Below are 49,755 nucleotides of genomic sequence, written 5' to 3' on the forward strand. Positions count from 1 at the left end.
TTAAGAATGATGCCGAGGGAGGAGAGAACCCTCGCATCGAGAATAAAGGGTTCGATGTTTTTCTCGACTCTTACCGACTTGAGACCAGGAAAATTCCGGGCTATCTCATCGATCAGAGAATTCAGATATTGATCGGCAGATATATTCCTGAAGTCAGCGGAACGGTAAAGCTTATCGTAAAGGACCATCATACTCTGGACGCGGCTTCTTGCGTCCGCCAGTGCCGCCACTACCGTGGGGTCTTTAAGGCGGCTCGCCTGGAGCGCGAGGAGGCTCATGATGACGTTCATGTTGTTCTTGATCCTGTGATGGACTTCCCTGAGAAGAAGCTCTTTCTCCGAAAGAAGGGCTTCTATCTCTCCCTGGGCGTCACGTCGCTCCAGCTCGCCGGCCGCGCGGATTGCCGCCAGCTTCAACACGGTCTCGACGAGCCTCGTGTCCTCCATCGGGCGTCGTGCAATCACCGCAATGAGACCGATCGGACGGCCGTCCGAGCCCCAAAGAGTGGTCCCCACATAACTTTCCGCCCCCATCTCCCGGAGTATCTCATCCCGGGGAAAGAGGTCCCGGACTTTTTGAGGGAAAGAGCAGATTGTCTTTCCCACCACCTCCTCGCAAGGGGTATCGGCAAGGGTATATTCCACGTTGTCTTCAAAGGTCCCGTCAAAATAAATGGCCAGGGTTTTTGCTTTATGATCTTGCCCCGAGAGGCGGTCGATGCATACATAGTCGACCTCCAGGGTCCATGCGAGGTATCGCGCGAGAGATTTGAAAAACTCACCACCCGAGCGTGCATACCCGGACTGGAGGAGAAAAAGCTGTACTTCATCGATTTTTTTGCGGACGCTCGTATCCCGTACCACGCAAATCGATCCGCCGTGGTCGAGGGCCGTCAGCGATACCTCCTGAGGGAAGAAACTTTCATCTTTTCTCTTCCCCGTCGCCTCCCCCTGCCATTGTCCATGCCGCCGGAACTGGGGCAGAATATACCGGTCGAATCTCCTTATCTCGTTATCTTCATAAAGGAGACGCCATGATTGACCCACGAGCTCGTCTGCCATGGAATAGCCATAGACGGCGGCAAAAGACTTGTTTACGTAGACCAGCAGCTCGTTCCCCCCGATCACGGCCATACCTTCCATTGAGGCTTCCATTGCATCGGTCAGCCTCTTGAGCTTCTCCTGCGCCTTCTTCTGCTCGGTAATATCCGTCATTACCCCTGCGATCCCCGCGACCGAGCCCGCCGCATCCCTGAAAAGCGCCTTTCGAAAGATCACGTCCCGCGCGGCGCCGCTCGCGGTCCTGGCGCGCCACTCGAAAGTCTGCACTCCTTGATTTGCGTATAATAGACGGTCCATCTCCTCATACTTGTCCGCTTCCTTCGTGGGATCCAACTCGCGGACCGTTCTTCCGATGATGCGTTTTCGGGCCATCCCCCTGAATTCTTCAAAGGCCCGGTTACACCCCAGGAACCTGCCCGACCTGTTCTTGTAATAAATGGGGCTGGGGACCGTGTCGAGAAGGGTGGTCACCAGTCTCACCTGGTTCTCGAGAAGCTCCTCCTTCTCCTTTAGAAGGATGAGCGATCTGTCTCTCTCGGTTAACGCGCGGCTCAGGTTGAGCCTGTTCAGGGAAAGCTGTGATATGATGCGCGCAAATTTGGAGAAAAAGGACATGGATGCGTTCACCGCCTCTTTGCTCCTGCGGGGTACCTGCTCCAGGGCCGTCATATATGCCTTTTCGTCGAAACCGTATCGTTTCGCCTGGGCACGAAAGAGGTCATAATCAGGCATTTCGTCATCGAAGAGGAATTGTCCCAGAAAGAGGTTGCCCACATGGGCAGGACCCGCCATGATGGGCGTTGCGAGATCCATCATATTATTTTTGCACTTATACACATTAAAGGTTCCCTCCACCGCCCCGCGCGTGAGGGTGATATCGCTCTCCACGCAATTCCTGCGCGATTCCGGGTGAAGGCGGTGGAATTTTGTGCATATCTCCTGCCACCCGGATGAAACGAGTATCTTCCCTTCGAGATCAACGACCGCCGCGCCGATTCCGGTGAGCCTGCAGAAGTCGTCCACGAGCGGTTGAAGGGCTTCGCTGTCGATCAAATCGGAAAGCCCGAGGCTGTCGTTGCCTTCGTGAAGGACCGGGACCTCATCCTTTCCCTCATGGAACGGAAGAGGGGAATGGCGTAATCCCGACCGGCGGGACTCGAAGAGCTCGAAAGCGGCTTCGATGGAGAAACGGAGGATATAATCTCCGGAGCCTTTTACGACATACCCGCAAAGGGGAATATCCTTTATGCCTTCCCCGGACTCTTCAAAGGAATGGGAAGTGAGGAAGACAACGGGCAGGCTTCGAAGGGAAAGGATTCGCCTTGCCGCCTCGGCGCCGCTCATCTCGGAACCCAGGTCCAAGTCCATGAGCACAAGATCGATCTTCTCCTTTCGGGATGCCAATTCCACCGCTTTTTTCCCCGACGGGGCGACGATCACATGGAAACCGAAACTCCGGACTTTTTCAGCGCCGGCTATGGCGATCATTGCCTCGTCCTCAACGAGGAGAATGGTTCTATTCATGGACATCCTTTCCTCCACTTTCTCGGGAGGGCGCCTTGTAAGGAACAGACCTCAGACTTCTCCCCCTTCGTCCTTGAATTCTGCAAAAGAAATGCCGCAATGCCGAAAGACGGATAATCAATCATTTAAAGGAATTATTCCGAAAGGGCAAAGGCAACTCACGTCTCAATTCCGAAACTTAAGTCTCATGGGTGCGACAAAGTATGCGAAAAATGCCTTGTTATGCGCTCCCGAAGGTGATCCTGACTTCCGTCCCCCCCTCGCTGCGTAGCTCGATGGAGCCCTCGAGCTGGTCTACGAGGGTCATGACGAGCTGCATTCCCAGAGATTGGGTACGGGTAAAATCGATCCCCGGAGGAAATCCGATGCCGTTGTCGGAGACGACGAGAGTATTCTCCCTCTCCCCGGCGGAAAGGTTCAGGCATATGGCCCCTGAATTCCCGTTCGGAAACGCATGCTTGAGAGAATTGGAGAGGAGCTCGTTTATAATAAGCCCCAAGGGCATGGCGGTGTCGATATCGAGTGAAAGTGGCGCTACGTCAATATTCATTTCCATATCCCTGCCCAACGCGTACGCGAGAAGGAGGTCCCGGGAAAGGTCGTTCACGTAATCGGGAAAATAAATATGCGCCAGGTTCCTCGACCTGTAGAGCTTGTCATGGATGAGGGCCATGGACCTGATGCGGTCCATGCTCGCGCTGAAGCAGGCGGAATCTTCGGAATCCCGTATATAACGGGATTGCATGTTGAGAAGGCTGGAGACAACCTGAAGGTTATTCTTTACCCTGTGGTGGATCTCCCTCAAGAGCACTTCCTTTTCCCTGAGAGACCCCTTTATGGTCTCTTCCGCTTCTTTTCGCGATGTAATGTCCATCGCCGCGCCGCGATAGCCCAGGATATCCCGGTTGCCGTCGAAGATGGGGACCGCGGTGGCGCTCATCCATACTGCCCTGCCTGTTTTGGTAAGGACAGGAAATTCCACGCCACTGAAGCCCACGCGGTCGCGCTTCAGTGATTCGAAAAGATCCCTCGCCTTCGGGACCATTGGTTCCGGGAGAAGCTCGAAAACAATCTTTCCCCGCACTTCATGGGGACTATATTCCAGGACATCGCGAATTCGATCGCTCACAAAGGTGAAGCGCCAGTAAGGGTCGAATTCGAAGAGGTATTCGCCGGCAGCCTCGCTGATATCCCGGAACCTCTGCTCGCTCTTCCGGAGCGCAACCTGGGCCTGCCTCTGGGCAAGGGCGATTGCGATCTGCTCCCCCGTGCTCTCGAGGAAAGAGATCAGCTCCGGGGTAAACCTGCCTTTCCGGCGGTCGTTGAATTGAAGAAGTCCCAATATCAGGTTGCCGTGCCTCAGGGGGATCAATGCCACCGATTCATACCCTTCCCCGTTGCACCGGTTGCGGGTGCGGGTCTGCCGGTCCTCATCGGTAGTCGTTGCGAGAAGGTCCGTGGTGCAGTTGGACCAGAAACTCCCCCGGGCCGTAAAAAAAGGAAGGGCCGGATCGAACCTGCAGGAAAGGATATTGCCGCACATGCACTCGAGCACCGGGCTGCCCGCATCGTCCCTGATGATCTGCCCATTCAGGTCCTTTACGCACAGGCTGTTTTCGGCCGCCAGAAACTCCTTGTGAAATCCGCGTGTTTCATAATAGGGAAAATCATCCCCGTCCCTCAAGCGAACGCCCGTCGCCTCACATCCCGTCCATTCGAGGAGAAAAGCGGTAATTTTTCGGATAAGCTCACGGATCTCACTGTGATCGTTAAGGAGGTTGAGGACCATGAGGGTTGTCTCCTTTTCACGGTGGATCCGCTGCTCGCGGGTGATGTCCCTGAAGAAGCATTGCATGTGCCTCACCCCGCCCATGACGATGGTATTCGCCTTTATCTCCACCTCCTTCACATTCCCCTCTTTGGTCAGAATACGGTCGATGAGTACCTGCCCCTCTTTCTCCACCCTTTGAAGGGAGAAAATTCGTGAGAGTTGCCCGGGCTCCGGTGGATGGAGCATCGTCTCGAACCTGCCTACGAGCTCCGATCGCGCATATCCGGTGAGGCGAAGGAAAGAGCGGTTACAGTCCTGGATTATGCCGTGCTCCTGGTCGGCGAGGACAATTCCTTCTATGGCTTCGTCAAAAAGCGTGCGATAGCGCTTTTCGCTCGCCTGAAGTTCTTCCATGGCAATTCTCTTCTCCCCTTCTCTCCCCACCAGAGCGCCAGCCATCTCATCAAAGGCAGCAGCAAGCTGCCCCATTTCGCTCCTGTCATGGTTAAGGCCCGCCCGGGCCGTCAGATCGCCGCTCCCCAGCCGCTGAAAGGCCTTCAGGAGCCCCTGAAGCCTTCGCGTAACCAGCATGTTTCCTACAAGCCATGCAGAGAGAAGGGCGACAAGCAGGGCCGCGCATAAGAACGCGAGGGTAATCCAAAATGTCCGCGTGGAGCCTGCAAGAGCTTTCTTCTCGGGAATACCTACTGTCATGTAAAGATAGGGGGTCGAACTCCTGTCGAGAGAAAGTTTTCTGTAGACGTAAAACCATTTTATGCCGCTGCGGTCGGTGCTCGTGAAAGCGCCCGCTTCCGGTGGGCCCGCCATGAAGAGGGTCATATCGGACGGCTCCTTCATGCCTGCATATCTCTTCGGATCGGGAAAGCGGTAGAGGTAGATATGCCTGTGGTCGGTAATGCCGAGGACAAAATCCCGGGGCAAAGAGGTCTGTTGAAAAATCCTGTCGTAATGGGCGAGATCGATGGTAACCGCCACAATGCCGGTCACTTCCCTTTTTGGATTGAGAACGGGGTAGGCGAAATGAATTATGGGCTTTTGAAGGGTAGGTCCCCATACATATTCTCCTACGGAAAAGTCTTTTGTTCTGACGGCGTCCCTGAAATATTTTCTGTGCCCTATCCCGTAACGGATGAAAGGCAGCGCGCTCGCGTATATAGTCCCGTTGGCCGAGGCAGCGAATATATTCGCATATATGGGGTTCTGGGTACGAAGCTCACGAAAGAGTCTGACGCTGTCAGAAACGTTCTTATTCCTCACTTCCTGCAACTTTGACAGAGTGACGAGAAAGATCCTGGCCCCTTCCATCGTGCGGGTATGGTCATGGGCCAGATCGGTGAGAACCCTCACCGATTGGTTCCTGCTATCTTCCATGTCCCGGCGCTGACGGTCCAATCCCCCGTAGATGATAATCCCCAGGGCGGGAAGAAGGGAAATCAGCACCAGAAGGATGAGATGGGTCCGGATGGATCTGAAAAATGCATGTCTCATTAGTCTTCCCGGGGTCCCCGCATGAAGAAGACGTGAAAGGCGCGAATATATTTGGAAGGTGCGGGGTGAGACCATTATACCGTCACCGGCAAAAAAATAGCAACTACCGCCAAATAAACGCACCTTTTCCCGGGACCTTGTCTTCCCCGGCTCCACCTTTTTATTCACCTTTGAGCGACGGAAATGATAGAATGGAGTAGAATTCCACGGATGAATACCGTACATATCACGTATGAGGAGGCCCTGCCATGTCCCGATTATTCGAACCCTCATCTTTAAAAAATATGACCCTCCCGAACCGCTTTGTCCGGTCCGCCACGTGGGAAGGGCTTGCGACAGAAGACGGCTCGGTCACGCCGGAGCTTATCGAGGTGCAGAGGCAACTTGCCCGCGGCGCCGTGGGGCTCATCATAAGCGGTCATGCCTATGTGAGCCGGGAAGGTCAGGCGGGTATGCGGCAGCTCGGCGCCTATTCGGATGCCCTGATTCCCGGATTAACCGCCATGACGGAGGCCATTCACGAATCCGGGGGCAAGGCGGCCCTCCAGCTCGCCCACGCGGGGTCTCGCGCCGCATTCAAGCTCACCGGCCTTTCGCCCATGGGTCCTTCGGAGACGGAGGAAGGGAGGGAGATGACGGGAAAAGATATGAGGGATATTGCCGGAGCCTTTGCCCGAGCGGCAGAAAGGGCACGGATTGCGGGGTTCGATGCGGTCCAGGTCCATGCAGCCCATGGGTATCTCCTGAGCCAGTACCTCTCTCCCTGCTTCAACAAGAGGACCGACGGCTATGGGGGCGCAATAGAGAACAGGACCCAGCTTCTCATTGAGGTAATAAACGCGGTGAGGGAGGCAGTGGGCCCCGAGTTCCCCATACTCGTGAAGCTCAACTCCGAGGACTTTCTCCCCAACGGCCTTACCACGGACGACATGTTTCGCGTGGCCGCCTTCCTTGAACAGGCGGGCATTGACGCGATTGAAATGAGCGGGGGCACCGTTCTTTCCGGAAAGTACCTGCCCTCCCGCCCCGGAAAACCGGCCGAGGGAGAGCCTGAAGCCTATTACGAGCCCGTAGCGGAGACTTTCAAGAGAAAACTGCCGACCCCTCTGATGCTGGTGGGCGGCATCCGCACCCTCGAGACCGCCGAGAGGCTGGTCGATACGGGGATCACGGACTATATCGCCCTTTGCCGACCCCTGATCCGTGAGCCGGACCTCGTGGCCCGCTGGAGATCTGGAGACCACAGGCCCGCGAGATGTGTCTCCGACAACGGCTGCTTCGCACCCGGGTTCGAAGGAAAAGGTGTCTATTGTGTGGTGGAGGAGCAGGAGAAGAGAGGGTCCGACAAGGGTCATCCCGGGCCCTGACCTTCTGGCCTTCGTCTACTGAAAAGGCGTAGGAAAGAGACCGTCCTTCAGGGCGGTTGCTTCGTTTTTCACCGCTCTTGGTCAGGCCTTTCTCATTTTTATCCCTCTATGGAGCCATCAGCATTCATTATGGTCTATAAGTTTAAATATATTGACAGAAGCCGCTACGGGGGATATTTACGATTAAACTCTATTTTTCGGGCTTCTTATAATGCCGCTCCGGGCGGGCGGATATCGCTCTCCGCGCGCGTCAGCAATTCATGTGCGTCGCGGGAAGGAATGGGCCATGGGCAAGAAAAATTGTCTCCTCATTGTCGCTACCATGGATACAAAAGGAAGGGAGGCCGCTTGGGTCCGGGACTGCGCCCGGGAACAAGGAGCCTCGACTTTTCTGATGGACATAGGCATCCTGGGCCTCCCCCAGGTCGAACCGGACATTACGAATAAACAACTTGCCGAGGTCGCCGGGTGCGACCTTAAGGAAGTGATAGAGACCAGGGACCGGCCGCAGGGACTCGATGCCATGCAGAGGGGTGGTACGGCCTACGCGGGCCGCCTGCTCCGCGAGGGGTTGCTCGATGGGATCATCGGCTTGGGAGGGGGAACGGGCACAGCCGTAATCACTTCCATCATGCGGGCCCTGCCCTTCGGGCTCCCAAAGGTCATGGTCTCCACCGTGGCGTCACGGGACGTCAGGGAATTCATAGGCACCAAAGATATCGTCATGTTCCATTCCGTGGCGGATCTCCTCGGTTTCAATGAATTCACACGCCTTATCCTGGGGCAGGCCGCCTACGCCGTATGCGGCATGATGCAGAAGGGCGCCTCCTCTCTGGGGGGAAGGCCGATGGTGGCGGTAACCGCGTACGGCGTCAATTCCGAGTGCGCCATCCTTGCGGAAGGCTTCCTCCGTGAAAAAGGCTACGAGATGATGGGGTTTCACGCAAACGGCTGCGGGGGGATGGCAATGGAGGAGCTGATCGGCGAGGGCAGGATCGCGGGCGTCCTCGATCTCACACCCCACGAGATCGCCGATGATCTCTACGGGGGCTACTGCAAAGGAATCGGTCCCGCCCGTTTCGAGACAGCGGGGAAAATGGGGGTGCCCCTGGTCTTTGCCCCGGGAGGCCTTGACAATGCGGTATTCAGTCCGGTCTATCCCATGCCGGACCAATTTACCGGAAGGAGGGTATACCGCCACGACGCCCGGTTCTGCGTGCGTATGGAATCACCGGAGATGGAGCGATTTGCCGCAATCATCACGGCTAAGCTCAATAAGTCGGAAGGTCCTTCTCACGTGCTTATCCCCACCAGGGGATGGTCCGAGGCGGACAAGGAAGGCAGGGAGCTCTTCGACCCCGCTGCCGACCGGGTTTTCACCGAGACCTTAAAGAAGTTTCTCGACCCCCGTATACCGGTGGAGGAGATAAACGTCCACATATGCGACCCCGCTTTCGCCGAACGGGCAGTCGAGGTACTGCACACCATGATGAAGGCCCGAGGATGACTTTTATGCATTGAGATCTCTGAATCGGGCCAAAATTGGAAAGGCCCTCGCGTTTTCACGGCCCGGGAAGATAATATTCAGGCTCCTTTCTCGATTGACAGCTTTCATATATGCGTGTAACGGCCGGACCGGAAGAAAGCTCATTCATCGCCCGGGCTTGTACCGGGCAGACCTTGACACAGGCGAAGCACAGGGTGCACCGCCCTTTATCCGTAGTCGCGGGGTCATCCCTATCTATTGCTTCGACGGGGCAGGCATCAGCGCACAGGGTGCATCCGGTGCAAAGGGCCATGTCGGTTTCAGGCGTGAAAGAGGCGGTCTGCCTGAGACTTCTTACGCGGTAAAGCGCTTCAGGCTCCTTGTAGGGGACGTTCCCGGGCACTGTCAGCGGTTTTATCGCCCCCAGTAAATCAAGGGCTTCCATTTTCTTTCGGACAAGACCGCCGAATTCCCGGGCTTTTTGCAGGTCTTTCTCGTCGGGCCTTCCCCGGGCGATGGGCCGTTTTTCGGTAGAATAGGAGTGCTCTCCTATAAAAGCGCCTCCTGCCACAGGAATAAACCCCCGTTTTGATGCAATATCATAGAGTTCCCTGAGTGCATCATCATAGGCCCTGTTACCGTATATCACCACGAGCACGGCAGGGGTATTTTCACCCGATAAAGTGTAGAAATAGTCCGCCGCGGTCTCGGGGACCCTTCCGTAATAGACGGGCACTGCGAGTATGACGATCTCATCGCCCCTGAAGGCCCGGGTGTTTTTCGCCCGCTGCGCGGGTCTCGTGCAGTCGAGGACCTTCACCTGCGCCCCTGCCATACCGCGGGCTATCTCTTTTGCAGTGGTCCCGGTCGTTCCCGTAGGGGAAAAATAGAGACATGTGACCGTTTCGATATCCATAAATGTGCTCCTTTTGCCGCACAACGCCGGAAGGATAAGTCGACCTTGCCGGGCCGTAATTTCTTATTGAACGGGCGCCCCCTCGAGGGGAGCGGCCTGATCGCAGCACCATTCTTCCATCGCGCCGTCGTAGATCTTCACATTCCCGTAACCGAGAATTTCGCTCAGTGCAAACCACCAGGCTGAAGCAAACTGTCCGTTGGAACAGACCACGATGATCGTCCTGTCCCTGTCGTCCCCTATTTTCTGAGAAGCAAGGGCCTGCAGGGTTCCTCTGGATTCAAAGATTCCTTCTTTTCCGTGGACGAGTGAATAAGGCAGGTTAACGGCCCCGGGGATGCGGCCTTTCCTTTTGACCGAGGGGCAGACGATCCTTCCCGTAAACTGCGCCTCCGGTCTCGTATCGAGAATAGCGCCTCTGCCCGCGCAGCCGCACGAGGCCACCACATCCTTTTTTAGAGCCAGGACACTCTCGTTCCAGCCGCAACGAAAATCGCTCTTCGTCCTTTTGGAGACCTTCTTCGAGAGGGGTCTTCCTTCCTTCACCCATTTGTTGAACCCCCCGTCAAGGATCGAAAGGTTGCGTATGCCCGCGTACCTGAGCGTCCACGCAACCCGCGTCGCATTCACGCGGTCCTCATCCCTGTCCGTTTTGCCCACGATCACCACGTGGGAATCCGCATCGGCGCCCATTGAGCAGACCTTGTCCTCAAGCTCGTCTTTCATGGGAAGCTGGCACCCCATATCGGCGTCGGCGGTTCTCCAGGCAGTAAAGGTGAGGGAGATGGACCCGGGAATGTGGCCTTCCCTGTACTCCTCCACTTTTCGTATATCGAGGATGATCAAGGAACGGTTATTGATGTTCTCCTGAAGCCGGCCCGTTGACAGGACAGGCTCGTACGCGGCAGACTGAACCGCTACGGAAAGGATATATCCGATTACCGACGCAAAGAACCAAAAATATTTCTTCATGGCACTCTCCCATTAGGGGGCCTCCAGGGGGAAAAGACCTTCGCCGCACCCGGCAGTCTTCCTTCGCCATGCGAAAACCCCGTTATTATAGATCGACCTTCTCCATTCCGAGGTCGCAATATTTCTGCGCCAGGTCCCTGTAAACCCTGCGTCCCCAATCCCAGAAATCCTTTTCCCTTTGGGTCACGTCCTTAATCTTTCGCGCCGGATTCCCCGCCGCGACGATCGATTCCTGTATCTTCTGCTCCCGCTTAACCACGGTCCCTTCTGCAATGATGGCGCCGTCACCCACTTCGGAGCGGATGCTCAGGATCGCACCCATTCCGATGCCCGCGAAATCGCCAATTCTTTTCGCATGGACAATAGCCCCGTGGCCGATGGTCACCCCTTGCCCGATGGAGCAGCTATCTTCGGGAGGGGCATGGACGATAACCCCTTCCTCGATCGCAGTGCCGTCCCCGATGATGATGGTCCCGTAATCACCCCGCAGTATGGCCCCGTGGCCTATATAGCAGTGGTCGCCTATCCTCACGTCCCCGATGACCTGGGCAGTCTCACTCACGTAGGTTCCTGCCTTTCCTATCTGCGGCAGCCTTCCATCGAATTTGAAAAACATCATTCCCCCTTTGTCCGGGAATTTTGATCCCTATCTCAAAACCCGGGCACATGGCCCGCTCTACCTGGCGTTTCCCTGGACCACATATCTCTCAAAATAGTCGGTAAGGGCCTTTTTAAGCCCCCCGGCGCCCAGGTTGGAACAAGGATCTTATGTTCCGGCAGTCCGCCCAGGGCTTCCGCAATGTCCTCATCCACTATCATCATCGCGTCATCGAGATTCTTGCCTTTGGCAAGCTCACTCATGGCGCTTGCACAGGCGATGGAGGCGGGGCAACCCCTGACCTGGTACTTTACGTCGATAACCGTGTCGCCTTCCACCTTCAGAAAGACCTTCACGAAATCGCCGCATTCCGCGTCTCCGAATTCGCCGATGCCGTGGGCGTTCTCCATGGCCCCCACGTTTCTCGGCCTCTGAAAGTGGTCGAGCACTTTGTCACTGTAACCGTTCATCTCCTGATTCCTCCTGCTTACGCTCTTTATCGTCTCGCGCCGGCCTCTGCCTCTTTTCCGAAACCCATGATCTGCTCCACGATCTCGTCGAATATTCTCGCCGTAGGGGTCCCGGAATAGGAGTGGATATAGGGCTCCTCGCTATCACCGCTCTTTACGATATCCGGGTCTATCGGTATTTTTCCGAGAAATGGCACGTGGAACCGGTCGGCAAGCTTTCTGCCCCCTCCCGAAGAGAAGATGTCTACTTCCTTTCCGCAATCAGGGCAGACGAAGCCGCTCATGTTCTCCACGATACCCGCGACAGGAAGACCCAGTTGACCGCAGAAGGTGATGCACTTCTCCACGTCGATCGTTGCGATCTCCTGTGGGGTGGTCACGATGACGCCGCTTCCTTTGGACGCGAACATCTGCGCCGCGGAAAGGGGCTCGTCTCCGGTGCCGGGGGGGCAATCGACGACAAGGCAATCGAGGTCGCCCCAGGCAACGCTCTCCACGAACTCCCTGATCATCTTCGCCTTCATGGGTCCCCTCCAGATGACGGCGCTCTCGTTCCCGTCGATGAAGAAGCCGATGGACATGACCTTCAAGTTCTCAAAAACTTCGAGGGGTACAACCTCCTCGTCGCGAAGTCCCACCTTCTTTCCCGAAAGGCCGAGGAGCTTGGGAACGCTCGGACCGTGGATGTCTACGTCCATTATACCGGTTTTCAGACCCCGTAGTGCGAGACTGACGGCAAGGTTCACCGCCACCGTGCTCTTGCCGACCCCTCCTTTGCCTGAAAGGACGATGAAGACGTTCTTGATCCTGTCGAGTTTTTCCTTGAGCGCCTGTTCATTCTTTGCGCTATCCGCTGCTTCGCTACAGTTCATAGTTCCTCCAGATAAGTTATTCATATAGTTCCCTGCCCTACTGTCCCGCACTCAGCGGCATACCCGTAAAGCTTACCAGTGTCCTTCCACATCGGCGCTGTCGAGCCTGGTCAGTTGGCCCCTATCGAGCATCTCCAACGCTTCCCTCACGGTCACGTGTGACGCGGTGTATGCCTCAATACCGGCCTCGCGTAAAACACTGAACGCATTGGGACCGAGATGGCCGCTTATCACGGCCTGAGCCGGTGTCCCGGCCACGACACGGGCAGTACTGATTCCTGCGCCCTGAGGTACATTCATGCTTCCCGTATTATCGATGGCTTCGAAAGAGCCTTTCTCTTTATTGTAGAGGATAATCTTCCTGCTTCGCCCGAAACGCTCATCCACCATTCCATCAATGGTACCGTCCGTGCCGGTTACGGCCACTATGACAAGCCCGCCTTCCCGTACCCTCGTGATGCCGCCCCAGGAGCCATCGGGACAGACGACTTTGGCTTTGCATCCCCACCTCTTTCTCCAACGGCACGGTTGCGAGAAATCGGCTTCCACATCGATATTCCCACCCTCGATCCGCACCGCCTTTCCGTTGATAAAGGCATCGGCGATCTTCTGCCTGGCCATGAGGATAAGACGGTGAAAAGTGGATTGGGAGATCTGCATCTGCCTTGCCGCCTCCCCCTGAGACATGCCGAGCAGGTCTTTCAGCCGGATCGCCTCTACCTCATCATTGCCGAGCAGTATCTCTTCGATTTCGCCCGACGTCACCCCCTGGGGTGTGAAATATAAGGCGCGGGGCAGAAACCCCACCCTCCTCGTGCTACTGCGTCGACTCATCGGTTTAGGTACCCTTCATATGTTCTTGTTCTCTTCTTCACAACCTAATGAATATATATTCATTACTAATTTCCTGTCAAGAAGAATTGACACGGGTGAGGACAGGCGCGGCCTAGCGGCTGAAGCCTCGGCTCTCACGTCTGAAAAAGCATTATTGAGGGGGAATCGCGATAAGGGGCCCCCTGTCTGATAAGACCCCGAAAGGGTATCTATTCTATTCCCATATCCTTGATGTACTGATTGTAGACAGGGGGTGACTGGGGTTCGTAAAAGGTGGGAAGGGGTACGGGCACCGTCATTCCCGCTTCATGGGATTCCTTGAGCCCCAGCATAATTTCGTCGAATCGTGAAGCAGGGACGGAAAAGAGGATCTCATTTTCATTTGTTCCCTCATGGATGCGATCGCCCCAGCAGGGAAACCCGATGCTGCACCGGTCATCTCTCACCGGAGGGACCAGGGCATCGGCGCAAACCGCCCCGGGGATCACCGATACGGTGAAGCGTCCCCCTTTGGCGTACAGGGCCGCCTGGATGAGCCTCGTCATATGAAGACCGTTCCCGTAAATGATGGCAAGGTCCGGATTGAATTCGCAACTATCCAGCGGGCCCACCACCAGCCCCGCATAGGCGCCTATCTCGAAACAGTTCATCTCCCGCTCGGTCAGCGCCGCACCCTCAAGGGTTCGACAATAGCGCCGGATCGTATTCGAACCGTTCAGCACATACTCAGGCCTCTTGCCGAGCCCCATGACCGCGACTCCGACGGGACAATTCATATCTTCTTTAAAGACCGCCGTGGTGATCCTGTTGCGCCTGGCCCAGCCGAAGGTCTGGCAAAGGGCGACCTTGTGCCTGAACGACCGGGATACGGAAAGAACGCCCGCCGGCGCGTCGGCGGCATTTCTAAGCAGCTTGATTCCTACGGCAAAAGTCTGGGGCCTCAGGTATGTTTCCAGGGCCTTTGCAAATTCACGTGGCGTGGCCAATTCTCTTCCTCCTTTATGGGCTCCCCTCTTATCGCTCTATGCCTTTTCTTGCCTCTATGCCCTTTTGATAGTAATGTTTCACCTCTTTCATTTCCGTGACCAGGTCTGCTATTTCTATGAGGGCGCGGGGTGCGTACCTGCCGGTAAAGATCACCTCGACCCCTTCCGGCCTAAGCCCGATCGCCTCTGTCATCTCTTCGAGGGTGAGGAGATGGAAGTGGTGCGCCGTAAGGATCTCATCGAAGACGACGATGTCGTAGGACCCGGAGATCATGGCCTTTTCCGCTTTCCCGAGACCTTCGCGGGCCATCCTGATATCGTCGTCGCCGGGCTCGTTCCCCACGTGCATGAAAGTGTCCTTTCCATACTGCTCGATGGTCACGTGGCCGGGAATGATCGCCCGGCAGGCCGTAATCTCGCCGTAGATCTGGCCTTTCATGAACTGGCCGATATAGGTCCTGAAATCATGGCCCATGGCGCGCAGGGCTATACCGAGGGCCGCTGTGGTCTTGCCTTTTCCGTTACCCGTGTAAATCTGAAAATAGCCTTTCTCCACCCGTCCTCCCGCCGCCCCGCCGTCCTTACGAAGCTTCCGGCGTGGGGCCTTCAGGGTTTTTCATGGCGCAACTCGATCGTAAAGTATGGCATGGTATGGCTCCAGAGGTCAATACAAAGGAATCCGCAATAAGACCGGCCAGTCGGACCGTCAATTATAGCAGCTCAAAGGTGATTTCGTGAGTATTCTGTTCAATGGCCGGGTAAGGTAAAACTGAACGAGAGATTCGTCGAAGGACTCGGTGAGGTTCCTGGTGATGCACTCCCCTCTTATGAAGGGTATGAAAGGGCAGACACAGCCCGTAAAGTCCGTTTTTTCCTCTTTTGTCCTCTCGGCCATGCCATTGTAAAGACTTGTGGTCCATTGGTTGTAGCTTCCGCATCGGCCTTCGGTAAGCTCTTCCCAGAAACCGGGCCCATAGGCGCCCAGAGTCACCTCGGTGCCCGCAAAGCGCTGGCATGGATAGATGGCGCCGTCCGCGCCGAAGACGAGCTGCTTTGTCCCCGCAGGGCAAAAGAGCCTGGCGCCGGTGACCATCTGGACCACGGGAAATTTCCACTCGCCGTTAAACTCGATGCCGTATTTCTCCGCTGCGAGGTCCATTCTCTCCACGGCTTCGATCTTTTCCGCGTCCGTCAACTCCATAAGCCGCTCTTCCTCCGACTGGCCGCAAAACATGTTTGCCGTAATGATCCTCACACCCGCTGCATCCATCTCTTCCACGAATCTTTCGATATTCGCCAGATTCCACTTGCCGAGGACGGTGATAACGCCACATTCCACACCGCTGACTATGATCCGCTTCAGATTCCGGACGACGGCGTCGTAGGTCCCCAGGCCTGCGGAATCGGTCCTCCTCTTGTCGTTATCTTCCCTGATCCCGTCGAGGCTCACCATAACGCCGAACCGGGACCTGTTCCGTTCTATCCATTCAAAGATCTCTTCATTTATACTGTACCCGTTGGTGTAGAGCTTAAAGGTCGTATTTATCCCGTACTCATCGCCCATGGCGGAAGCCCGGTCGCAGATCATGCGGAGGGTGTCGAAATTCAATAAAGGCTCATAGCCCAAAAATGAGATAAGAAGGGCGGGAATGCCCCTCCTCTTCAGATAGGGGAAGAGGCCCTGAAGGATCTCCTCCGCGAATTCACTGCTCATGGCAGCGCTCCTGAAATCGTAAAAACCGTGGTAGCACCCCACACATGCCATGTTGCATTTCTCGGAGACCAGGAAAGTGACTTTCGAGATCCTGGGGATTTTGTTTTTGACCCGGGCTGCTTCGATATATTCCGAGAACATCTCCTCCCGGGTCATATCCGCATCAACGAGAAATCTCTTTTCGTAGAGTTCCTGAATCAGCACCGGCCCATCGCATTGATGGATCTCCGACACTTTGCGGGCCGCGTCCTCCACTGCAAGAGGGGAATCGAACAGATCGATGAGGTGGGTGATGTCAAAATCAAATGAGGTAAGATTGCCGTGCAGTTTACTGTAGACCCGCACTTCATTGGAGCTCAATTTTTTTACCACGAGAAACGGGGACTTTCTGAGAACAATACCGCTGTGCAGCCCTTTCAGATACATTGAGAAACTCCTGCCTTCAATTATCGTCAAGGTTCATGGGATATGAACCTTTTTCAGTCTCCCCAAAGGCTTTTCGCCTCCATCCCATATCTCCCCAAAGCAGTTTCCTTCTTCGTGCGCATCAGGGACGTCACGTGTTCCGGGCATGGGGGGCAATCTTTCGAAGTTGATAATATTGATATAGTATTGTAATTCCAGGAGCTTGTCAAGCATTGTTATCACCCGTGGGCCGCTAATCGGCAACATCAGCACCCACCGGATAGTGCCTGTTCCAGGTCGGCAATAAGATCATCCACATGCTCAAGGCCGACGGAAATACGGATCAGGTTGTCCGTTATTCCCGCCCGGGAACGGGCGTCCTCCGGCATGGACTGATGGGTCATGGTCCACGGGTGCTCGATCAGAGACTCCACGCCCCCCAGAGACTCCGCCAGGATAAAGAGTTTCACACGCTCGAGAAACCGGAATGCCCCGTCTTCTCCTCCTTTTATCCTGAATGAGAAGGTCCCCCCGGAGCCCCGGGCCTGTTTCGCCGAAATCGTCCGCTGTGAATGGCTTTCGAGGCCTGTATGGAAAACCCGCTCGATCCCTGGATGGGCTTCAAGCCATTTCGCGACAGCCAGCGCATTGCGATTGTGCGCTTCCATTCTGAGAGCCAGGGTTTTAAGTCCTCTCAGCACGAGGAAGCAGTCATGGGGCGCCTGGCAGGTGCCCATGGCATTCTGGTTGAAATAGATCTTTTCCGCAAGACCGGCCTCGTTGACCACTACCGCTCCCCCTACTACATCGGAATGTCCGTTAATGTACTTGGTAGTCGAATGAAGCACGATGTCGATGCCCAGGGCAAGGGGGTTTTGGAAATAAGGAGAGAGGAAGGTATTGTCACAGAGGGTCAGGACACCCCTCGACCGTGCGATCTCGGCTATTGCTGATAAATCGAGAACATTCATAAGGGGGTTCGTCGGAGTCTCCAGCCATATGAGACGTGTATTCGCCTTTATCCGCGATCTCAGGCCCTCAAGGTCGGTTAGTTTCACGAATTCCACCTCGACGCCGTGCTTCGCCGTGATCTCAGTGAGGAGCCGGTAGGTGCCGCCGTAAAGGTCATCATTGACGACGACGTGGTCTCCCGCCGAAAGAAGGGCCAGGACCGTCGCCTCTGCTGCCATACCGGTACCGAAAGCGAACCCGTGCGACCCGCCCTCCAGGGCGGCGAGGCAGTCCTCCAGCGCCTTTCTCGTGGGGTTCCCGGAGCGGGAATAGTCGAAGGGGCCCGCCTGCTTCACCCCTTTGAATGCAAAGGTGGATACCTGGTAAATAGGCGGCATGACCGCCCCGAAGGCGGGGTCGGGTCCGTGTCCCGCGTGAATTGCAAGGGTCTCGAATTTCATATGCCTGCTCCTTCGCTGAATAATTCCACGATACGGTGGACCGCTTCCTTCTCGTCCGGCCCGTGAGCACTCACTTCCAGGTCCACCTGCGGTCCCGCTCCGAGGAGGAGGATCTGCATGATGGAATCCGCATCGGCATGAGCACTTTTATGGCGAAGGGTCACCTTGGACCTGAACCTCTTTGCGCAAAGGACCACCTGGGCCGCCTTTCTCAAATGAAGCCCTTCCTTATCCAATACCCTTGCTTTTCCTGTTTCCATAGATCACCTCCCATATAAAGGCGCCATATCTACCGCCCTCGTTCTCAAAAGACTCCTGCCGCTTCCTCCATGCTCTATCCGATCTAAGGCCTCCTTCACATACTGCGCTCTCTCGTCATAGAACTAATCTATAGTGTTATTATAGACTAAGTATACTTTCATATTCCGGCTGCCTTGTCAAGTCTTTTCTATCCTCTAGAGGACGCCTGCCAACATGCCCGGATTAATGCAAAGGGCCGGTAAATTTTTGCTTGACAAATTGTCTATACCATAGTACACATATAGATTATGTGGGCTATTAACTCTTCAATCGCAAAGCGCCGCAGGGCACCTTTTGTATTGACCGCCCTCATACTCGTCGCTTTGGTGGTCCAGCCCCTTCTCGCAGGGAGCTTTGGCACCGCGTGCGCAAAGATACCCGCCCCTCTCCATACGCAGTCTCACTCGTGCTGCGACAGTTCGACGAAATGCGATTGCGAGCTGCAGAACGCTGCTTCATCCGATACGTCGTCCGCGACCGCGCTCGTCCAGACGCCTGTCTCTTTATACTCCCTTGAAGAGCTCCCATGGCTGTCGATAAGCAGCGTTGCGGTCTCCTCACCCGGGGCAGAGCGGCCCTATGACGCCCGGGCCCTGGCCCGGTACCCCGCGGCAACAATTTACCTCCAAACCCTTAGTCTCCTCTGCTGATTCAAACCGCTGCAGGTGCTTCCCCGGAATGGAAGCCGTGTATTGCGGATATTACCGCCTTGCCGATTCTCATGCCGACGGAAGAGCCCGATACCTGTCCTCGTACCCACGTCTCGACGGCGCGGCCAGGGCATCGGGGACCTGCGGATATCATAACATCATAATTTCTTAGGCATTGGCGGCACAGACACGTAAATTGAATGGAGAATAAATATGACAAAATTGATTACGACCCTTATTGTGGCATGGACCCTTCTGGCGGCCTCACCCTTCTCTTTTGCTCAGACTGCGCATTCGGAGGAGGAGAACCAGGGGATGATGAAAATGCCGAGCATAGACGTCTTTTCCGACGACATCCAGGCAACCTTTATGGTAATGGCGAACAGCTCTCACGAGAAGATGCTCAAAACCATGAAAATGAAGGAGAAACTGGAGCCAGGCTCGACTCATAATATCATGATTCTCGTGAAGGAGGAGGCTACCGGAAGGGAGATTCGCAATTTACCTGTCACCATCAAGGTGACAGACCCTGATGATAACGAACAGGTCAAGACCGGTAGTTTCAAAGAAATGATGAGAACCTATGACGCATATTTCAACATGAGTAAAAAAGGGAAATACCAGATCAGGATAATTTTTGAGGCAAAAGGGCAGAAGCGGTCTGTCGGCATTTCCCATGAGGTAGGCTAATCGAACGAAAGCAAAAGGAGCTCATATGGACAATAAAAATGGTTCATTCTTAGTAAGATATAAGTCAACATTCAACCAAAAGGGCCCGGGGCTTCGCACGCACCTCTTTGGGGCCATATGGATCGTGGCATTCATTGTCGTCCTGCTGGGTGTGAACGCCGCTCATGCCGATACCAGGACCAGTCAAAATCCGGCAGCCCCGGGGAACAAGGAAGTGGTCTACCCGGCGAGCCTCTTCGATGACGGAAAAGCGCATCATTTCCAATATAAAACAAACGACGGCGTACCCATCAAATATTTTGTCATGAAAAGCTCGGACGGGGTAATCAGGGCTGCCTTCGATACCTGCGTAGTCTGCTGGCGGGAAGGGAAAGGGTACGTTCAGAAAGACGATTCCATGATATGCAAGAACTGCGGACGCCGCTTCAAATCGACGAAGATAAACGAGGTGACGGGAGGCTGCAATCCGGCCCCTCTTGTCAGAAAAGTGGAGAATGGCAAGGTGGTAATCAAGACGGAGAATCTCGTTGAAGGAAGACAACTGTTTGCATCGGGTGGAGGCAAGTAATGACCCTCGGGGATATTGCGGTAAGTAACCTCAGGCGGAGGAAGGGAAAGGCGCTGTTCGTCCTCGCAGGCCTCTTTATCGGGGTATGCACCGTGGTTCTGCTCCTGAGCCTCGTCCAGGCGATGAAGCAGAATATCAACCATAAGCTCGAGATGTACGGGGCAAATATCCTGATCGTCCCGAAAACGGAGAGTCTTTCCCTCACCTACGGGGGCCTCTCTCTCGGCGGCGTCTCTTTTGAAATGCAGGAGATAAAGGAAGAGGAGCTCGGGCAGATCAGGAATATCAAAAATAGCGCCAACATCGCGGCGGTGGGGCCCATGATCCTCGGCCCCGTCACGGTGGGAACTAAGCGAATTCTCATGGCGGGGGTGGATTTCCAGGCCTTCGGGATGCTCCGGCCCTGGTGGAGCGTACAAGGCAAAATGCCTGATGATGACGGAGCAATACTCGGCGCCGAGGCCGCCCGGGCCCTGGGACTCACCACGGGCAATAAGGTGAGAATCAATAACAAGGAGGTTCAGGTCACAGGTGTGCTGGAGACTACGGGGTCTCAGGATGACGGCCTCATCTTCACGCCCCTCGCCACAGCCCAGGGGATATTGGGTAAGAAGGGCCGCATCTCCATGGCGGAGGTAGCTGCCCTGTGCACGGGGTGCCCTATTCCGGAGATGGTGAAACAGATTTCCGACCAGCTTCCGGGGGCGAACGTCATGGCCATTCAGCAGGTGGTGAAGGGCCGCATGGAGACCCTCGATCAGTTTGAGAAATTCTCCTACGGGGTCTCCGGACTGGTGCTTCTCGTGGGAAGCCTCATGGTACTCGTTACCATGATGGGAAGCGTACGGGAACGGACCGTGGAGATCGGGATATTTCGGGCCATGGGCTTCAGAAGGAGCCATGTAATGAGGATCATTCTCCTCGAAGCGGCCATTATCTCGGGAATTGCCGGGGTCCTGGGTTATCTGGGCGGTTTTTCGGCGGCGAAAGTTTTGATCCCCTTCTTTGCCGAAGGCCACGGGGCTGTGGTGCCATTCAATCCCGTTCTCGCAGGAGGGTCGATTCTGCTGGCTCTTTTCGTGGGACTCCTATCCGGCATCTACCCGGCTTTCATGGCGGCCCGCCTCGATCCCAATGAAGCCCTGCGTGCCTTGTAGAGAAAAAGAAGGATAAATGAAAGATATTAAGGGAGACCAGCTCATAAAACAGTATGGAGAAGGGGACGCCATGGTGACCGCGGTCAGACATGCCAGCTTTGAAATCGCTGCGGGAGAGTTCGTGGCGATAGTGGGGGAATCGGGTTCCGGCAAGTCGACCCTCCTTTCCATGGTAGGGGCCCTCAACACCCCTACTTCAGGGCGCCTCACCGTGGACAATATAGACGTATACGGCCTCGGACAGGATGAGAGAGCGGACTTCAGGAGAGAGACCCTGGGGTTTGTGTTCCAGAGTTTTCACCTCATCCCTTATCTCACCCTTGCCGAAAACGTGATGCTCCCCCTCGCTACCCGAAAAGAGGCGAAAAAGGAGAAAAGGAGCGCCGCCCTTCATGCCCTCGACCGCGTGGGACTTTCCGGAAAGGGCGAAAGACTCCCGAATCAAATTTCAGGCGGCGAGCAGGAACGGGTAGCGATCGCCCGCGCCATCGTCAACAGGCCGGCCATACTCCTGGCCGACGAGCCTACAGGAAACCTGGATTCCAGGACGGGAAAGGAGATCATGGAACTTATCGAGGAATTCAACAGCAGCGGTGGCACGGTGGTCATGGTCACCCATAACTCGGAATACACCGCATACGCGGGCAGGGTACTCAAGGTGGTTGACGGGGTAATTGCATGAAGCCCCTGCAGAAAAGGGAAGAAGATATTATGTTCAAATATCTCCATATTCATAAAATAAAATGGGAAAAGGAGAATATTTTATGAAAACCGTATCGATCGTAGTGATGGCTTTGGTGCTCCTCGCCGGCATTGCCTATGCAAAAGATTATGAAGTGGCCAAGAAAGTGGGAGATTACAGCGTGGTGGTAAAGATGGACAAGAATCCTCCTGTGGCAGGGCCCAATAACGTGGAGATCTCCGTCACCGACGCCTCGGGAAAGGCGGTGAGCGACGCAAAGGTAGTGCTCGGCTACTCTATGCCCGCCATGGCCGGTATGCCCGCCATGAACTATAAGGCCGAAGCCCAGCCCAAGGGGGCCGTATACAGGACAAAAGTCGATTATTCCATGGCGGGATCATGGAATAATCAGATAAGGATCACGAAAGACGGCAAGACGGCATCGGCAAAATTTACGGTCGATGCAAAGTGATAGAAGGCCGGCAGGAAAACCTGCAGTGCGGAGATGGCCGCGACGGGGATGTTGTTCTTGAGAATAGTCAGTGGAATGGAATAACGGCAAAGGAGGCGGACCTTGAAAACACGACATATAACGGATGGCCGGAAAGGAAAGGGAATTGTCTTCCTTCTTCTCATGCTGTCCCTCATTATCTTCTGGCAAAATGCATGGGCCGAGGAGGCGCTCGATCTTCAGGGGCTGATCGACGAGGCGGTGAAAAACAGCCCGGATATCCGGGCCTTTGGATCGCGGTCGGAGGCAGCCAGATACAGGATCCCCCAGGCAGGCAACCTCCCCGACCCCATGTTCATGTTCGGGTACCAAAATGAAGGCTTCCAGAGAATCACCATAGGGGAAGAGACCCAGGCGATGGGGATGTTCAGCCTCTCCCAGATGTTCTATTTCCCCGGCAAACGCTCGATCAGGGAAGAGATGGCCAGATGGGACGCCGAGGGGATCGCCGCACTGCATGACGCGGCGAAGCTAAGGCTCGCGGCGAGAGTCAAGGAAGTCTACTACGAGCTCTTCCTCGCCTATAAGATAATCGACATCCTCAAAGAGAGGGCCGATATTTTCACAAGGGTGGAAGACGCCGCAAATGCCCGTTACTCTTCCGGCACGGGGATGCAGCAGGAAGTCCTCATGGCCCAGACGGAGAAGTATATGCTTCTCGAACGGGAGGAGATGCAAAAGCAGAAGATCGAAACATTGAAAGGCATGCTCAATTCCCTGGTGGGGAGGCCGGTGACAAGCCCTCTCGGGAGACCCTCGAGCATGCCTCTGACCCGGTTCACCCTGCCCCTCGGTGAGCTTCTCTCGATGGCAAGGGAACATTCCCCGGAGGTGAGGTCGAAGGAGAAGATGGTCAAGGCCGCGGAGGCGAAGGTAAAGATGGCGAAAAAGGACTATTATCCCGACGTCACCATAGGGACCGCTTATTTCCCCAGGACTCAGGGCCTCATGGATATGTGGAACCTGACGGCGACTATAAATCTTCCCATCTATTATAAGACGAAACAGGCTCAGGCAGTCCTCGAAGCGTCCGCCTCCGTAAATGAGGCAAAAAACGAGCTTCAGGCAACGGAGCTCATGCTCGCCTCTTCGGTCCGGGAGAGCTACTCCATGGGAACTTCCGCCGAAAGGTTGATGACCCTCTATAAGGATGCCTTGATACCCAAGGCGCAACAGGACGTGCAACTGAGCCTTTCGGGTTATGTGACGGGCAAGACCGACGCCATCACGATAGTAACCCGGCTCAAGACGTTTCTCGATGTAGAGCTTCTCTACTGGAACCAGCATACGGAGCGGGAAAAGGCCATCGCGCGGCTCCACGCACTTACGGCGACTCAGGATATGGCGAGGGGGGCAGAGAAATGAACCGGAAAAATCTGATTCTTATCGGTGCGGTGATATTTGCGGCAGGAATAGCATTACTTTATACCAAGCCATGGCAGCGGCCCAAGGCTCCCGGGGAAGGAATACCGGCAGGAACGACCGTCACTCAATCATCGCCGGGAATGGCCAACATGCCGGGGATGGCTGCGGAGAAACCCGGGACCGGGCAGCCCACTTCCCAGGAAAAGCCTGTGGAAGAACCTGCCACCATTGAGATACCGCCCGAGAAGCAGCAGCTCATAGGGGTCAGGGTGGCCCGCGCATCGGTCCAGCCCCTCCGGAAGAGCATCCGGACCGTGGGGAAGGTCGAGTACGACGAGCGGAGGCTCACTACCGTCAACACGAAAGTCGAGGGCTGGGTCGAGAAGCTCTACGTGAATTTTACCGGTGTCTACGTGAAAAAGGGAGACCACCTCGCCGATCTTTACAGCCCCGAGCTTTGGGCGACCCAGCAGGAATTCATCAATCTCGTGAGATGGGCGAAGAGCACGGAGAGAAAGGCCCTCAAGACCGCCGGCGCCGGCAGCGAGCCTGACCTGTCGTCGATGCTCAGGAAAGATGCGGAATCGACCCTCGATGCGGCACGTCAGAGGCTCAGGCTCTGGGATATCAGCGACGAGCAGATAAAGCGGATCGAGGAGAGTGAAAAGCCGATACGGACCCTTGCCGTATATAGCCCCGCCAGCGGATACGTGCTTCAGAAATATGTGGTTCAGGGCATGAAGGTGATGGGCGGCGAGAAGCTCTTCGACGTCTCCGACCTCTCGAGCGTCTGGATATTGGCCGATATATATGAATATGAGCTTCCGTCCGTAAAGGTGGGCGAGACCGCGATGATAAGGCTCAGCTATTTTCCCGGCAGGGAGCTTACCTCGCGGATTGAATTCGTCTCTCCGTCTCTCTCGTCGGAGACGAGGACAGTGAAGGTAAGATTCAGCATACCCAATCCCGAAGGCCGTTTAAAGCCCCAAATGTTCACCGACGTAGAAATCGGGATCAACCTGGGGAATAAGCTCGCGGTACCCGACGAGGCGGTGATCGACACGGGCCTGCGTCAGATTGTATACGTGGACAAAGGGGAAGGCGTCTTCGAGCCCCGCCAGGTCACCACAGGGGCCCGGGCCGAAAAGCTGATCGAGATCATCTCAGGACTTAAGGCAGGCGAAAAAATTGCCTCATCGGCCAACTTCCTCATAGATTCAGAGGCAAAGCTCAAAGGCGTCGAAGCCCGGGGCACCGCTCCCACCCCAAAACAGGGAGGCCAGGCTCCTGCCGCTGCGGGCGGACACCGGCATTAGAGGGGCAGTCGTTAAAGAGCAGTCGTTAGTCTCTAGTCTTTAGTCGTTAGCTAAAGCAAGGGCATGAGAGAGCCGGAGGCTATGGACAGAGAATACGGTTCGTTGCGCTGCCGCCTTTAGACTAACGACTATATACTAAAGACTAACGACTAGATACTAGAGACTATCGACTATCGACTGAGGGTTAATCATGATTGCTAAATTAATAGAACTGAGCGCACGGAACAAGTTTATCGTCTTTCTTCTTATCTTTTTTTCCATGGCGTGGGGATTCTGGTCCCTCCAGCGTACCCCTCTCGATGCGATTCCCGACCTCTCCGACACCCAGGTGATCATCTATACCGATTGGACCGGGAGGAGTCCCGATCTCGTTGAAGACCAGATCACCTACCCCATCACCTCGACGCTCCTTGCCGCCCCCCATGTGCAGGCAGTGAGGGGCTTCTCCTTTCTCGGAAGCTCCTTCATCTACGTCATATTCAAAGAGGGGACCGATATTTACTGGGCACGAAGCAGGGTGCTCGAATACCTCCAGGCAGTGAGGAACAAGCTTCCCCAGGGCATCAACCCGGTCCTCGGTCCTGACGCCACGAGCCTCGGCTGGGGGTTTTCCTATGCCCTGGTAGATGAGACGGGGAAACATGACCTCTCCCAACTCCGCTCCCTGCAGGACTGGAACCTTAAGCTCGCAATAGAGAGCGTTCCCGGCGTAGCCCAGGTGGCGAGCGTGGGCGGTTTCGTAAAGCAATACCAGATTACCCTCGATCCCAACCGTCTTTCTGCGTACAACGTCCCTATTACGAAGGTTATGGAGGCAGTGAGAAGGAGCAACCTCGATGTGGAGGGGCGGGTCATCGAATTTTCCGGCGTCGAATATATGGTGAGGGGAAGGGGCTATATAAAGACCATCTCCGATATCGAGGACATCCCCGTGGCCGCGAATGGCGCGGGCACCCCCGTCTATCTTAAAGATATTGCCCAGATAAAGCTGGGGCCCGAAATCAGGAGGGGACTGGCCGAACTGGACGGCAGGGGGGAGGTTGCTGCCGGCATCGTGGTGGTAAGGTTCGGGGAGAATGTGCTCAATGTGATCGACCGGGTCAAGGCAAAGATCGCGCACGACATCGAGCCGTCTCTCCCGAAGGGAGTGAAGGTGGTCGTTACCTATGACCGGTCCGACCTCATACGCCATGCCATCGGCACGCTAAAGGATGAGATTATCAAGCTCTCTATTGCCGTGAGTGCGGTCTGCATCGTTTTTCTCTTTCATCTGCCGAGTGCCCTGGTGGTGATCCTTACCCTCCCTATCGCCATTATCATGTCCTTCATCTGCATGTACTACCTCGGAGTGACCTCCAACATCATGAGTCTTTCCGGCATCGCCATCGCCATCGGGGCTATGGTCGACGCCTCCATCATTATGGTGGAGAATGCCCATAAGAAACTCGAAGAATGGGAAACGGGGGGCAGGCAGGGACCAAGAACCGATGTGATTATCCACGCCGCTCAGGAGGTGGGACCGTCCCTGTTCTTCTCCCTCCTTGTGATAATGGTCGGGTTTCTGCCTGTATTCTCCCTTCAGGCGCAGGCGGGACGTCTCTTTACCCCTCTTGCCTACACCAAGACCTTTGCCATGCTCTTCTCCTCCTTTCTTGCCGTGACCCTGACGCCCGTGCTTATGACCCTTTTTATCAGGGGGAAGATACGACCGGAAGAGAAGAACCCTGTAAGCCGGGCCCTACACTGGGTCTACGAGCCTGTGGCCGCCTTTGCGCTCAGGTTCAGAAAGAGCGTTCTCATCGGGGGGATCCTGGTCCTCCTTCTCTCAGCCTATCCTTTTATGAAGCTGGGCAGCGAGTTTATGCCGCCTTTGTATGAAGGTACCCTCTTCTATATGCCCGTCACTGCCCCCGCCATATCGATCACGGTCGCGACAGACCTCCTTCAACTGCAGGACAAGCTCTTAAAAAAAATACCCGAGGTGAGCCAGGTCTTCGGGAAAGCGGGACGGGCAGAGACGCCGACGGACCCCGCACCGCTCGAAATGTTCGAGACAATTGTGAATCTCAAGCCTGAATCGCAATGGCGAAAAGGTATGACGGTAGAGAAGCTGAAGGATGAGATGAACGATGCCCTCTCAATACCGGGAGTCTCCAACTCTTTTACCATGCCCATAAAGGCCCGGACCGACATGAATGCCACGGGCATCCGAACACCGGTGGGCATAAAAGTGCTGGGTCCCAACCTGGAGGAGATCGAGAGGATAGGCCTCGCGATCGAGCATCACGTCAAGGACATTCCCGGCACGAGAAGCGCCTATGCGGAGCGCATCACCACGGGATACTTCCTGGATTTCGAGGTCAAGCGCAAGGAAGCGGCCCGCTACGGTCTTAGCGTGGAGGACGTCCAGGAGGTGATAGAGGCCGCCATCGGAGGCATGAACCTCACCACCACCATAGAAGGAAGGGAGCGCTACACCGTGAATGTGCGCTACGCCCGGGAGCTTCGGGGAGACCTGGAGAGATTGAAGAGGATCCTCGTTCCCGTGGGAATGCAAGCGCCTGCCGCTACGGGAGGCATGGGAGGGCAGCGGGGTGCACCGGCGCCGGTCTCCCCTGTCATTGCCCAGGTACCCCTCGAGCAGTTAGCGGACATCAAGGTTGCGAAGGGGCCCACGGCAATCAAAAGCGAACAGGGTCTCCTTGCTTCCTACGTCTTTATCGATTTCGGCGGAAGAGACATCGGGGGCTACGTGGAGGAGGCCAAGAAAAAGGTGGCCGGTCTCAAGATTCCCGAGGGATACCGCCTCGAGTGGAGCGGCGAGTACGAATACCTCGTAAAAACTCATGAACGTCTGAAGATGGTGATCCCCCTCACCCTCCTTATCATCTTCGTGCTCATCTATTTCAATACGAAATCGGTCACGAAGACCCTCATCGTCCTTTTGGCCGTACCTTTTTCCCTGGTGGGGTCCTTCTGGTTCCTCTACTTCCTGAACTATAACATGAGCATTGCAGTCTGGGTGGGTATCATCGCCCTGGCGGGCCTTGACGCGGAGACCGGGGTCGTCATGCTCCTCTATCTCGACCTCTCCTACGAGCAATGGAAAAAAGAAGGAAAGCTCACCAGCATCCAGGGCTTGAAGGATGCCATCATGCACGGCGCCGTGAAGAGGATACGCCCCAAGATCATGACGGTAAGCGTCATCCTCGCGGGCCTTGTCCCCATCATGTTCAGCACCGGCGCAGGCGCGGACGTGATGAAAAGGATAGCCGCGCCGATGGTGGGAGGGGTTATAACCTCCACGATTTTGGAGCTGATCATTTATCCCGTTATTTTTATGATCTGGAGGGAACGAAAACTTAAAAAGGAGAATCCCGAACAGGCGGCCGAAGGGCCGATGGGACATTAGTGTGAAAATGACCGGCCATGAGACGAGATGGAATATCCGGGGTATTCTGCTATGAAGGTAAGATTGCTAAAGAAATATCAGCTGACCGGCGCCCTGTGGCCTGTTCTCATCCTTCTGGTTCTTTTGAGTCAGACCTGCCTGGGTGCGGGAGTTTCCGCAGAACCATGTGTGGGTTTGCAGAAGGTCCCCCGTCACCACGGTACGCATGTTTCGGATAACTGCGTGACACACTGCGCCGGGAAGGGGTCGTGCAGCATTAGTTCCGCTGCCGGAGCGATGAATGTTGCTCCCCCATGGGAATTGCCCGCCCCTTCGACTCCGCCTCATAATGAGGCGTCTCTCTATATGCCGTCCATGGCTCTTCGCCCGGCACATAATGGCGCCTTTCAAACCGCCCGGGTCCCCCGCGGAAGGGGTGACCCTGTCTATCTCATTACCCTTCATTTTCTCTGTTGATCGGGAGGCCTTTTTGACCCTGTTCCAGAATAGCGGGGCCGGAGATATCCGGTACGACTAAACCGCCATGTAGGCGGAAAAAAATGAAGGAGCTTTTTATGAAAACAAATAGATTAGTGGTAAGTATCGCAATGGCTGCCGCGCTGTTTATGGGGGTTATCGGCACAAGTTTCGCTGACAACACTGAGGCAGAAACCTGCGGCGCATGCGGGAACGGCAACAAATGCGGGTCCGTAAGTTCAGCTCAACCGCAGGCCGGTAAAACGGACGTGGACCGCTCCGACTGGCAAAGAATCAACAGAGCTAAATAAGACCGTGAAATGCAGAGGGTCCCGAAAGGGCCCTCTGCCCGGTCCACCGATCTTGAAGAAACCTTCAGCAATTCCTAATTTTACATCATATCCAAAGATAGATCCATGAATGCAAACACGATTATAGACGGCAAGGTCAGGCGGGGCAGGAAGACAGTTGTCATAAGACCCCGTATCAGACATGCGGTCTTAAGGATCTCAGCTAACGTGCTCGCCAAATATCGGGCTTGACGGACAAACAGGGCGGTCCCCTTTGGAAATATGAGGGAGATGGGTACAAAGAAAGGCGTGTTGAAGAGATATCGCGTCCAGTTAATCTCGCTACTCGTCGGGGCAGGCGCGGGATACATTCTCGCGCACCCTTACACCATGCTCATCTACGCATGGGCACATGCGCATCAGGCAGGAGCGGGCAGCTTCTCCGTAGGCAGATTGTCCGCAGCGGCTTTCACCATTTTTCAGCCCGTCATGCTTCCCATGGCACTTTCGTTCGCATTGATCGGAGCAATCGTAGGGTTTCTTGCCGGGACCGTGGTGGATAAGAAGAGGCGGCTCTACGTGGCAGAACGGGAGACCGAACGGAGGAGAGCGGCATTCGAGACACTCCATCAACTCATGGTGACCCTCTCTCACTACCTGTTGAACGCGAACACCATCATTGGAGGAATGGTTCGCCATTGCCAGAGAAGGGGCGGGCTCGACAAAGACCTGCTTCACGCCCTTGAGACCATCAACGAACAGGCCATAAAAGTGGAGGCTGTCGTCCGGGCGCTTCAAAAGGTGGAAGAGATCAAGACGGCTTCTTACACCGCCGACAGTACCATTGTCATGCTGGATGTGACCAAAGAACTGGAATCCGAGCTTGCCGGCAAGGGCCCGGAGGAACGGGGTAGTTAAGGCGATGAAACGGCATGGGAAACCATTTTAGCATGAAGCTGCGGAGAAAGCCCTTAGATATATCGCAGCGCGACGGCAGAAAGAATGAGCACCACGATGGTCAAAGACTCAAAAAAGTGAAGGGAACACCGACAATATATATACCCAGCTCCCACCGGAGGTAAGTTATGAACGCGACCGACCCTGTCTGCAAGATGGTGATCAAGGAGAAGGACGCTGTTGCTACGACAGATTACAAAGGCACCACGTACTTCTTCTGTTCCCCCTCGTGCAAGATTGAATTCGACAAGGACCCACAGGCTTTTCTGAGCACTTCAGCACATGCCGTTTCAGGGCCCCTTCACGATGCCGAAGAACGGTTTTACACGTGCCCCATGCACCCGGAGATCCGTGAGGCCAAGGCCGGGTCCTGTCCGAAGTGCGGGATGGCCCTGGAACCCGTGACGCCGGCCGTGTCTTTCAGGACCGAATGGACCTGCCCGATGCACCCTGAGATTGTAAGGGATCGACCGGGCAACTGCCCCATATGCGGCATGGCGCTCGAGCCACGGGCGGGAACGGGAGAGGAAGAGAACCCCGAACTGATCGATATGTCGCGCCGCTTCTGGTCAAGCCTTGCCCTCACTATCCCCTTGTTTACCCTGGCCATGGCGCCCCACTTCTCCCGTGTACTGACGGGACTCATTCCCCCGGCCGTCTCGGCATGGATCGAGTTTCTTCTCGCCACTCCGGTCGTGGTTTGGGGGGGTTGGCCTTTCTTTGTCCGCGCCTGGCAGTCCGTCGTCCATCGCAGTCCCAACATGTTCACCCTGATCGGCCTCGGCACGGGCGTTGCCTATGCCTACAGCGTCATGGCGGTTCTCTTTCCCTGGATATTTCCTGCTTCTTTTCGTGGAGAAGGCGGGAGGGTGGGCCTTTACTTCGAGCCCGCCGCCGTGATCGTCACCCTTGTGCTGTTGGGCCAGGTACTCGAGCTGAAGGCACGGAGCAGGACAGGCGCCGCCATCAAGGCCCTCCTGGGCCTCGCGCCTAAGACAGCCCGACGGGTGAAGGACGGCAGGGAGGACGATGTCCCTCTGGACCAGGTGACCCCGGGCGATCTCCTGCGCGTCCGTCCCGGGGAGAAGGTACCGGTTGACGGCGTGGTGGTTGAAGGTCAGAGCGCGGTGGATGAGTCTATGGTGACGGGAGAGCCGGTCCCCGTGCGCAAAGAGAAGGGCGACCGCCTTATAGGAGCTACGGTGAACGGCACGGGGAGTCTTATCATGAGGGCGGAAAAGGTTGGCGCGGATACACTCCTGGCGCAGATCGTCCGAATGGTGGCCGATGCGCAGCGCAGTCGCGCCCCCATCCAGAAACTTGCAGATTCTGTGGCCGGGTACTTCGTCCAGTCCGTGGTCGCCGTGGCTCTGGTCACTTTTGTCATATGGGCATGGATAGGGCCCGAGCCGCGGATGGCCCTCGCCCTCATCAATGCGGTTGCCGTGCTCATCATCGCCTGCCCGTGCGCCCTCGGGCTCGCCACGCCCATGTCGATAATGGTGGCCACAGGAAAAGGTGCCACGGCGGGGGTCCTCTTCAAGAATGCGGAGGCCATTGAAGTCATGAGAAAAGTGGACACCCTCGTGGTGGACAAGACAGGCACGCTCACCTTGGGCAAGCCAAAGCTCGTCGAAGTTTGGCCCGCCTCGGGGTTCGTGGAAAAGGAGGTCCTTCGTTTCGCCTCCAGTTTGGAGCAAGGGAGCGAACACCCCCTTGGCGCGGCAATAGTGGGCGGAGCGGGGGAAAGGGGTATCAGGCCGGAAGCGGTAGAGGATTTTCAATCCATCACGGGAAAAGGGGTGATGGGCAGGGTTGACGGGAGAGATGTCCGTCTGGGGAACGCCGGGTTTGCCGGTGACCCCGGCGCGGAGACCGGTGCTCTTTCCGGCAGGGCGGAGGAGATGCGAGGCCAGGGCAACACGGTAATGTTCCTTTCGGTTGACGGGAAAGTGGCAGGCCTGCTCGGAGTAGCCGATCCCATAAAGGAGACGACACCCGAGGCTGTCGGCCTGCTCCACGATGAGGGCGTGTGGATCGTTATGGTTACGGGCGACAGCCGCACGACCGCGGATGCGGTGTCGAAAAAGCTCGGTCTCGATGAGGTTATTGCTGAAGTATTGCCTGATAAGAAGGCAATCATCGTGAAGCAGCTTCAGGATCGGGGCAGGACCGTGGCCATGGCGGGGGACGGCATTAACGACGCGCCGGCGCTGGCGCAGGCCCACGTGGGCATCGCCATGGGCACGGGTACGGACGTGGCGATGGAAAGCGCGGGAGTGACCCTGGTGAAAGGCGACCTCCGGGGTATAGTCCGTGCCAGGGCCCTGAGTCGCGCTACGATGCGGAACATCAAGGAAAACCTCTTTTTTGCATTGATCTATAACGCGTTAGGGATTCCCGTAGCTGCCGGGCTCCTCTACCCCTTATGGGGAATCCTGCTGAGCCCCGTTTTTGCCGCGGCGGCCATGAGCTTGAGCTCGGTCTCCGTAGTCGGAAACGCACTCAGATTGAAAAGGGTCACGTTATGAAGTGAATAATCAAATGGTTATCGCTCCTGTACTCATTACCCTTTTCTCATGGCGCGGAAACGCAGTATTTCAGAGAGGCGATAACCCGTATAACGACCTATGAGTATCTGCAGCGCGGCGAGGACGAGGAGAAGCTCGGGATAGACGAAAAAGGTGAGCTGGAGGGTCTCAACATGGAGGATGCAATGGGTTATGGCCGCCACGGCCGCGCTCCCCACCGCATTCTTTAAGCCCTCACGGATCCCCGATTCCTCGACGATCACAAAGAAGCGCTCGATCATCATGGTGAGGATCACGAAGGGGAGTAAACCAACCGACATGAGCTCCCGTATGCTGAGCTTATCTCCCACCACGGCAAGAAAGGCGAAAAATCCTATGACCACCGTGAGGATTACGGACAGCCTGGGCACGAGCAGGAGGTGGAGCTTGTTGAGGAGCAGGCGCATAACATACCCTATCAAGATTACTCCCGCAAATATGGCGAGGCCCCAGGCGAGCCCGGTGGTACGGAACGCCAGCGCCAGAAGGACGGGCATAAAGATGCCGAAGGTGGGAAAGCCTATGATGTTCCGGAGCACGCAGACCAGGAGCGCCCCGATCGGTATCAGAAGGAGGATACGAAAAATCGCCTGAAATTCAGGGGGCAAGGAAAAGAGAGACCAACTGCTCAGAAGCCGGTCGGGAGAACGGATATGCTCGAAATGGGCAATCCACTGGCTTACGATCCGCTGGCGCAGGTCATAGCGTACCTCGGGTATGCTCCCTCCTTCTGCGCTTATTACGGGTGTGTCCCCGCCCGTGAGAGGGAGAAAGGGGATGGACTTGCGGTATATTATCCCCGAATCGGGTTGAACGTGGGCCCATTGGGCGCCGGTCCAGACCGAGATCCAGCGTGTGGGCGTAGAAGTGATGCCTTCCGTAAAAATGAGACCGTGGCGAACTCTTGCGGCGAGGCCCGCTGCCCTGAACAAACCCATTAGAGCGGTGATCCGGCCCTCCCTGGCAACCAGCCTGGACCAGTCGATAATATCCTTCCGATCAGGCCGGGGCTCTCCCCAGTTACCCGAGGCGGTTGCGGCCACGGCACCCAGCCGTTCCTCCAGTGAGAGACCGGACCACCCGGCTGCCAGACGGGCTGCCAATTTCTGATCGGCTTCCGAGAAAGAAGCCGGGTAGGGGCCGGGCTCCATCGTGCGCACTCTGAAGGAGCCGGCCGGCCTAATCAGAATCGAAGCCCGGTAATTGATGAGGGCCCCTTCGGGCCCCGTGTCTCCTCGCCAGACGCCCATATGGTCGGTGCCTTCGCGGAGGAGATAAAAATTGAGCCTCCCCGAAGTGATCCGTTCCTCTGTCACCATCTGCGTTCCCCGACCGGCGGGTATTCCCATTTTGACTGTGATGCCTTTTTCATTCGGTTTAAGGCGGGCCTCTATTGTCAGCTGCCACACCTTCACGCTCGCGGACGGGAAAAGAGGATAATCGAGCCGAATGACCCGATAGGCGATAAGAACGGCGCATAAAACGATGAGGACCGCCGCTATCATTACTGCGGGATGCTTGATTGCCCGGGGATTCACCGGCATTTTAGTTTTGCCGGATGCCGACGCACGGGCAACCGGGGAGACAGCCGAACTCTGTGGTCATCGCTCCTTCCTCCATGCTTACGGGCATCATTGAAAATCATGATTGTGCCTTCATCTCCTGAATTTATAACAGACAGGGTGAAAAATGAATAGATACGGGCGGAGATCAGGGGAGAGGATTTGATGTACGAATCAGCGGCCCCTGCGTTTTTATCCGGCATAAGGGCAAATCGATTTCCATTCGGCCTCTTTTGGCGGCGGAACCTCAAGCCCAAGCCCCTTTGTTCTCGCCTCAACGCATATGGCGTCAAGGGTCACGGAGTCAAAATAGTCCATCAGCAGCCTCGACGCCTCGCTCCACACATCCGATACGACGCATTTTCCGAAGCGCTTGCACGCCCCCTTCGAGCCCCGCGTGCCTCCGGAGCAAAATACAAGCTGAATCTCGTGCCCGTCGACAGCCCGTATCACGTCTCCCACGGTTATCTCTTCGGGCCTCCTGGCGAGAATATATCCCCCCGACGGCCCCCTTGCGCTCCTTATGATTCCCCCTTTCCTCAGTTTCTGAAATATCTGTTCAATATATCGCGGGGAGATGGCTTGCCGTTCGGAGATACTGCTCACCTGCACGGGAGCCCCTTCCGAGTTGTATGCGATATCGCAAAGAGCCCGTACGCCGTAACGAATCTGAGTAGTGAGTTTCATCTTCTCTCCCCTGATGGAATTTTATAAGGAACTGTCATTTCCACCGTTCCGCCCGTCACCACCTGCGACGCCTTCACTGGAAAGAAGGAGCCTCTCGGGCAAACCTCGCTGCTTACGGTAATGGCCCCGGCTATTCCCCGGGACTTTCCCGGTTATCCGCCGGGACTTTAGCGGAAGATGTCGGGAAATGGCGCTTCCGGGAAGGAAATATATAACTTCTCGATTTTAGTGATAATTTAGGCTATTTGTCAAGTACATTCTTTAGATCGTCTGCCTCTCGCTTTTTTCTTGACACCGACCCTGAAGAGATATAGTCTAGTTATATGATCTGTTTACTATACTTTTATGACAAGGGAGAGTGGGGGGACCGGAACGACGATCATTGCCTTTCAGTAAGCTGAAACGACAGCGGTCATTTAAAGCAGCACAGGGTCCGCACGTATGGTTGTACTCTTCTCCTTTTGCCATTCTCCGCCTCACGGAACACGATAAGGAAAAGGTGCGTAAATGAAAGAAACTGGATTGAAATCACTTAAAGGTGAACAGGGTAAAGCAAAAAGGACTATCGCGGTAGTGGGCGGCATCGTGGGCCTGGAGCCTCAATACAGGCGTGCCCTTGAAGAAAATAATTTCTTTCCCCGAATATATAATCGGGACAGCGCAAGCCTCGGGGAAAAGATCAAACGGATAAATGGCATAATTCTTTTTACGGGCACGGTGTCGCACAAGATGGCGGAGAAGATCAGGAAGATGGCGGCACTCCGCGAGATACCCCTTATCACGGTCCGTCCGAGCAGCATTTCAGCCCTTAAGAAGTCGGTAGTGAGTTTTCCCTCCCAACCCCCGCTATAACCCTCCCTTTTCGCCATGACCCCGCGGAAGCCGCAGAGTCATGGCGTCGTTCTCCTCACCCTTTTTCGAAAGCCTGAAGGCCGGCCTGATCTCTTTCTTTTCATCTCTCAAAAATATGCTTGACACAATTTCTCCTTCATCGTATAGTATTACTATCGACTTACTATAGTAATTAGAGAACGGAGGGCAGGCGTATGGCGGAGTTGAAAGAACAGGTGATCAGGGATTTATCGGACGGTGTGGTGGAAATGGACGAGGAGAAGGTTATTGACGCATCAAATTTGGTCGTGACGAACGGCTTAGACGCGTACGTAGCAATAGAACAAGGCCTTTCCCATGGAATGGAGCGGGCAGGACAGCTTTTCGAGGAGGAAGAATATTTTGTTCCCGAGCTCCTCATATGCTCCGACGCTATGTATGCCGGTCTCGAAGTTCTCACCCCTCACATCAAGGCAGCGGAAGGTGTTGAGAAGAGAAGAATAGTGCTCGGGGTTATCGAGGGAGATACCCATGACATCGGCAAGAATCTCGTCAAAATTATGTTGGAGACGTCGGGCTTCGAGATTATAGACCTGGGGAGGGATGTGCCTGCCTCGAGATTCGTGGAAAAGGCCAAAGAGGTGGATGCCGATGTGATCGCTATCTCCACCCTCATGACCACCACCATGTCCGGAATGGCCGAAGTGATCCATTCCCTCACGGAAGAAGGTATACGGGACCGCTTTAAGGTGATCGTCGGCGGCGGGCCCATTTCCAAGGGTTTTGCGGAGCGGATCGGCGCGGACGGCTATGCGGTCAATGCCTCTTCGGCAGTGAAGCTCGTGAGACAGATCACGGATGGCAATAACCAATGAACGATAAGGAAATGACCCCCTTGGAAAGGCTTCGCTCATATGGGAGCGGCGCGTCGATAGACCGTCTCCCCTGCGTCCCCATCGTGGGAAACACGGCTGCCCGCGTGATAGGCGTCAGGGTGTCCGATCTTCGCAACAACGCCGCCCTCCTCGCGAAGGCCCATATAGAGACCTACCGGTTATTCCGGTACGACGGCATCCGGATTTTCACCGATCTTTACGTGCAGGCAGAAGCCATGGGCGCGCAAGTGTACGTTCCTGCAGACGAGACGGCGTACCTTCAGGAACCGGCAATCGAGGACGTCCGGCAGATCCCGGATCTTAAACGCGCCGATCCTTATCGCGACGGCTCCATGCCTGCCCACCTCGAAGCAATGAGGATAGCAGTCGATGAAGTAGGCGATGAAGTGCCGGTAACCGGCGCTCTCACGGGCCCCTTTACCAATGCCTCCTTTCTTATCGGCACCGTAAAACTGGCGAGGCTCATTTACAAGGACCCCGATGCGGCGCATCGTCTGTGCGAGCTGTCCCTTGCCACCGGTCTCGTGTATGCGAAGGCTATGATAGATCTCGGGGGTACACCGAGCCTTACGGACGCCATGTCTTCATCGACGGTGATAAGCCCCCGCCAGTTTCGGGAGTTTTCCTATCCCTACCTGAAGCGGCTCATCGACTACATCCACGGAAGGGGCCGGTCCGTGACCCTCCACATTTGCGGCAAGACGAACGCCTTATGGCAGCTCATGGTGGATGCCGGCGCCGATTGCCTGAGCATCGACAACGAGGCGGACCTCTTCGACGCGAAGCTGAAGGTCGGCGGCCGGGCGCGGCTCATGGGAAACGTGAGGCCATCGGAGGTAATGCTCGAGGGCACGCCCTCCGACGTGAGAGCGGCGGTAATCAAATGCGTGCGCGCCGCCCATGACAACCCGAAAGGATACATCGTGGCCTCGGGATGCAGTCTTCCCACGGAGACCCCTTTTGCGAACATAAAGGCCATGGTCGATACGGTCCGTGAGATAGGATACCCGGTAAACCATGGATTATTGGAGAGAGGATAAGAGAATGGCGCAGCTCACGGAAAAAGAACGGCTATTGACGGTGTTGGAGAGAAAGGCGGTCGACCGTCCCCCTGCCATATGCCCGGGAGGGATGATGAACGCCGCGGTAGTGGAGATAATGAGGAAGACGGGCCATGTTCTTCCGGAAGCACACTTCGATGGAAAACTGATGGCCGAGCTTGCATTCGATGTACATAAAGAGACCGGTTTCGAGAACTTCGGCCTGCCCTTCTGCATGACCGTGGAGGCGGAGGTATGGGGAAGCGACATAGAATTCGGCAGTATTTCGTGCGAACCGAAGATAAGGAAGGAGCATTTCCGGTCCGTCTCCGACGTGAGAGAGAAGAGCGTAGACGAACTCCTCTCTTCGAGAAGAGTAGGCGCGGTCCTCGACGCCATCGGAAGGCTTTCGAGGGAGCATCCCTACATCCCGGTCACCGGCACCCTTACCGGCCCCGTGAGTCTCGCGGCGTCCATCGTCGACCCCATGACCTTCTATCGGGAGCTGAGAAAGAATCGCGAAGATGCCCACAAGGCGCTTTCTTACGCAAGCGAATTCCTTGCCGCTTTTGCCGCCGCAATGATAGAGGCCGGAGCCGATGTCATCGCGATCGCCGATCCCAGCGCCACAGGAGAGATATTGGGTCCCCGCCTATTTGAAGAGTACGCCCTGCCCTATCTCAACCGCGTGATCGACACAGTTCACGCCCTTAAGGTACCCGTCATCCTTCATATTTGCGGCGACCTGAAGCCTGTAAAGCGGCTCATCCCGGCGCTCGGGGCCGATGCGATAAGCACGGATGCGGTGGTCAATCTCAAGAACCTCAAAGACGAGTTTCCCGGTCTTACCACCATGGGCAACGTGAGCACCTATCTGCTCGAATTCGGCGAACCCCACAGTGTGGCAAGAAAGACCGGGCAGCTGATATTGGACGGGGTCGACATCATATCTCCCGCCTGCGGCCTCAGCACATCCACCCCTCTCGACCGCATAAGGGCGATCACTAAGACCGTAAAGGAGCACAATGGCACGCGTTAAATTTCTCCCCAATGATGTCACCATCGATGTCAACGAACAGGTCACGATCCTCGACGCAGCCCGGCTCGCCGGTGTGAGAATAGAATCACCCTGCAACGGGACAGGCAAGTGCGGAAAATGCAGAGTGACCCTCGACGACGGGGAAACCCCTGTGCTTGCGTGCACAACCGTGGTCAGGGACGGTGTCTCCGTTCATGTCGTTGAGGAGGATAACCGCTCACTTGAGATCCTGAGCCACGCGAACCACGTGGAGACATCGGTCGACCCCTATATCCGGAAGATCTTCGTCGCAACGGAGGGGAGGACGCTCGTCTATGGAGGAGCCTATCTCCTCGGGTCTGAAAAAGGAGATGGGGTGGACAAGAATTATGGCGTGGTCGTCGATATCGGAACCACCACCCTTGTCGCCTCGCTCGTAGACCTGACTGGCGGACATGAGTTGGGCACTGCCTCCTCGCTCAACCCCCAGGCGATCCATGCCCAGGATGTGCTTTCCCGGATCACGTTTTGCGCGGAGCCCGAAGGGATGGATATTATGTTCGGGGAGTTCGCGAAAGAGGTGAACCGCCTGGTGGGCGAAGTCTCCACACGAGCGGGAATCGACAGGGAGAACATTTACGAGGCGGTATACAGCGGGAACACGTGCATGCTTCATCTCGCCACGGGCACAAACCCCCGCTCCCTGGGCAGGTATCCCTACACCCCGGCGCTTACTGGCGGACAGGTACTTTCCGCGGAAGAGATGGGGCTTCGCATTTCGAAATACGGCCTCGTCTATCTTCCCCCCGTCATCTCCGGGTTTGTAGGGGCCGATATCACCTCAGGGATACTCGCCACGAGACTCCATGAAAGAAAGGGGAAGACCCTCTTTGTGGATATCGGCACCAACGGGGAGATGGTATTAAGCGTGGACGGCACACTCGTCGCCTCATCCACTGCAGCAGGGCCCGCCTTCGAGGGCATGAATATCACTTTCGGTATGAGGGCCGAGCGGGGTGCGGTGGAGGAGTTCAGCGTGACCGAAAGGGGCGTCTCCCTAAAGACCATAGGGAATGCAGCGGTGCGGGGCATATGCGGGAGCGGTCTTCTCGACATAGTGGGAGAGCTCGTGGCCCACAGGGTGATCGACGACAAAGGGAAACTCGTCGACCCGGCGAACGGTATATATCCCTTTCTCAAGGACCGCCTCGGCAGGGAGAACGACAAGCCGGTCTTCTATCTTTCTCCGGGCGTATACCTGTCCCAGAAGGACGTGCGCCAGGTCCAACTGGCAAAGGGGGCCGTCAGGACAGGGATCGAGTTTCTGCTCCGCCATGGGGGAATCACTGCTCGCGACGTGGACGAAGTACTTATCGCGGGTTCTTTCGGATATCACCTGCGGGAAGAGAGCCTCATCTCTACGGGCCTCTTGCCCGCCGAGTTCAGAGGAAAGGTGGAGTTCGTGGGCAACACGTCCAAATCGGGGGGACACGTGTTTCTCGTCAATAAAGAGGCAAGAGAAGAGATTACGACCCTTGTCAAAGGGATTAACGTCTTGGAGCTTGCAAATTATCCGGACTTCGACAAGGTCTTTGTCAAGTCCCTGGGATTTCATCAGGAGGAATGGGCGTGAAGAGAGAAAAGAAGAAAGAGAAAGAGCCGTTCAGCTGCTCGTCCTGCGGTCTCCTCAACTGCTACCGGAGAGACAAGAGCTTCCCCCGGGCGTGTCTTACCACTGCCTTGAAGGCGGGGGACATGGAAGAGGTCCTTACGCTCTATAAGGAGGAGGGGCAGGATTCGCAAATCGCACGGGCTGCTGCCGAAATAGAAGGGACATACTTCGGCAAGCTCACGAGGGTTGAAGAGATCATCGAATTCGCACGGCGTATGGGGGCGCGAAAGATCGGTATCGCCAGCTGCGTCGGCCTGATGAACGAAACGAGGATCTTCGCCCAGGTGCTCGAGAAAAAGGGGCTCAAAAGCTACACGGTGATTTGCAAGGTCGCGTCCATCGATAAGACGGAGATCGGGATTCCCGAAAGCCTTAAGGTGGAGCCCGGCTGCCACGAATCGCTCTGCAATCCTATACTCCAGGCAAAACTGCTCAATAAGGAAAAGACGGACCTCAACGTGATCGTCGGGCTATGCGTGGGACATGACTCCCTTTTTGTAAAGTATTCGAAAGCCCTGGTCACGACCCTCATCACCAAGGACCGCGTTTTGGGTCACAACCCCGCGGCAGGGCTCTATACGAGCGGGTTTTACTATAAGAGACTCCTCACGGAGGAGCCGTTCGCACCACACAAGGAGGATTGATCGATGAAAAGATTATTTGCCTATGCAGTATTCGCCATTTTCCTGGCCCTCTCGGCCACGCCGGGCCACGCGGCACGGGACCTCAAGAGATTCAATGTCGGCTACCTTGCATCCACGGGCCATGCCATGTACTTCGTCGCAAAAGAGAAAGGTTACTTTGAGGCTGAGGGTCTCGATGTCCAGCTCTTTCTTTTTACCAATTCCGGAGAAGGCATGAACGCCGTTGCCGCAGGCAAGCTCGATGCAGGCTCTTTCGGCACGGCCCCGCCATTGGTTCATATCACTAAGGGGGCTGATCTCACGATCTTCGGCGGTCAAATGTCGGAAGGCCACGGAATCGTGGCAAAGCCCGACAAGGCGGATCTATTCAGGGATTTGAAGAATTACAGGGGTAAAACCATTGCCACCGTTCGGCTCTCCACTGGAGATGTCATCTTCAAGGGAGGTCTCCACCGGGCCGGTCTCGATTGGAAGAAGGATTTGACCGTCAAAGAACTTGATTCTCCCGGTGCAGTACTGGAAGCAGTGAAGAAAGGGAGCGTCGATGCCGGCGTTGTATGGCCCCCCTTTCTCACCCTTGCCGAGCAGCAGGGACTCAAGGTGGCCCGTCGCTCGGGCGAAGTGCTCCCCGGCCACACGTGCTGCCGCCAGGTCGCCCTCACCTCTAAACTGAAGGCAAGTGAGGCCGACTACGTGAAGTTCGTGCGGGCTTTGATACGGGCCCATGCATTCTACAAGGCCTATCCCGATGAGACGATCGAGATTACGGGCAAGTACGTGAAGATCGACAAGTCCATACTCAAGAGAGACCTCTATAACGGGAACCTCTATCTCAGCCCCGACCCGGAAAAGGCAGGCGTGCTCGCTTTCTGGGAGTACATGAACAGGGCGGGTTATATCACTTCTACGGAAAAAGTGGAGACCCACATCACCACGGAAATCTTCCGAAAAGCCCTCGAGGGACTTATAAAAGAGTACCCCAATGAGAGGGACTACAAGGCCCTGAAGGCGAGTTTCCGGATTTAGGAGAGACCGGATGAATGGAACAGCAGCCCCGGGACAGGAATTTTGGGGATCGAAGGCCCGGCCTTTCGGTCAGGCAGGAGCCGCTCGGAAAATTGCGGCAAAACCAGAGGGAAGGGAGAAGACGATGAAGAAGACTATACCGGGAAAACTCGCATCCATACCCAACTTCCTCTTTCTTGCCTTCTGCCTCCTTCAGTTTTTGCCCACCAAAAGGCCCGGCGAGGCGACAATCTATCTTCAGATATTCCTTGCCCTCGTGGAAACAGCGTATCTTTTCCATTATTTCCTGAGAAAGGAGACGGCGAATGTCCAAACCTCCGGCGATCTTATCACTATCTTCTATGTGGCCATCTTTCTATGGGAGCTTTTTACCACAAGGCTCGATTTCCTGGACAAATTGCTTTTCCCTTCACCCGAATTCATCCTTGCCCTGCTTGTCAAAGAGATCCCGGCCTTTCTTACCGGCCTGGTGAGTTCTCTCCAGATCCTGATCGCGGGGTACGGAGCGGGAGCGCTTCTGGGGATAAGCCTTGGCCTCTTCGCAGGATGGATCGCGAGGCTTCGAAGAGCGGCAATACCTCTTACCCGGGCACTGGGGCCCATTCCTCCGACAGTCTATATCCCTTATGCGATCGTACTCCTTCCCAGTTTCAAGCTTTCCTCCATCTTCATCATCTTCGTGGGCGCCTTCTGGCCCATCTTTATCAACACGATGAACGGGGTGCTGAGCATAGAAGGGAGGATCATCGAATCTGCGAAGGTATTGAACCTCGATCAAAAGACCATGCTTTTAAAGGTAGTCCTGCCCGGAACCCTTCCTAATATCATGACCGGGGCAACCATCGGGCTGGCTATGTCATTTATTCTCCTCACTGCGGCCGAGATGATCGGGGCCACGTCGGGCCTCGGATGGTACGTGAAGTATTTTTCGGATTTCGCCGATTATCCCCGGGTCATTGTGGGGATTATCTATGCAGGCATCGTGGTGACCGCCATCATGTATGCCTTCGATAAACTGGAGAGACGGCTCCTTCGATGGAGACGCCTCGACGCACATCACATTAAATAAGGAGAATGGATCATGTCAAGAATTGCAAAGAATCTCACGGATCTTATCGGAAGGACCCCGCTTCTGCGCCTCAACAAGGTGACGGAAGGGATCGATGCGGAGATAGTGGGAAAGATCGAATCCTTTAATCCTGCGGGGAGCGTCAAGGACCGCATCGGCTACGCCATGATCAAGGACGGCGAAGACAGAGGGCTCATCACGAAAAGAACGGTGCTCATAGAGCCCACCTCAGGCAATACGGGCATTGCCCTCGCATTTGTGGCTGCGGCCAAAGGGTACCGGCTGATCCTCACCATGCCCGATACGATGAGCATCGAGCGGAGAAACCTGCTCAAGGCCTACGGCGCAGAGCTGATCTTAACGCCCGGCGCGGAGGGCATGAAAGGGGCGATCCTGAAGGCGGAAGAACTCTCCCGGACGATACCCGATTCTTTTGTGCCCCAGCAGTTCAAGAACCCGGCAAACCCCGCGATCCATCGCGCCACCACGGCGGAGGAGATATGGGAGGATACGGACGGCAAGGTGGATATTCTCATATCCGGCGTAGGCACAGGCGGCACGATCACGGGCGTGGCGGAGGTAATCAAGCCGCGGAAACCAGGCTTCAAAGCCATCGCGGTGGAGCCCTTCGATTCTCCCGTCCTCTCGGGAGGGAGTCCGGCGCCCCACAAAATCCAGGGGATCGGGGCAGGCTTTGTCCCCGACGTACTCAACCTCAAGCTCGTCGATGAGATTATCAAGGTGAAAAATGACGAAGCCCTGGATACGGCCCGGAGGCTTGCAAAGGAAGAGGGGCTTCTCGTAGGCATCTCATCCGGGGCGGCTGCCTTTGCGGCCATTCAGGTTGCCAGACGACCCGAGAACAGGGGCAAGCTCATTGTCGCCATACTTCCGGACACGGGTGAGCGCTATTTGAGCACGATCCTCTTTCAACAGCAATAAGGTGGGTTTATGGCAAAAATAGTGTTGGACGGGGTCAGGTTTTCCTACGGCAGTCAGGAGGTCCTCCGGGACGTCGCCCTCTGTGTGGATCAAGGGGATTTCCTTTGTATCGTAGGCCCCTCGGGAGCGGGGAAAAGCTCCCTCCTCAGGCTTATCGCGGGGCTGGCGACACCCTCCTCGGGAAGCATCACGATTGACGGCAAATACATCACGGGGGCGGGTCTTGACAGGGGCGTCGTCTTTCAGGACTACACCCTCTTCCCCTGGATGACGGCGGGAGAAAACATCCTCCTCGCCCTAAAGCAGGCCTACCCCGCAAAGGAGACCCGGGAGCTCAAGGGACTGGGTCAGGACTTTCTCGAGCTGGTAGGTCTTCCGGAAGTGTACGATAGATTTCCGGGCGAGCTCTCGGGCGGCATGAGGCAACGGGTTGCCATTGCGCGGGTCTTCGCCGCCGACCCGCCCATACTCCTCATGGATGAGCCCTTCGGCGCCCTTGACGCGGTAACGCGGATAAAACTGCAGGACCTCCTCATCAACCTGTGGCAGCGAGAGAAGGGCCAGTCCAAAACGGTGGTTTTCGTCACCCACGACGTGGAAGAGGCCCTCATCCTCGCAAACAGGATCGCCGTCGTCGGGATCAATCCCGGCGTTATCAAAGAGGTGTGCGAGGTCACGCTGCCGAGGCCGAGGATTCGTCAGAGCCTCTTCAGCAATCGGGATTTCCTTGCCTTGAGAGGCCACCTGGTGGAAGTCCTTCATGACGAGATATTGAACCAGGTCTCCCGGGACCAGGTGGCGTTCCCCGGGGGAGATAAAATTTGAAGGAGGATTAAAATGCCCTATATCAGCATCAGGTTGGTAGGAAAGCTCACCGTCGAGCAAAAGGAGACCATCGCAAAGGAATTTGCCGACGCCCTTCTCAGGATTGCAGGAAAGGCGAAGGACAAAACCAATATTGTGTTTGATGAAGTCGATCCATTCAATTGGGCCGAGGGCGACCGTCTCCTGGGAAATGGGAGACCCTGAGAATGGCCGGTCTTCTAAGCCCCCTCCGGGGTCTTCCCCCACGTTATACTATAGTACTACGATAGTCTTAGTTGACAATATCGCGCAGAACTGGTATATAAGCGGCAGATGAATCGAAAAGCCATATCACTCCTCTCCGGGGGACTCGACAGCATCCTCGCCACCCAGTTGGTCAAAGAGCAGGGAATCGAGGTCATAGCTCTTCACTTCACATCCCCTTTCTGCACGTGCACCAAGGGGGACAAAGGCTGCGGACTCCAGGCGGTGAGGACTGCCCGGGAGCTTGACGTGGAAGTCCAGGTGAGGCTCAAGGGCATGGACTACCTGGGGATCGTCCGGTCTCCCCGTCACGGGTACGGAAGGGCCATGAACCCCTGTATCGACTGCCGCATATTCATGCTCAGGGAAGCCCGAAAAGTAATGGAAGAGACGGGTGCGAGCTTTGTCGTCACCGGCGAAGTTCTGGGCCAAAGGCCAATGTCCCAGCGCAGAAATACTATCGACCTCATAGAAAAGGAGAGCGGCCTCGAAGGGCTTATCCTGCGGCCTCTCTCGGCGAAGCACTTCCCGCCCACCATGCCCGAGATCGAAGGTATCGTTGACCGTGAAAAGCTCTATGACATCGCGGGCCGGGGCAGAAAGACCCAATACGAGCTGGTGGACGCCAGGAGCCTCAAAGAATTCAGTTGCCCGGGCGGGGGATGTCTCCTGACGGAACCCGGTTTCGTGGGCAAATTGAAGGACCTTTTTTCTCACGAAGACGCTTTTACCATGAAGGACGTGGGCCTTCTCAAAATAGGAAGACATTTCAGGCTGAAGAGGGGGCTGAAATTGATCCTCGGGAGGAACGAGGGAGAGAACGAGCGCCTCGCCGCGGCCCATATGGTTCCCCACATACTCCTAACCCCCGTGGGTTTTAAAGGACCGACAGGGCTCCTAATGGGAGCAGCCTCAAATGAGGATCTGGTAAGGGCAGGAAATATCATGGCATTCTATGGGAAGACCGACTCCTTCCCCATCACAATCGAATCGAAGAGAAGCTCCGGGGAAATCCTGCTGATAGAGAAGGTAAGAGTCGAATTGGACACAATCACAATTTAATCAGGGAAGGTTTCATATGGATAACAGGATAGACATCCTTAAAAGACAAGCCATCGAGTCGAAGAACATCGGTCCCCTTGAGGCGTCCGTACTTTGCGAGACCGGCACTGCCCGCCCCTTCTATCTTATGGCTGCCGCCTCGGAAATCAGGGAGCACTTCAAAGGCAGACGGATCAACCTGTGCGGTATCGTGAATGCCAAATCAGGACTATGCACCGAGAACTGCAGGTTCTGCGCCCAATCGGCCCATTACTCCACGGATGCCCCGGAATATCCTTTCGTAGGCAAGGAACTGATCCTCGATCGTGCGCGCATGGCAAAAGAGCAAGGCGCCCACATGTTCGGCATTATCACCAGCGGCACGAGGATTAATGATAACGTCGAATGGGACCAAATCTATGACGCCATATCGGGGATAGCCGCACTCGGCCTCAAGCCCTGCGTCTCGCTTGGAATGCTCGATAAAGAACGTGCCCGGGCCCTTAAGGAAGCGGGGCTCTACCGGTACCACCACAACCTCGAGACTGCCCGAAGCTTCTTCGACAACATCTGCACTTCCCATGAATATGAAGAAGATGTAGATACGGTGATTATCGCGCAGGAGGCGGGGCTCTCCACGTGCTCCGGAGGCATCATCGGCATGGGCGAAAGCATAGCCCAGAGAATAGAGCTCGCCCTGACCTTGAGAGACTTAGGCGTTGATTCCGTGCCATTCAACATCCTCAATCCGAGGGCCGGCACTCCGCTCGCGAATACGCCGCAGGTAAGCCCCATGGAGCTTCTTATCACCCTCGCGGTCTACCGATTCATTCTCCCCGACAAAGATATCAAGCTTTGCGGAGGAAAGGAGCACAACCTCAGGCAATTGCTCCCTCTGGGGATCGTGGCAGGATGCAATTCCCTCATGACGGGTGATTATCTCACCACAGCGGGAAGAGATCCTGCCCTCGATATCGAGATGGTGAAAGATCTGGGACTCGAGCCTTTGCCGGAATAAGAGGGCACACTACTAACCCACGGGCCTCCTCGCCCGTAGCCCGTCCGAAAAAACCTCATCCACACCTCGATCTTCTTTGCCGCTTTGCCGCTTCGCGTTCGCCTGCAGCCTTTCGGCATCACCCCTTCAAAACCGCGGCCTCACGCCTTATGTTCAGTTATTCATGCGAATAAGTAAAGATCGAGCAAAAGGAGTGGAATGGTATGAAAAGCTCCCCGTGGCAAGGACGGATAAGGTGGAAATTTCCGTGGCCGATGGGTCGGAAGAACCGGTAGCTACCGCGGCCCCGGATATGGCAGGGGGAGAAGTAAAATGAACCGCAAGAATCTGATTCTCATCGGGTTGGTAGTAGTTGCGGCAGCTATCGCTTTTTTTTACATGAAGCCCTGGCTAAGGACAGGCGCTCCGGGAAAAGCGCCCACGGGTGGGGTTGTAGCCCAACCCTCGCAACCCGCAACCAATATGCCGGGGGTGACACCGGAGAAACCGGGGATGGAGGAAATCCCCGTGAAACAGCCGCCTGCCGCGGAGCCTCCGACCATTGAAATACCTCCCGAGAAACAGCAGCTCATTGGGGTTCGGATCACCCGGGCGTCGGTCCAGCCCCTTGAGAAGAGTATCCGAACTGTAGGGAAGATCGAATATGACGAGAGGAGGCTCACCACGATAAACACCAAGGTGGAAGGCTGGATCGAGAAGCTCTACGTCAATTTCACCGGCGTACATATCACGAAAGGGCAAAGGCTCGCGGATATTTATAGCCCCGAGCTTTGGGCAACTCAGCAGGAATTTATAAATCTGGTACGGTGGGCGAAGAGCGCCGAGAGGAAAGCCCTCGGGACCTCCGGCTCCGGAACGGACATGGACCTGGCGGCATTGCTGAGAAAGGACGCGGAAACGACCCTCGATGCGGCCCGGCAACGACTCAGGTTGTGGGACATATCGGAGGAGCAGATAAAAAAGATCGAGGAGAGCGAAAAACCTGTGCGCACCCTTGCCGTCTATAGCCCCGTAGGCGGATACGTGCTGCAGAAATATGTCGTCCAGGGAATGAAGGTCATGGGAGGCGAAAAGCTCTTCGATGTATCCGACCTGTCAAGCGTCTGGGTTGTCGCCGATCTTTACGAGTACGAGCTCCCCCTGGTCCGGGTGGGCGAGACGGCGCGGATACGGCTCAGCTATTTTCCCGGGAAGGATTTCCTCTCCCGCATTGAATTCATGGCGCCCACCCTATCGTCCGAAACGAGGACCGTGAAGGTGCGATTCACCATACCCAACTCCGACGGGAGGTTAAGGCCCCAGATGTTCACCGACGTAGAGATCAGGATACGCCTCGGGAACAGGCTCGCAGTACCCGATGAGGCGGTAATCGACACGGGTCTGCGTCAAATCGTATATGTGGACAAAGGAGAGGGGGTCTTCGAGCCCCGCCAGGTTACCACCGGGATAAGGGCTGAAAAGCTGATCGAGATAGTCTCTGGCCTCGAGGCAGGGGAAAGGATCGCGTCGTCCGCTAATTTCCTCATCGATTCGGAAGCGAAGCTCAAAGGCGTAGAAGCCGCGGGATTGCAGAAAAAAGGAGTCCCCGTCCCTGTTCCCGTGCCAGCTCCGTCCCCGACTCCCGCTCCACCCCCTCTTCCCGCCCCCGTCGTCCCCGCTCCGCCTGGAATGCATAGACATTAGAGAGGCAGTCTCTAGTCGATAGTCGTTAGTCTCTAGTTAAAGACGGCAGAGCACCCCGGTCAGTTGTGCTGGTTCACTCAACCCGCTTCTTGAGGATTTGCTTCAACTAGCGACTAGAGATTAGAGACTATTTATTCTCGTCTTCTTTGGAGCCGATCTCCACGAGCTTTTTTGTCATAATTACCAGTCCTATCTGCTGCGTCCATTCCGAGACGAGATTGCTTATTACCGTGCCCCATTTGCTTTCAGGATTTACCTTTAAATAGAGGGCCAACCATCCTATTCCCGTTAAAACTAAGACGATCGTGAGGGAATGCTCGTAGAGGAATTTGGCCGCCTGCTTCTTCGGCAACCGACGGGGCTGACGGCTCTCTCTTGAGCCTTTTTCATAAAACCATTTCGTGGCAAATACCGATATGAGCAGTCCCACCCAATCGGCAATCGCATTGCCGTAGAAGGATCCGGGATGGGATTTCGGATCGGAATAAACATAGAGAATCACCCAGAGCGCAAGAATAGCCCCCGCCATAATGGTGAGTGAATGGCGCTTCCACAAGGTTTTGACCTGCTTTTGTCTATCCTGTTTTCCTCCCATAACTGCTCCCGGATCATCTTAAACTCCTTGCCATTACATAATGCAGCAAGGGAGCCTTGACAATGAAGGGGTTCTCTCCCTTTCTTTCATCTAGACTTGTCACGCCGCCGTTTCTCTGCTGTCTTTCATTATCGACTATCGA

General features: G+C 55.7%; 47 protein-coding genes. 29 read left to right on the plus strand and 18 right to left on the minus strand.

From position 1 onward, the window contains the following. The coding region (locus VGJ94_14890) for a PocR ligand-binding domain-containing protein (GenBank protein HEY3277902.1) at positions 1-2,591 on the minus strand (2,591 nt) is incomplete at its 3' end. Positions 2,592-2,805: 214 nt separating this feature from the next. Beyond that, on the minus strand, positions 2,806-5,865 hold the full coding sequence (locus tag VGJ94_14895; protein ID HEY3277903.1) for a PAS domain S-box protein: 3,060 nt from the start codon (positions 5,863-5,865) through the stop codon (positions 2,806-2,808). Between the two features lie 248 nt (positions 5,866-6,113). Between VGJ94_14895 and VGJ94_14900 the strand changes: the two genes are divergently transcribed. Then, the gene (locus VGJ94_14900) at positions 6,114-7,232 is read left to right on the plus strand and encodes an NADH:flavin oxidoreductase (GenBank protein ID HEY3277904.1); all 1,119 of its coding nucleotides are present in this window, start codon (positions 6,114-6,116) and stop codon (positions 7,230-7,232) included. Between the two features lie 286 nt (positions 7,233-7,518). Beyond that, positions 7,519-8,739 carry a Tm-1-like ATP-binding domain-containing protein gene (locus VGJ94_14905; GenBank protein ID HEY3277905.1) on the plus strand — a complete coding sequence of 407 codons (1,221 nt, stop codon included), beginning with the start codon at positions 7,519-7,521 and terminating at the stop codon, positions 8,737-8,739. Positions 8,740-8,794: 55 nt separating this feature from the next. Here VGJ94_14905 and VGJ94_14910 read toward each other — a convergent pair whose 3' ends face one another. From VGJ94_14910 to VGJ94_14960, 11 genes are all read right to left on the minus strand, one after another. Then, positions 8,795-9,634: an EFR1 family ferrodoxin gene (locus VGJ94_14910; GenBank protein ID HEY3277906.1), complete on the minus strand. Its 840-nt coding sequence runs from the start codon at positions 9,632-9,634 to the stop codon at positions 8,795-8,797. 63 nt (positions 9,635-9,697) lie between these two features. Then, a complete protein-coding gene (locus VGJ94_14915) occupies positions 9,698-10,606 on the minus strand; it encodes a rhodanese-like domain-containing protein (protein ID HEY3277907.1) in 909 nt (302 codons plus the stop codon). An 85-nt stretch (positions 10,607-10,691) separates the two neighbouring features. Further along, a complete protein-coding gene (locus tag VGJ94_14920; GenBank protein ID HEY3277908.1) occupies positions 10,692-11,225 on the minus strand; it encodes a gamma carbonic anhydrase family protein in 534 nt (177 codons plus the stop codon). A 32-nt stretch (positions 11,226-11,257) separates the two neighbouring features. Then, the gene (locus tag VGJ94_14925) at positions 11,258-11,674 is read right to left on the minus strand and encodes an iron-sulfur cluster assembly scaffold protein (GenBank protein ID HEY3277909.1); all 417 of its coding nucleotides are present in this window, start codon (positions 11,672-11,674) and stop codon (positions 11,258-11,260) included. 26 nt (positions 11,675-11,700) lie between these two features. Next, positions 11,701-12,546, minus strand: a complete 846-nt coding sequence (locus VGJ94_14930) for an Mrp/NBP35 family ATP-binding protein (GenBank protein ID HEY3277910.1) — start codon at positions 12,544-12,546, stop codon at positions 11,701-11,703. A 72-nt stretch (positions 12,547-12,618) separates the two neighbouring features. Further along, positions 12,619-13,380, minus strand: a complete 762-nt coding sequence (locus VGJ94_14935) for a DUF134 domain-containing protein (GenBank protein HEY3277911.1) — start codon at positions 13,378-13,380, stop codon at positions 12,619-12,621. A 209-nt stretch (positions 13,381-13,589) separates the two neighbouring features. Further along, the gene (locus VGJ94_14940) at positions 13,590-14,366 is read right to left on the minus strand and encodes a DUF169 domain-containing protein (protein ID HEY3277912.1); all 777 of its coding nucleotides are present in this window, start codon (positions 14,364-14,366) and stop codon (positions 13,590-13,592) included. 28 nt (positions 14,367-14,394) lie between these two features. Next, positions 14,395-14,976 carry a cob(I)yrinic acid a,c-diamide adenosyltransferase gene (locus VGJ94_14945; GenBank protein ID HEY3277913.1) on the minus strand — a complete coding sequence of 194 codons (582 nt, stop codon included), beginning with the start codon at positions 14,974-14,976 and terminating at the stop codon, positions 14,395-14,397. A 96-nt stretch (positions 14,977-15,072) separates the two neighbouring features. Then, entirely contained in the window at positions 15,073-16,506 is a 1,434-nt protein-coding gene (locus tag VGJ94_14950) for a radical SAM protein (GenBank protein ID HEY3277914.1), read from the minus strand. A gap of 245 nt (positions 16,507-16,751) precedes the next feature. Continuing rightward, positions 16,752-17,897: a PLP-dependent aspartate aminotransferase family protein gene (locus VGJ94_14955; GenBank protein ID HEY3277915.1), complete on the minus strand. Its 1,146-nt coding sequence runs from the start codon at positions 17,895-17,897 to the stop codon at positions 16,752-16,754. Then, positions 17,894-18,157: an HPr family phosphocarrier protein gene (locus VGJ94_14960; GenBank protein ID HEY3277916.1), complete on the minus strand. Its 264-nt coding sequence runs from the start codon at positions 18,155-18,157 to the stop codon at positions 17,894-17,896. The genes VGJ94_14955 and VGJ94_14960 overlap by 4 nt, the downstream gene beginning before the upstream one ends. 339 nt (positions 18,158-18,496) lie before the next feature. On the opposite strand from VGJ94_14960, the gene VGJ94_14965 reads away from it, so the two are divergent. The 9 genes from VGJ94_14965 (at position 18,497) to VGJ94_15005 (ending at position 28,548) form a co-directional block, all read left to right on the plus strand. Then, positions 18,497-18,847, plus strand: coding sequence for a hypothetical protein (locus VGJ94_14965; protein ID HEY3277917.1), 351 nt, complete (start codon positions 18,497-18,499; stop codon positions 18,845-18,847). 213 nt (positions 18,848-19,060) lie between these two features. Beyond that, positions 19,061-19,537 (plus strand): hypothetical protein, encoded by a 477-nt coding sequence (locus tag VGJ94_14970; protein ID HEY3277918.1) that lies wholly within the window; start codon positions 19,061-19,063, stop codon positions 19,535-19,537. A 25-nt stretch (positions 19,538-19,562) separates the two neighbouring features. After that, positions 19,563-20,105 carry a DUF2318 domain-containing protein gene (locus VGJ94_14975; protein HEY3277919.1) on the plus strand — a complete coding sequence of 181 codons (543 nt, stop codon included), beginning with the start codon at positions 19,563-19,565 and terminating at the stop codon, positions 20,103-20,105. Further along, positions 20,105-21,262 (plus strand): FtsX-like permease family protein, encoded by a 1,158-nt coding sequence (locus VGJ94_14980; GenBank protein ID HEY3277920.1) that lies wholly within the window; start codon positions 20,105-20,107, stop codon positions 21,260-21,262. Before VGJ94_14975 ends, VGJ94_14980 begins: the two co-directional genes overlap by 1 nt. A gap of 16 nt (positions 21,263-21,278) precedes the next feature. Continuing rightward, positions 21,279-21,944: an ABC transporter ATP-binding protein gene (locus VGJ94_14985; GenBank protein ID HEY3277921.1), complete on the plus strand. Its 666-nt coding sequence runs from the start codon at positions 21,279-21,281 to the stop codon at positions 21,942-21,944. Positions 21,945-22,026: 82 nt separating this feature from the next. Further along, positions 22,027-22,416, plus strand: a complete 390-nt coding sequence (locus tag VGJ94_14990; GenBank protein ID HEY3277922.1) for a FixH family protein — start codon at positions 22,027-22,029, stop codon at positions 22,414-22,416. Between the two features lie 102 nt (positions 22,417-22,518). Beyond that, complete coding sequence (locus VGJ94_14995) at positions 22,519-23,820, plus strand: TolC family protein (GenBank protein HEY3277923.1); 1,302 nt, start codon at positions 22,519-22,521, stop codon at positions 23,818-23,820. Then, positions 23,817-25,136, plus strand: coding sequence for an efflux RND transporter periplasmic adaptor subunit (locus VGJ94_15000; protein ID HEY3277924.1), 1,320 nt, complete (start codon positions 23,817-23,819; stop codon positions 25,134-25,136). The genes VGJ94_14995 and VGJ94_15000 overlap by 4 nt, the downstream gene beginning before the upstream one ends. Positions 25,137-25,326: 190 nt before the next feature. After that, on the plus strand, positions 25,327-28,548 hold the full coding sequence (locus VGJ94_15005; protein HEY3277925.1) for a CusA/CzcA family heavy metal efflux RND transporter: 3,222 nt from the start codon (positions 25,327-25,329) through the stop codon (positions 28,546-28,548). Between the two features lie 66 nt (positions 28,549-28,614). Here VGJ94_15005 and VGJ94_15010 read toward each other — a convergent pair whose 3' ends face one another. Further along, positions 28,615-28,992: a hypothetical protein gene (locus VGJ94_15010; GenBank protein HEY3277926.1), complete on the minus strand. Its 378-nt coding sequence runs from the start codon at positions 28,990-28,992 to the stop codon at positions 28,615-28,617. A 110-nt stretch (positions 28,993-29,102) separates the two neighbouring features. Between VGJ94_15010 and VGJ94_15015 the strand changes: the two genes are divergently transcribed. From VGJ94_15015 to VGJ94_15025, 3 genes are all read left to right on the plus strand, one after another. Continuing rightward, complete coding sequence (locus VGJ94_15015) at positions 29,103-29,315, plus strand: hypothetical protein (protein HEY3277927.1); 213 nt, start codon at positions 29,103-29,105, stop codon at positions 29,313-29,315. 270 nt (positions 29,316-29,585) lie between these two features. Next, entirely contained in the window at positions 29,586-30,212 is a 627-nt protein-coding gene (locus VGJ94_15020) for a hypothetical protein (GenBank protein ID HEY3277928.1), read from the plus strand. 167 nt (positions 30,213-30,379) lie between these two features. Beyond that, complete coding sequence (locus VGJ94_15025; GenBank protein HEY3277929.1) at positions 30,380-32,782, plus strand: heavy metal translocating P-type ATPase; 2,403 nt, start codon at positions 30,380-30,382, stop codon at positions 32,780-32,782. 35 nt (positions 32,783-32,817) lie between these two features. Here the strand turns inward: VGJ94_15025 and VGJ94_15030 are convergent, their stop codons facing one another. Both VGJ94_15030 and VGJ94_15035 read right to left on the minus strand, forming a co-directional pair. After that, positions 32,818-34,365: a UUP1 family membrane protein gene (locus VGJ94_15030; GenBank protein ID HEY3277930.1), complete on the minus strand. Its 1,548-nt coding sequence runs from the start codon at positions 34,363-34,365 to the stop codon at positions 32,818-32,820. Positions 34,366-34,575: 210 nt separating this feature from the next. Then, complete coding sequence (locus tag VGJ94_15035) at positions 34,576-35,070, minus strand: Rrf2 family transcriptional regulator (protein ID HEY3277931.1); 495 nt, start codon at positions 35,068-35,070, stop codon at positions 34,576-34,578. 507 nt (positions 35,071-35,577) lie between these two features. On the opposite strand from VGJ94_15035, the gene VGJ94_15040 reads away from it, so the two are divergent. Further along, positions 35,578-35,922, plus strand: coding sequence for a DUF2325 domain-containing protein (locus tag VGJ94_15040; protein ID HEY3277932.1), 345 nt, complete (start codon positions 35,578-35,580; stop codon positions 35,920-35,922). Here VGJ94_15040 and VGJ94_15045 read toward each other — a convergent pair. Then, positions 35,917-36,048: a hypothetical protein gene (locus VGJ94_15045; GenBank protein ID HEY3277933.1), complete on the minus strand. Its 132-nt coding sequence runs from the start codon at positions 36,046-36,048 to the stop codon at positions 35,917-35,919. The genes VGJ94_15040 and VGJ94_15045 overlap by 6 nt on opposite strands. A 68-nt stretch (positions 36,049-36,116) precedes the next feature. On the opposite strand from VGJ94_15045, the gene VGJ94_15050 reads away from it, so the two are divergent. From VGJ94_15050 to VGJ94_15115, 14 genes are all read left to right on the plus strand, one after another. After that, positions 36,117-36,776, plus strand: a complete 660-nt coding sequence (locus tag VGJ94_15050; GenBank protein HEY3277934.1) for a corrinoid protein — start codon at positions 36,117-36,119, stop codon at positions 36,774-36,776. Next, complete coding sequence (locus VGJ94_15055; GenBank protein ID HEY3277935.1) at positions 36,773-37,837, plus strand: uroporphyrinogen decarboxylase family protein; 1,065 nt, start codon at positions 36,773-36,775, stop codon at positions 37,835-37,837. The genes VGJ94_15050 and VGJ94_15055 overlap by 4 nt, the downstream gene beginning before the upstream one ends. After that, positions 37,815-38,876, plus strand: a complete 1,062-nt coding sequence (locus VGJ94_15060; GenBank protein ID HEY3277936.1) for an MtaA/CmuA family methyltransferase — start codon at positions 37,815-37,817, stop codon at positions 38,874-38,876. The genes VGJ94_15055 and VGJ94_15060 overlap by 23 nt, the downstream gene beginning before the upstream one ends. Next, the gene (locus tag VGJ94_15065) at positions 38,863-40,488 is read left to right on the plus strand and encodes an ASKHA domain-containing protein (protein ID HEY3277937.1); all 1,626 of its coding nucleotides are present in this window, start codon (positions 38,863-38,865) and stop codon (positions 40,486-40,488) included. Before VGJ94_15060 ends, VGJ94_15065 begins: the two co-directional genes overlap by 14 nt. Beyond that, on the plus strand, positions 40,485-41,171 hold the full coding sequence (locus tag VGJ94_15070) for a DUF1847 domain-containing protein (protein HEY3277938.1): 687 nt from the start codon (positions 40,485-40,487) through the stop codon (positions 41,169-41,171). Before VGJ94_15065 ends, VGJ94_15070 begins: the two co-directional genes overlap by 4 nt. A gap of 3 nt (positions 41,172-41,174) precedes the next feature. Continuing rightward, positions 41,175-42,197, plus strand: a complete 1,023-nt coding sequence (locus VGJ94_15075; GenBank protein HEY3277939.1) for an ABC transporter substrate-binding protein — start codon at positions 41,175-41,177, stop codon at positions 42,195-42,197. A gap of 10 nt (positions 42,198-42,207) precedes the next feature. Continuing rightward, on the plus strand, positions 42,208-43,266 hold the full coding sequence (locus VGJ94_15080) for an ABC transporter permease subunit (GenBank protein HEY3277940.1): 1,059 nt from the start codon (positions 42,208-42,210) through the stop codon (positions 43,264-43,266). A 12-nt stretch (positions 43,267-43,278) separates the two neighbouring features. Further along, the gene (cysK, locus tag VGJ94_15085) at positions 43,279-44,208 is read left to right on the plus strand and encodes a cysteine synthase A (protein HEY3277941.1); all 930 of its coding nucleotides are present in this window, start codon (positions 43,279-43,281) and stop codon (positions 44,206-44,208) included. A 9-nt stretch (positions 44,209-44,217) separates the two neighbouring features. Further along, positions 44,218-45,033, plus strand: a complete 816-nt coding sequence (locus VGJ94_15090; GenBank protein HEY3277942.1) for an ABC transporter ATP-binding protein — start codon at positions 44,218-44,220, stop codon at positions 45,031-45,033. A 12-nt stretch (positions 45,034-45,045) separates the two neighbouring features. Beyond that, positions 45,046-45,237, plus strand: coding sequence for a tautomerase family protein (locus VGJ94_15095; protein ID HEY3277943.1), 192 nt, complete (start codon positions 45,046-45,048; stop codon positions 45,235-45,237). 108 nt (positions 45,238-45,345) lie between these two features. After that, positions 45,346-46,338: a hypothetical protein gene (locus VGJ94_15100; GenBank protein ID HEY3277944.1), complete on the plus strand. Its 993-nt coding sequence runs from the start codon at positions 45,346-45,348 to the stop codon at positions 46,336-46,338. Between the two features lie 16 nt (positions 46,339-46,354). After that, positions 46,355-47,335 carry a biotin synthase BioB gene (bioB, locus tag VGJ94_15105; protein HEY3277945.1) on the plus strand — a complete coding sequence of 327 codons (981 nt, stop codon included), beginning with the start codon at positions 46,355-46,357 and terminating at the stop codon, positions 47,333-47,335. Between the two features lie 193 nt (positions 47,336-47,528). After that, the gene (locus VGJ94_15110) at positions 47,529-47,651 is read left to right on the plus strand and encodes a hypothetical protein (protein ID HEY3277946.1); all 123 of its coding nucleotides are present in this window, start codon (positions 47,529-47,531) and stop codon (positions 47,649-47,651) included. Beyond that, on the plus strand, positions 47,648-49,018 hold the full coding sequence (locus VGJ94_15115) for an efflux RND transporter periplasmic adaptor subunit (protein HEY3277947.1): 1,371 nt from the start codon (positions 47,648-47,650) through the stop codon (positions 49,016-49,018). Before VGJ94_15110 ends, VGJ94_15115 begins: the two co-directional genes overlap by 4 nt. Before the next feature lie 127 nt (positions 49,019-49,145). Here the strand turns inward: VGJ94_15115 and VGJ94_15120 are convergent, their stop codons facing one another. After that, positions 49,146-49,613 carry a hypothetical protein gene (locus VGJ94_15120; GenBank protein HEY3277948.1) on the minus strand — a complete coding sequence of 156 codons (468 nt, stop codon included), beginning with the start codon at positions 49,611-49,613 and terminating at the stop codon, positions 49,146-49,148. Between the last annotated feature and the right edge of the window lie 142 nt (positions 49,614-49,755).

Source organism: Syntrophorhabdaceae bacterium (assembly GCA_036504895.1).
Taxonomy (GTDB): domain Bacteria; phylum Desulfobacterota; class Syntrophorhabdia; order Syntrophorhabdales; family Syntrophorhabdaceae; genus PNOM01.

Bases quoted from the DNA above. Each gene is read 5' to 3' on its own strand.
- VGJ94_15020 (HEY3277928.1), top strand. From the start codon at position 29,586: ATGGGTACAAAGAAAGGCGTGTTGAAGAGATATCGCGTCCAGTTAATC.
- VGJ94_15000 (HEY3277924.1), top strand. From the start codon at position 23,817: ATGAACCGGAAAAATCTGATTCTTATCGGTGCGGTGATATTTGCGGCA.
- VGJ94_14935 (HEY3277911.1), bottom strand. From the start codon at position 13,380: ATGAGTCGACGCAGTAGCACGAGGAGGGTGGGGTTTCTGCCCCGCGCC.
- VGJ94_14990 (HEY3277922.1), top strand. From the start codon at position 22,027: ATGAAAACCGTATCGATCGTAGTGATGGCTTTGGTGCTCCTCGCCGGC.
- VGJ94_14905 (HEY3277905.1), top strand. From the start codon at position 7,519: ATGGGCAAGAAAAATTGTCTCCTCATTGTCGCTACCATGGATACAAAA.
- VGJ94_15035 (HEY3277931.1), bottom strand. From the start codon at position 35,070: ATGAAACTCACTACTCAGATTCGTTACGGCGTACGGGCTCTTTGCGAT.
- VGJ94_14985 (HEY3277921.1), top strand. From the start codon at position 21,279: ATGAAAGATATTAAGGGAGACCAGCTCATAAAACAGTATGGAGAAGGG.
- bioB (HEY3277945.1), top strand. From the start codon at position 46,355: ATGGATAACAGGATAGACATCCTTAAAAGACAAGCCATCGAGTCGAAG.
- VGJ94_14970 (HEY3277918.1), top strand. From the start codon at position 19,061: ATGACAAAATTGATTACGACCCTTATTGTGGCATGGACCCTTCTGGCG.
- VGJ94_14910 (HEY3277906.1), bottom strand. From the start codon at position 9,634: ATGGATATCGAAACGGTCACATGTCTCTATTTTTCCCCTACGGGAACG.
- VGJ94_15055 (HEY3277935.1), top strand. From the start codon at position 36,773: ATGAACGATAAGGAAATGACCCCCTTGGAAAGGCTTCGCTCATATGGG.
- VGJ94_15005 (HEY3277925.1), top strand. From the start codon at position 25,327: ATGATTGCTAAATTAATAGAACTGAGCGCACGGAACAAGTTTATCGTC.
- VGJ94_14925 (HEY3277909.1), bottom strand. From the start codon at position 11,674: ATGAACGGTTACAGTGACAAAGTGCTCGACCACTTTCAGAGGCCGAGA.
- VGJ94_15040 (HEY3277932.1), top strand. From the start codon at position 35,578: ATGAAAGAAACTGGATTGAAATCACTTAAAGGTGAACAGGGTAAAGCA.
- VGJ94_14920 (HEY3277908.1), bottom strand. From the start codon at position 11,225: ATGATGTTTTTCAAATTCGATGGAAGGCTGCCGCAGATAGGAAAGGCA.
- cysK (HEY3277941.1), top strand. From the start codon at position 43,279: ATGTCAAGAATTGCAAAGAATCTCACGGATCTTATCGGAAGGACCCCG.
- VGJ94_14960 (HEY3277916.1), bottom strand. From the start codon at position 18,157: ATGGAAACAGGAAAAGCAAGGGTATTGGATAAGGAAGGGCTTCATTTG.
- VGJ94_15095 (HEY3277943.1), top strand. From the start codon at position 45,046: ATGCCCTATATCAGCATCAGGTTGGTAGGAAAGCTCACCGTCGAGCAA.
- VGJ94_14915 (HEY3277907.1), bottom strand. From the start codon at position 10,606: ATGAAGAAATATTTTTGGTTCTTTGCGTCGGTAATCGGATATATCCTT.
- VGJ94_14975 (HEY3277919.1), top strand. From the start codon at position 19,563: ATGGACAATAAAAATGGTTCATTCTTAGTAAGATATAAGTCAACATTC.
- VGJ94_14950 (HEY3277914.1), bottom strand. From the start codon at position 16,506: ATGTATCTGAAAGGGCTGCACAGCGGTATTGTTCTCAGAAAGTCCCCG.
- VGJ94_15015 (HEY3277927.1), top strand. From the start codon at position 29,103: ATGAAAACAAATAGATTAGTGGTAAGTATCGCAATGGCTGCCGCGCTG.
- VGJ94_15065 (HEY3277937.1), top strand. From the start codon at position 38,863: ATGGCACGCGTTAAATTTCTCCCCAATGATGTCACCATCGATGTCAAC.
- VGJ94_15080 (HEY3277940.1), top strand. From the start codon at position 42,208: ATGAATGGAACAGCAGCCCCGGGACAGGAATTTTGGGGATCGAAGGCC.
- VGJ94_15050 (HEY3277934.1), top strand. From the start codon at position 36,117: ATGGCGGAGTTGAAAGAACAGGTGATCAGGGATTTATCGGACGGTGTG.
- VGJ94_15030 (HEY3277930.1), bottom strand. From the start codon at position 34,365: ATGCCGGTGAATCCCCGGGCAATCAAGCATCCCGCAGTAATGATAGCG.
- VGJ94_14930 (HEY3277910.1), bottom strand. From the start codon at position 12,546: ATGAACTGTAGCGAAGCAGCGGATAGCGCAAAGAATGAACAGGCGCTC.
- VGJ94_15100 (HEY3277944.1), top strand. From the start codon at position 45,346: ATGAATCGAAAAGCCATATCACTCCTCTCCGGGGGACTCGACAGCATC.
- VGJ94_14900 (HEY3277904.1), top strand. From the start codon at position 6,114: ATGTCCCGATTATTCGAACCCTCATCTTTAAAAAATATGACCCTCCCG.
- VGJ94_15075 (HEY3277939.1), top strand. From the start codon at position 41,175: ATGAAAAGATTATTTGCCTATGCAGTATTCGCCATTTTCCTGGCCCTC.
- VGJ94_15060 (HEY3277936.1), top strand. From the start codon at position 37,815: ATGGATTATTGGAGAGAGGATAAGAGAATGGCGCAGCTCACGGAAAAA.
- VGJ94_14980 (HEY3277920.1), top strand. From the start codon at position 20,105: ATGACCCTCGGGGATATTGCGGTAAGTAACCTCAGGCGGAGGAAGGGA.
- VGJ94_15115 (HEY3277947.1), top strand. From the start codon at position 47,648: ATGAACCGCAAGAATCTGATTCTCATCGGGTTGGTAGTAGTTGCGGCA.
- VGJ94_14895 (HEY3277903.1), bottom strand. From the start codon at position 5,865: ATGAGACATGCATTTTTCAGATCCATCCGGACCCATCTCATCCTTCTG.
- VGJ94_15010 (HEY3277926.1), bottom strand. From the start codon at position 28,992: ATGAAGGGTAATGAGATAGACAGGGTCACCCCTTCCGCGGGGGACCCG.
- VGJ94_15025 (HEY3277929.1), top strand. From the start codon at position 30,380: ATGAACGCGACCGACCCTGTCTGCAAGATGGTGATCAAGGAGAAGGAC.
- VGJ94_14955 (HEY3277915.1), bottom strand. From the start codon at position 17,897: ATGAAATTCGAGACCCTTGCAATTCACGCGGGACACGGACCCGACCCC.
- VGJ94_15090 (HEY3277942.1), top strand. From the start codon at position 44,218: ATGGCAAAAATAGTGTTGGACGGGGTCAGGTTTTCCTACGGCAGTCAG.
- VGJ94_15120 (HEY3277948.1), bottom strand. From the start codon at position 49,613: ATGGGAGGAAAACAGGATAGACAAAAGCAGGTCAAAACCTTGTGGAAG.